Raw genomic sequence first — 47772 nt, forward strand, 5'->3', positions numbered from 1 at the left:
TCGACGGCACCGCACTGTATGAGTACGCCAACCCGCTGGAGGGCTTCCACCAGGACTGGGACACGCTGATCTACAACCTGGGGCGCAACGAGGTGCACGGCTTCATGCTGGCTTCGGCATTGCACTGGCTCAAGCATTTTCACATCGACGGGCTGCGGGTGGATGCGGTGGCCTCGATGCTGTACCGCGACTACTCGCGCAAGGCCGGCGAATGGGTGCCCAACCGCCACGGCGGGCGCGAGAACCTGGAGGCCATCGATTTTCTGCGCCACCTCAACGACGTGGTGGCCCAGGAGGCGCCGGGGGCGCTGGTGATCGCCGAGGAATCCACTGCCTGGCCGGGTGTCAGCCAGCCGACCCAGCAGGGCGGCCTGGGTTTCAACTACAAGTGGAACATGGGCTGGATGCACGACACCCTGCATTACATCCAGAACGACCCGATCCACCGTGCGCATCATCACAACGAGATGAGCTTCGGCCTGATCTACGCGTATTCCGAGCATTTCATCCTGCCGATTTCCCATGACGAGGTGGTGCACGGCAAGCACTCGCTGATCGACAAGATGCCGGGCGACCGCTGGCAGAAGTTCGCCAACCTGCGCGCGTACCTGGCCTTCATGTGGTGCCATCCGGGCAAGAAGCTGCTGTTCATGGGCTGCGAATTCGGCCAGTGGCGCGAGTGGAACCATGACGCGGAACTGGACTGGTACCTGTTGCAGTACCCCGAGCACAAGGGTGTGCAGTCGCTGGTGGCCGACCTGAACCGGCTGTACCGCGACGAGAAGGCGCTGCATCAGCAGGACTGCGTGCCGCAAGGGTTCCAGTGGCTGATCGGCGACGATGCGCGCAACAGCGTGTATGCGTGGCTGCGCTGGAGCGCCGAGGGCGAGCCGTTGCTGGTGGTGGCCAACTTCACGCCGGTGCCGAGGGAGGGTTATCGCATCGGGGTGCCGTTTGGCGAACAGTGGGTGGAGGTGCTCAACAGCGATGCCCAGGTGTATGCCGGGTCCAACTACGGCAACCTCGGGGCGGTGAACAGCGAGGCGTTGCCCAGCCATGGGCAGCCGCTGTCGCTGGCGGTGAACCTGCCGCCACTGGCGGTGTTGGTGCTGCGCCCGGCTTGAGACCTTGGGCCTGCTGCGCAGGCCATTCGCGGGTCAAGCCCGCTCCCACAGGGATTGCAGTGTTTTCAGGAACTGCACTGCACCTGTGGGAGCGGGCTTGACCCGCGATTCGATCTACAGGTCCAGCACCAGCCGGGCCGTGCGCGCCCGCGACACGCACAGCATCATGCTCTGCTGCGAAGCCTTCTCTTCATCGCTCAGGTACTGGTCGAAATGCTCGGCCTCACCCTCCAGAATCATGGTCTCGCAGGTGCCGCACACACCCTCGCGGCACAGGCATTCCACCTTGGCCGCCTTGGATTTCTCGATGGCCTGCAAGATGGTCATGCCTTCCTCCACCTGCAACTCCTGCCCCGAGCGCGCCAGCACCACGGTAAACGCCGCACCGGTCACCGGCGCCGCGGCAAACTGCTCCCAGTGCACGCGCTGCTCGGCAATGCCCAGCGATGCTGCGGTGGCGATCACCGCATCGATCAGCGGCTTGGGCCCGCACACATACACATGCGCCGCGTCATCCAGGCCCGCAAACAGCGTGGCCAGGTCCAGCTTGCGCTCCAGGCTGTCGATGTAGAACTGCGTGTTGGCCGCATGCGGCCCGCTACTCAGTTCGGCCTGGAACGCGCCATGCTCGGGGCTGCGAAAGGCATAGTGCAGCTCGTAGGCGGTGCTGCCGGCCTCCAGTTCATGCAACTGCGCCAGAAACGGCGTGATGCCGATGCCGCCGGCGATCAGTACGTGCCGGCCCGCGCTCGGGTCCAGCGCGAACAGGTTGTTGGGGCTGGAGATGTTCAGCACGCTGCCCACCTCGACCTGCTGGTGCATGAACGCCGAGCCACCCTTGGACTGCTCTTCAAGGCGCACGCCGATCTGGTAGCTGCGGGTGTCGCGCGGGTCGCTCATCAGCGAGTAGGCGTTGCTGAACTGGCGCCCGTCGGCGCCCTGCATCTGCACGATCACGTGGCTGCCACCGGTAAATGCCGGCATCGGCGCGCCGTCCTCACGGGCCAGGGTGAAGCGCTTGATCAGCGGCGTCGCCTGCTCGACGGCGGTTACCTGCACACTGAACATCTCGTATTTGTTGGCCATGATTCACCTCGACTGCCACTGGCTCACACGGCCAGGCACAGGTACTTGATTTGCAGATAGTCTTCGATGCCGTAGCGCGAGCCTTCGCGGCCCAGGCCCGACTGCTTGACGCCGCCAAACGGCGCCACTTCATTGGAGATCAGCCCGGTATTGATACCGACCATGCCGTACTCCAGTGCCTCGGCCACCTTGAACACCCGGGCGATGTCGCGGCTGTAGAAGTACGCCGCCAGGCCGTACAGGGTGTCGTTGGCCTGGGCAATCACCTCTTCGTCGCTGCGAAAGCGCACGATGGCCGCCACCGGGCCGAAGATCTCGTCCTGCAGCAGCTGGGTGCCCGGCGCAATGTTGGCCAGCACCGTGGGTGCGAAGAAGTTGCCGCCCAGCGCATGGGCTTCGCCGCCCAGCAGCAGGTCGGCGCCCTTGGCCATGGCGTCGTCGATCAGGCTGCGCACCTTGGCCACGGCCTTGTCGCTGATCAGCGGGCCGACCTGGCTCGCGGCGCTGGTGCCGTGGCCCACGCCCAGGGCGCGCACGCGCTCCACGAAGCGTTCGGTGAACTGCGCATACACGCTGTCATGCACGTAGAAACGGTTGACGCATACGCAGGTCTGGCCGGCGTTGCGGTACTTGGCTGCCAGCGCGCCTTCGACGGCGGCGTCGATGTCGGCATCGTCGAACACGATGAACGGCGCGTTGCCGCCCAGTTCCAGCGACACCTTCTTGATGCTCTGGGCACACTGGCCCATCAGCAGCCGGCCGATCGGGGTGGAGCCGGTAAAGCTCAGCTTGCGCACGGCCGGGTGCCCGGTGAACTGGGCGCCAATGGCCACCGCATCACCGGTGACCACGCTGAACACCCCGGCAGGGATGCCTGCACGTTCGGCCAGCTCCACCAGCGCCAGGGCGCAGAAGGGGGTTTCGTTGGCCGGCTTGACCACGATGGTGCAGCCGGCGGCCAGGGCCGGGGCCACCTTGCGCGTGATCATCGCCGCCGGGAAGTTCCACGGGGTGATGGCGGTGCACACGCCGATGCCCTGCTTGATCACCAGCAGGCGCTTGTCGTTGGAAGGGCTGGGGATGACATCGCCGTAGACGCGCTTGCCTTCCTCGGCAAACCATTCGATGAACGAGGCCGCGTAGCGGATCTCGCCCAGTGCCTCGTGCAGTGGCTTGCCCTGCTCGAAGGTCATCAGCCGGGCCAGGTCGTCTTCGTGTTGCAGCAGCAGTTCGAACCAGCGGCGCAGCACCTGCGCGCGGTCCTTGGCGGTGCGCTCGCGCCAGCCTTGCAGCGCGGCCTCGGCGGCTTCGATGGCGCGTACCGTCTCGGCGCCGCCCATCAGCGGCACGCTGCCCAGGCGCTCGCCGTTGGCCGGGTCGCAGACCTCGACCTGACGACCGTCGTCGGCATCGCACCAGTGGCCGTTGATGTACGCCTGTTGGCGCAGCAGTGTGGGATCGTTGAGTTTCACGCAAGGCACTCCATGCCGCCCCCGGCGTACCGGGGGCGGGCGTTGTCAGTCGTTGAGGTGGGCGACGGCGATCAGGTTGTGGAAGTGGGCGATGCCGTGCTCGCTCATGCCGCTGCGCTCACGGTCGGCCATGATCCGGCCCTGGCCACGGTAGCCGCGGGACTTGAGGCCCTTCTGCACGCTCTCGACCAGGCGCAGGTCCTCGGGGCGGAACACCTCGCGGTACCAGTCGATGAGTTTCTGCTGCTCTTCGGTGATGTCCTTGTTCAGGAAGTACACGTCGTAGTGCTGCAGGGTGGTTTCGGCGTCGACCGGGAACTCGTAGATCACGGTCATGAAGTTCGCGCCTGGCGGCACGTTGAACATGGTGCACGGCCATGCCCAGAAGCCGGCGAAGGAGGGGTCCTTGACGCTTTCGTCGAACTTGAACGACTGCTCCGACGGCTTGGCCAGGCCATATTGCAGGGTCCAGTTGCCGTAGGTGGTGTGGCTGTACTGGCCGACGTCCACCGAGTCGGAGAAGCCCGGGTGCGCCGGGGCGCAGTGGTAGCACTCCAGGTAGTTGTCGACGATGGACTTCCAGTTGGCCGGGGTATCGCTGACGAAACGTGCTGCCAGGTGCAGGTCGTCGATCACCGCGCAGGCCTGGCGCATGCGTGCCTGCAGGCCGGGCAGCTGGTCTTCGACGCTGCCGGCGTCCATGTCCATGTTGATGAAGATGAAGCCTGCGTACTCTTCCACGCGCAGCTGCACCAGGGTGGAGTTCTGCTTGTCGAAGTTGACCACGTTCTCGCAGTTGCGTGCGTGGGCCAGTTCGCCGTCGAGCTTGAAGGTCCAGGCGTGGTACGGGCAGGTGATCACGTTCTTGGCCTTGCCGCTGCCGCTGAGCAGCTGGTGGCCACGGTGCGGGCACACGTTGTAGAAGGCGCGCAGCACGCTGTCGCGACCACGCACCACGATGATGCTCTCGCCGATGATCTCGCGGGTGATGTAGGCGTTGTTCTCGGCCACTTCGCTGCGATGACCCACGCAGATCCAGCTGTGCGCGAAGATGTTCTCTTTCTCGTGCTCGAACACCGCAGGCTGGGTGTAGAACTTGGCCGGAATGGTGAAGGCCTCGTCTGCGCTGGCGCAGAAATCGGCGGGCAGGCGTTTGAAGTCGTTCATTGCTATCTCCTCACGGGGGCGTCCAGCCAGGCCGGCGCACCGTTGTTCAATTGGCTTTTACTTATTGGTTTACGTGTATCTATTGGTTAACAGAACAGGCAAAAAAAAGGACCGTCAGGCCTGCATCCGTGCAGGTGGGTCGGGGTCAGCGACTCAGCGGGCCGTCGCGGTTACCGGGGCCGCTGCGGGTTGTTCAACGGGTTCAGGCTGTTCGGGCTGCTCGCCGGCCAGGCGCGCGGCCTCTTCCTCGATGCGGTGGGCCGGCACGTGGCCGTAGTCCTGCAGCATCCACTTGAAGAAGCCGTAGATCTTGATCAGCAGGATCACCATGAACGGGATCGCGGTCAGCACCACGGCGGTCTTCATGGTCGACAGCGACGCCTTGGCGAACAGCATGGCCAGCGGTACCAGGGTCAGCACCACGCACCAGAACAGACGGTGGGTGGGGGTGGGGTCGTCGCCTTCGCGCAGGTTGCGGGTACTGGTGGCCGCCACGGCATAGGCGGCAGCGTCCATGTGCGAGGCGCAGAACACCGCCATGATGAACAGGTACACGCCCAGGAACACCTTGCCCATCGGCAGTGCTGTCAGCAGGGCACTGACCGCCGATTCGCCGCCTTGCTCGCTGAGGATCTTCGGTACGTCGATGGCGCCGTTGATGAACTGGTGCATGCTGTAGCTTTCCAGCGCGCCAAAGAAGAACCAGCAGCCCACGCTGCCACCGGCGAGCAGGGCGAACACCACTTCCTTGAGCTGGCGCCCACGGGACACACGGGTTACGAACATGGCCACGCCCGGGGCATAGGACACCCACCACAGCCAGTAGAACACCGTCCAGTTGCGGGTGAACGCGCCGTCGCCGGCCGGGTCGGTGAACAGGCTCATGCGCACATAGTTCTGCACCATCAGGCCGATGGAGTTGGCGGTGTTGTTGATGGTGAACTGGGTCGGGCCCACCAGCAGCACCACGCCGGCGAACACCAGCGCGCCGATGCACACCATCTTGCTCAGGCGCTGCAGGCCGCCATCGATGCCGATGTAGGAACTGAGCGAGAACAGGATGGCCACTGCACCGATCACCATCAGTTGCACGGTGAAGGTGTCGGGGGTGCCGGCCAGGTCATGCAGGCCGCGGGTCAGGGTCGAGGCGGTGAGCGCCAGCGACACGGTCAGCGCGCCCATCATGGTCAGCAGGAAGATCAGGTCCACGGTGCGACCGATCGGGCCGGTGGCCTTGAAGCCGGTCACCGCCTCGACGATCGAGGCCAGGTTCAGGCCGCTCTTCTTGCGCACGTGGAAGTGATAGGCCATGGCCAGCGAGGCCAGGGCATAGATCGACCAGGCGCTGATGCCCCAGTGGAAGAACGAGTAGCTGACGCTGTATTCCAGCGCCTGGCTCGATTGCGCGGCAATGTTCAGACCAGGGGTCTGGTAGTAGTAGGCCCATTCCATCACGCCCCAGTACAGGGTCGAGGACCCCATGCCGGCACAGATGAACATGAACACCCAGGTGGGGGTGGAGTACTCGGGCTTGCCGCTGCCGAAGCGGATGTTGCCGTACTTGCTGAACGCCAGGTAAAGCACGGCCAGCGAACTGCCGAATACCAGCACCTGGACACTGGTGCCGAAGGTACGGGTGGCAATCTCGAACAACTGGTTGGCGGCCTGTTCGGCCTGGGAGGGAAACACGGCGAGGCCGATCACGGTGAGCAGCACGGCAATCAGGCTCACGGTAATCAGGAACACATCTATCTGTTTTTTATTCTTGTGCGACATCATCGTCTCCTGGACGTTGGCGTTCTTATCTGTACCCGGCAGGCAATCCGGGGGGTAATGCGGTAAAGCGTCCTCCTTCTGTTAACTATAAGTTAACGTCTATCTTTTGGTTAACAGATTCTGCCTAGAATCTTGTGGGCTCGCAAGAGGTGACGGGCCGGATTGTCTGGCAATTCAGACAACCGGCCCGTTGTTTCACCCTTCGATCAGCGCGGTGATGGCCTGGCCGACCTGTTGGGTGGACTTCTGCCCGCCCATGTCGCGGGTGGTGTCGCCGGCGGCGATCACGCGCTCGATGGCGCCAAGGATGTCGTCGTGGGCGGCGCGGTAGCGCGGGTCGGCGCCGTTATTGCCGAGGAACTCCAGCATCAGCGCCCCGGACCAGATCATCGCGATCGGGTTGGCGATGTTCTGGCCGAAGATATCCGGCGCCGAGCCGTGGACCGGTTCGAACAGCGACGGGAACCTGCGCTCGGGGTTGAGGTTGGCCGACGGTGCGATGCCGATGGTGCCGGCGCAGGCCGGGCCCAGGTCGGAGAGGATGTCGCCGAACAGGTTGGAAGCCACCACCACGTCGAAGCGGTCCGGCTGCAGCACGAAGCGTGCGCAGAGGATGTCGATGTGCTGCTTGTCCCAGCTGATCTCGGGGTAGTTGGCGGCCATCGCGGCGGTGCGCTCGTCCCAGTACGGCATGCTCACGGCCATGCCGTTGGACTTGGTGGCCGAGGTCACGTGCTTGCGCTCGCGGGTCTGCGCCACGTCGAAGGCATACTTGAGAATGCGGTCGACGCCGCGGCGGGTGAACACCGACTCCTGCAGCACGAACTCGTTTTCGGTGCCTTCGAACATGCGACCGCCCAGCGAGGAGTATTCGCCCTCGGTATTCTCGCGGATCACCACGAAGTCGATGTCGCCCGGCTCGCGACCGGCCAGCGGGCAGGGTACGCCGGGGAACAGGCGCACCGGACGGATGTTCACGTACTGGTCGAAGTCGCGGCGGAACTTGAGCAGCGAGCCCCACAGCGAGATGTGGTCCGGCACCTTGTCGGGCCAGCCGACCGCACCGAAGTACAGCGCATCGAAGCCCTTGAGCTGCTCGAACCAGTCATCGGGCATCATCTTGCCGTGGGCCAGGTAATAGTCGCAGCTGGCCCACTCGAAGAATTCGAACTGGATGTCCAGGCCGTGCTTGCGCGCGGCGGCTTCGACCACGCGGATGCCCTCGGGCAGCACTTCGTTTCCGATACCGTCGCCGGGAATGGCGGCAATCTTGAAGGTCTTGGTCATGGCGGCTCACTCGTTGTTGTTTGGGAACAGGTGAGCGCATGCTATAAGCCATCGGGTCAGAGATAATCTCGCCCAACATGAATTCTTTGTGCACATATCGTGAATAGTCTGCCCAACCTCGAAGACCTCAACATTTTTGTCCAGGTGGCCAAGCGCGCCAGCTTTGCCGCGGTGGCCGAGCAACTGGGCATGTCGGCCGCGTTCATCAGCAAGCGTGTGCGCCTGCTCGAGCAGCAGATGGGCGTGCGCCTGCTGCACCGCACCACGCGGCGGGTGTCGCTGAGCGAGGAGGGCGAGCGGGTCTACCAGTGGGCCTTGCAGATCTTCGAGACGGTGCAGCGCATGGGCGACGACATCAGCACCCAGCACCGCGTGCCGGTGGGCCAGTTGCGTATCGCCAGCAGCCTGGGCCTGGGCCGGCGCTTCGTGGCGCCGGCGCTGTCGGAGCTGGCCGAGCGCTACCCGCAGCTGGATATCCGCCTGGACGTGCACGACCGCCTGGTGGACCTGATCGAGGAGGGGGTGGACCTGGATATCCGCGTGGGCAACGTGATTGCCCCGCACCTGATCGCCAAGCCGCTGGCCCACAACCGGCGCGTGCTGTGCGCCGCACCGGGCTACCTGCAACGGCGCGGCACGCCGCGCCAACTGGCCGAGTTGAGCAGCCATGACTGCCTGGTGATCAAGGAGCGTGACCACCCGTTCGGCGTCTGGCAACTACAGGGGCCGCAGGGCGAGCAGAGCGTGCGGGTGACCGGCGGGCTGTCGACCAACCACGGCGAGGTGGCGCACCAATGGTGCCTGGACGGGCGGGGGATACTGCTGCGTTCGTACTGGGATGTGCACGACAGCCTGGCCGATGGCCGGCTGGTGCCGGTGCTGGAGGACTATCACCAGGCGGCGGACATCTGGGCGGTATACACCTCGCCCCTGGCCAGCTCGGCGAAAGTACGCGTGGCGGTCGAGTTCCTGCGCCAGTACTTCGCCGAGCGCTACAGCCTGCCGGCGCTGGGTTAGCCCTTGGCAGGCACGATCTTCTTGATGGTGCCGTTGGTGATTTCGATCAGCACGTAGTTGTCCTGGATCTTGACCCACTGGCTGTCTTCGTCGGGCTGGCTCAGGCCCTTTTCCTTCCAGCCGCGCAGGGCCATGTCGTCGCGCTTGTAGAGGTCGGGGGCCTTGTCGTGCACCTTCAGCTCGCGGGTCGGGGACTCGGGCGCAACCACGCTGGGCTCGGCGGCCTGGGCCGGGAGCTGGACCAGGGCGACACTGCCGAGCAGGGCAAGGGTGGTGAACAGTTTGCGTGCAGTCATGCGGTACTCCTGATGGCTGGGGCTTGAAGAATCGGACTGCGCGCTGCTGCAAACATTCAATCGGCTGTATATCTGCGGCGTTGCCTTCGCTGGCAATGCCAGCTCCCACAGGGTTTTGTGAACGCCCGACACGGTTTCTGTGACACAACCCGCACCCCAGAGCCTTCGTCTGAACTTTTTGAAACGCCCGGGGTTCGAAAGGTCGCATTCGACCCCGAGTGCCTTTCACATAAATGGAGACTGAAAGTGATGTCCAAGCGATTCGGCAACCTGCTGCTCAAGACCTCGGCCCTGGCGGTACTGGCCGCCCCCCTGAGTGCGCTGGCCGCAGCCCCCACCGACCCGATTGCAACCTTTGGTGTTCTCGGCGCCTACAACAAGTTCAAGCTCGAAGGCGGCAGCGAGTCCGATACCGACCGCATGGGTGAAGGCGGCCTGTTCTTCAACTTCGGCAACAAGCTCACCGCTGAATCCGGCTTCATCTACCAGGCCGGTGTCGACCTCAAGTACGGCGACCACAACGACACCAAGCTCAAGGAAGGCCAGGCCGACGTGGACCTGGGCTGGCGCGCCGCGATCGATGCGCGCAACTCGGTCGACCTGATCGTGGGCGGCGGCTACAACTGGTCGCGCTACGAGCTGGAATCCAACGGCTACGACATGAAGCTGACCGGTCGCACCCCCTTCGCCAAGGCCGCGCTGGGCTACAACCACCAGTTCGACGACATGACCCTGCGCCTGGAAGCCGGTGCACGCCGTTCGCTGGACAGCAAGGCCAAGCTGCATGTCGAAGACGTGGGCAACGACACCGTCGACCTCAAGGACCGTACCAACCCCTATGCCGAAGTCAGCCTGCTGATGAACCAGAAGGGCTCGATGCCGGTGATGGCCGGCCTGTACTACACCCGCACCGAGTACAAGCTGGACGAAGACTCGGAAGTGGCCGACAACATCAAGCTCAAGCGTGACGAGTTCGGCATCAAGGTCGGCCTTGCGTTCTAAGGGCTAGCGCCCGCGCTTGCGCGACACCACCGCCTCGATGTTCTTGCGCCCGATCAGCCTTGGCTGTTCGGGCGCAGTCATTTCACCCAGCCACTTGTACATCACCAGGCAGTCGACCAGGCCCAGGCGGGCATGCTGGTAGGCCCTGGGCAGGCGCCCGACGGTCTCGAAGCCCAGCGCGTGCCACAGCGCCACGGCCACCTCGTTGCTGGCCACCACCGAGTTGAACTGCATGGCCAGGAAGCCCTCGTTGCGTGCCAGGCGCTGGGAGTGCTCGCACATCAGCCGCGCCACGCCGCGCCCGCGGGCGGCCTCGGCGACCATGTAGCCGCAGTTGCTCACATGGCTGCCGGGGCCTGCGGCATTGGCCTTGAGGTAGTACGCGCCCAGCAACTGGCCCTCGTCCTCGACCACCAGCGTGTGCAGCGGCACCTCAAGCCACAGGTGCCGGGCCTGCTCCAGGCTCAGGTTCGGGTCGTAGGCGTAGGTCTCCCGCGCTGCGATCACGGCCTGGAAGGTGGGCCAGAAGCGGTCGAAATCGGCGGCGGTCATCGGGCGGATCTGCAGCATGGGAATCCTTGGCGGGCGAAGGGGGCGGGTGGGGCGCCATTCTAAGGGATTGCGCCCCGACCGGCGCAATCAACTGAACGCTGGCGCCGGGGTGGGCTCCAAATTCGACCACTGGTTGCGGATACCCAGACATGTCGAAAATCATCACCCAGCCCTTGCCCGTGCAATCGAGCGACGAAGACGACCCGTTGCTGTTCGGCTCGCCCAAGGAGCGCCTGGACTTCTACCGGCGCGAGATCCAGTACGAAACCAGCCTGCTGTCCAACCGGACCAACGCCTACCTCACGGCGCAGTCGTTCCTGGTGATCGCCTTTGCCTCGTCGATGGCCAACCTCAACCCCGAATGGGGCAAGCTGTTCACCCTGGTGGTGCCGTGCCTGATGGCGCTGCTTGGCATCGTCAGCTCGCTCAACGCCTGGCCGGGCATACGCGCGGCCTACCTGATCATCGATCACTGGCACTTCAAGCAGAGCAACCTGCTGCACAGCAAGCCGGCCATGGGCCTGGCCTACGACGAATCGCCGCTGTTCAACGAGCTGGAATCGAGCCACAAGGGCTTTTGCAAGTCGCTGCTGTTCTCCATGCGCACGCCCTGGCTGTTCATCGGCTTCTGGCTGCTGCTGGGCAGCTTCTGCCTGTACATCCAGTTCACCAACCCGGGTGGTTGAGGCCACCGTGCAGGCCGGCTAGAGTGGCGGCTCATGCATTCACAGGGGAAGGGAACCCATGGAGTCGATCACCTTGCGCGCGGCCCGGGCCGGCGATGGGGCAGCGGTATTTGCGGTGACGCACCAGTCGATCACGCAATTGGCGGGTGGGCGCTATTCGGATGAGCAGTTGCGCGGCTGGATGGGCCAGCGAACCCATGAGGATTACGAGCGTTCCATTGCCAAGGGCTCGATGGTGGTGGCATGTCAGGGTGAGACGGTGGTCGGTTTTGTCGATGCTGAACCTGGCGAAGTCACGCGCCTGTTCGTGCTGCAGCAGGCGGCCGGCCAGCAACTGGGCAGCCGCCTGCTGGAGGCGGGCCTGGCCAAGGCCCGGGCGCCGGGTGTGGAGGTGATCAAGGTCGAGTCCACGCTCAATGCCGAGGGCTTCTATCAGCGTCACGGGTTTGTCGCCAAGGGGCGCGACTTCTTCTCCCACGGGGTGGGCGGCGACCCGATCGAGGTGGTGCTGATGGAGCGGCCTGCGCAGCCCTGAGCGCAGGCCCCAGGCCGGGTTACTCCCCGGCCTTGCCCACCGCATCCAGTGCGCGCGCCGAGTACACCAGGGCGGCGCCGGCGTTCATCGCCACGGCCACGCCCAGGGCCTCGGCGATTTCCTCACGGGTGGCGCCTTGCTTGACCGCCTGCGCCGAGTGCACCGCAATGCAGCCGTCGCAGCGGGTGGTCACCGCCACGGCCAGGGAGATCAGCTCGCGGGTCTTTGCGTCCAGGTGGTTGGTCTTGGCCCCGGCGCCGCTGGCGGTCATGTAGCCGTCGACCGTGCCGGGCGAGAGTTGCTTGAGGTCGCCGATACCGGCCATCAGCTGTTTGCGGTAGCCATCCCAGTCCATCATGCTCATCGTCTTCACCTTTTTGTGTTGCGACAAAATGAACAGTGAAGCTAGTTTTTTCGGCACTGGGGCGCCGTTGGTCGATGGTCGGGGTGGGGGCGTACTTTGGTAGGGGCCGTTTTGCCGCAAGGCCGGCCCCCACAGGCTCACGCGCCGCCGGCAGGAGCCGGCCTTGCCGGCGAAAGGGCCACCTCAGATATAGATGAACACCAGCAGCAACAGCGCCACCACCGCCCACTTCTCCAGGTAGTAGCGCAGCCGGTTGCGCTTCTTCAGCGCCTTGCCGCGCTCGCGGATCTTGTAGATGCGCGTGAACAGCCGGTTGATCCCGCCGGTCTTGTCGCCCGCATCGTTCGGCGCCGCAGCGGCGGCCATCACCTTGCGGCTGAACCAGCGGTTGAACGCCGTCGCCCAGCGGTACTTCAGCGGTCGCTCCACATCACAGAACAGGATGATGCGGTTGTGCTCGGTGTGGTTGGCCGCGTAGTGGATGTAGGTTTCGTCGAACATCACCGCCTCGCCGTCGCGCCAGTGGTAGTTCTCGCCGTCGACGCAGATATAGCAGGCCTCGTCGTTGGGCGTGTCCAGCCCCAGGTGGTAGCGGTAGGAGCCGGCATACGGGTCACGATGGCGCACAAGTTTGGAGCCCGGCGGCAGGGTGGCGAACATCGCCGCCTTGACCGTGCCGATGCCCTGCAGCAGTTCGGTGGTGCGTGGGCACAGCTTCATGGCCGACGGGTGGCTTTCGCCGTACCACTTCAGGTAGAAGCGCTTCCAGCCGCTCTTGAAGAACGAGTTGAAGCCGACGTCGTCATGGCTCTGCGAACTCTTGATTTCGCCCACGTGCAGCAGTTGCTGGGCTTCGGCACGAATTTCCTGCCAGTTGTCCTGCAGCGGCTTGAGCTCGGGGAAGGCCTCCACCGGCAGGTAAGGCTTGGCCGGCAGCCGGGAGAACAGGTAGAGGAACACGTTGATCGGGGCCAGGAAGCTGGAGTGATCGCCCAGCTGGCGGGTGAACTTGTGCCGCACGCGCCCGCGCAGGTGCACGTAGGCGATGGAGAAGACAAACAGTAGAACAAGAAAGATTTTCATGGTCGATTAACAGGTCGATGTGGCTATGCGCCATGGCATGAGCAGGCCAGCATAAACAATCAACCGCGTGCTTTGTACATATTGTTACGTTTTGGGGTGCCGACCTTTGGCTAGGTCGGCGGTCGTTCGGCAGGCATCAGGACGGTTGGTGGCGCCACACCGGCTGGCCATGGGCATCAAGTGCCCAGTGCGCCAGCCCGGCCTGCAGGCGTACACCGCCTACCCAGCGTTCGGGGGCCGCCTGGTCCAGCCAGTAGGCGTCACCTGCCAGTACCCGCTGGCCCAGGGCCGTGAGGGTCAGGCTGCGTTGCGGCCAGGGCAGGTGAACGTCCGCTTCGAACAGCAACGGCGTGGGCGCATCGATCAGCGGGCGCATCAGCGCATGGAACATCTGGTCGCCCAGGTACGGCAGTGGCTCGCGCCTGCCCATGAGCTCTGCGAACACCCGGCCGAACGCCAGGCTGCCGGCTTCGGCGACGATGCCCAGGGCCAGGCGCTCGGTCAGCGACAGGCCGTCGGCCAGCCCCGGCAGTTCCTGCAACTGGCGCAGCAATGCCGGCGCCAGCAAGGGCAGTGCCGGGCTTGGCGCATGGGCCAGCTGCGCCCAGGCCAGTGGCGAGGGCGCGCAGTACGCCGCCCAGGCACGCCGGGCCAGCGCCAGCGCTGCCTCGTCCAGGCGCCGACGCTGGGGCCACAGCCAGGCCAGCAGGTCCGGCGCGAGCTGGCCGATGCCGATGAAACGCTGCACACCCGGCACCTGGCTGATCTCGATCAGTTCCAGGCACTCGGGCAACTGCTCGATGCCCGCCAGCACGCGGATCAGGAACAACTGGTCATAGGCATCCGCCTCGCACCACAGCACGGCGTGCGGGCACCCGTCGAGCTGCGCCAGGGCGGCGTACTCCTCGGCACTGCGCCGCGCCACGTCGGCTTCTGGCATGCCGAACACGCGGCTGATGTAGTCGTTGCGCAGGGCGAGCAACGGTTGCGCCGGCAGTGCCGGTACCGGGCCCATGCACAGCGGGTCGATGAAGGTATGGAAGGCCCCCTTGAAACCGGCCAGGCGCAGGGTATGGGCGATGTCGTTGCCGCACCGCCAATGCACGCTGCGGGCTTCGTCGTCGGCTTCGAAGCCGGGGTTGCGTGCGGCAAAGTCGATGGCGTCGACATGCGCCTTGAGCCTTGGCCAGCTGGCAAAGCCCAGCTCCTGCGCGATCAGCCACTGCGCATCGGCCAGGCGTGGGGCGCGGGTGTGGGGCAGGGGCTTGAAGTGCGCCGGCGCAGTGCCGGCCAGCAGGTGCCTGAGCAGGGTCTTGGCGCGTTTGCGCTGGTGTTCGAGGTTGATTCTGCCGTCATGGCAGATGTGCGGGGGCAGGGCGGCGAGCATACGATCTCCTGGGTCGGGCCTTGTCCGCTTGCAGGCCGGGAGTCGTATCGACGAATGAGGCTGTTCTGTACCGGGGCGTGGCCCTTTGCGCGGACGGCAGGCGCGGAGAACGCCAGGGCGTGACTATAGCGAAGCCCGCCGGCAGCGACAACGGGCAACCGGCGTGAGCGCACTATGCGGGAGAAATCGTGCCCTCGCCGTGCAGCAGGAGTACCCTGTCGCCTTCGCTCATTCTGGAACCCACTGGGCAAGGACCTTATGCCGATACTCCCTTCCAACAGCGATTTCATGCAACTGGCCCTGATCGAGGGGCGCCGTGCCTTGCCGGCGTGCCGGCCCAACCCGCCGGTGGGCTGCGTGATGGTCCGCGATCACCAGGTGATCAGCCAGGGCCACACCCAACCGCCGGGGCAGCCCCATGCCGAGGCCATGGCGTTGGCGAAATTGCCGGAAGGGGGCCGGGGTGTGACAGCGTATGTGACCCTGGAGCCCTGTTCGTTCCAGGGGCGCACCCCGTCGTGTGCCCTGGCGTTGATCGACAAGGGGGTGGAGCGGGTGTTCGTCGGCATGCTCGACCCGGACCCGCGCAATGCCGGGGCCGGGGTTCGCCTGTTGCGCCAGGCCGGTGTCGAGGTGATCGTCGGGCTGCTGGCCGAAGAGGTCTCCAGGGACCTGCGCACCTACCTGCTGGCCGAGGCCTGAGGCGCCCCACCCACTCCAGCCGCCGGCCTTGCCGGCGAAGGCGCGCCCGCAACCTGGCATGCATAGCCTCATCGCTATGTATTTTTGTATATTGCGAGGGTCTTTCCCCGAAGTGCCATCGCCATGTCCAGCATTCGTCAACGCAACCAGCAGCTGATTCTCGAGGCCGCCAGCGAGGAATTCGCCAGCAAGGGCTACAACGCCGCCCAGACCCGCGACATTGCGGCCCGCGCCGGCGTGCCCAAGGCCAACCTGTACTACTACTTCCAGACCAAGGAAAACCTCTACACCCGGGTGCTGATGGCCTTTCTGGAACCCTTGCTCGCGGCCTCCGCCGTGCTGCGCGCCAGCGATGACCCGCAGGTGGCGCTGCCGGCCTACATCCAGGCGCGCATCCGCATCGTGCGTGACCACCCGTACACCTCCAACGTGTTCAGCAGCGAGCTGCTGCACGGGGCCAAGCAACTGCCAGGGGTGTGCCGCGACCTGCTGCGCGCCGAGGCGCAGCTCAACGTGCACTGCCTGAACAGCTGGATCAAACGCGGCCTGATCGCCCCGGTCGACCCGCAACACCTGATGCTGTTCATCTGGTCGGCCACCCGCACCTACACCAATTTCGGCTGGCGCATGGCCCAGCTCACGGGCGTGCATGTGCCCCAGGGCGACGACTACGCGCTGGCGGCCGCCACCATCACCCGCCTGGTGCTGCAGGGCGCGACGCCTGGCATGCCGGCGCCGCGCCCCATGCGGCCGACCAACTAGAAACAATCCTGCATTTTTTTGTACACGAAACTGTATTAAAGATTTTCACCTCCCCAGCCGAAACAGCGGTGATAGCAAATTGCCAGAACTCACGCTGCACGGGTGACTGGCGCCTCATGCCCGGGGAGGGTGAAGCGCGCGATGAATATAAAAAACAAGCTGGTCCTTGCGTTTGTACTGGTGGCTTTCATCCCGGTGACGGTGGTCGCGGTGGTCAGCGTGATGAATATCCGCACCCAGGCGGTTGAGCAGTTCATCGATGGCAGCACCCGGGAAATACGCCAGATCGACGGCAACATGCGCCAGTTCTTCGACGGGATGCAGCAGAACGTCGATCAAATGTCGGCCGATCCTGTATACAGCGCTGTGCAGACGCTCAAGGACTACCGCGCTGCCGACGCCGCCAGCCAGCCCCTGCCAGCGCCGGCCCAGGGGGTGATCGACGCCTTTGCACGCTTTGGCGCCACCCACCCGGCGGCGGCCATCCTGTCCATCGGCCTGGAAGACGGCACCTACGCCAAGTGGCCGGATGACCCGCAACTGGCCAACTACGACCCGCGCCAGCGCCCCTGGTACAAGGCCGCGATGGCCAGCCCCGGCAAGACCGTGCGCACCCCGGCCTACTACTACGACAAGGACGACGTGGCCCTGGTGGGCACCGCCCGGGCCATGCTCGACGGCGCCGGCAAGCCCCGCGGCGTGTTCGTGGTCAGCGTCTCGCTGAAGAACCTCACCGAACTGGTCAAGAGCATCAAGCTGGGTCAAAGCGGCTACGTGATGCTGATCGAGGACGGTGTGGTGCTGGTCGACCCGCGCGACGACGGGCACAGCTTCAAGCCGCTCAAGGACCTGGGCGAGCCCTACGCCAGGCTCGCGGCCACCGAACAGGGGGCTGCCGACGTCGAGATCGACGGGGTTCGCTACATGGCCAACGTATGGACCTCCCCAGGCCTGGGCTGGCGCTTCGTGGGCCTGATCGAGCAGCGCGAAGTGATGGGCGCCGCCACGCGCATGACCTACCTGGCCGGGATCATCGTGGTGGTGCTGGCGATCTTCTTCGCGCTGATCGGCGCCGCGTTCGCCCGGGTGATCGTCAAGCCCATCGGCCAGGTCAGCACGGGCCTGCAGTCGATTGCCGAGGGCGAGGGCGACCTGGTTGTGCAGGGCAAGGATGAAACCGCCGAGCTGGCCGGCTGGTTCAACCGGTTTCTGGCGGCCATCCGCCAGTTGATCCAGCGCATCGGCGCAGCCTCCACCAACCTGCACGACGCCTCGCAGGTCAACAGCGAGGTGGCCACCAACATGAACCAGGCGGCCGGGCGCCAGCGTGAAGCGGTGGAGCTGGTTTCCACCGCATTCAACGAAATGGTCGCCACCGCCAACGAGGTGGCCCGCTCGTGCAGCAACGCCGCCGATTCCGCCGAAAGCGGGCATCGCCGGGTGGCCGAAGGCAAGCAGCAGATCGAGCTGACCACCGAGAACGTCAACCGCCTTGGCAACCGCCTGAGCGAGTCGTCCCAGGCCATGGTCGAGCTGGAGGAGGGCAGCCGCAGCATCAACCAGATCCTGGGCACCATTCGCGCCATCGCCGAGCAGACCAACCTGCTGGCGCTCAATGCCGCCATCGAGGCCGCCCGCGCCGGCGACCAGGGCCGCGGCTTTGCCGTGGTGGCGGACGAGGTGCGCGCGCTGGCCAAGCGCACCGCCGACTCCACCGGCGAAATCGACCAGTTGCTCGGTACCCTCGCCAGCAAGACCCAGGAGGTATCGCAGAAGATGCAAAGCTGCCAGGACCTGTCCCGGGCCAGTGTCACCTCCATCGAAAGCGCGCGCGACAGCTTCGAGGGCATCCAGCTGTCGGTCAACGAGATCCGCGACCAGAACCTGCAGATCTCGGCCGCCGCCGAGGAGCAGCACAGTGTGGCCGAGGAGATCAACCGGCATATCCAGCAGATCTACGACGAAGCGCGCCTGGTCGAAAGCCTGGCCAGCTCGGCGCAGGAGGACTCCGGACGGCTGTCCACGCTGTCGGCCGAATTGAACGCACTGGTGGGCCGCTTCAAGTCCTGACCACCGACAACGTTACAATTAATGTCAATGTGATATCATGGCTTCACTGCCGCCGAGTGATCCCGCCGGCAGTGGAGCAAGCACTCATAAAGAACACTGCCCTCCCGCTTCACCGCCTTGCCTGCAGAACCTGACCGCGCCGCCTGTCCCGGCGCGGGTTGTACTTTTGCAGCCACAAGGAACACCCCATGCTTCTGCGCTCCCTCAACATTTCCCTGCGTGCCGGCCTCAGCTTCGCGCTGATTGCCCTGCTGGCGATGGCCCTTGGCGGCCTGTCGCTGCTGGAAATGCGTCGAATGAACGAACAGTCCAACCAGGTCGACCAGAACTGGCTGCCCTCGATTGTCGCGGCCAACGGCGTAGCGCTGACCAGCACCCAGATCCGCACCCTGACCCTGCGCCTGCTGGTACTGCGCGACGGCGACGACCTGCAGGACCTGATCACGCGTCTGCACCAGCTCGAAGCGCAGCTGGACACCCAGGAGGCGACCTATGCCGGGCTGATCACCCTGGCGCAGGAACAGGCCGCGTTCGCCCGCTACCAGCAGGCCAAGACGCGCTACCTTGCCGATCAGCACAAGGTCGTCCAATTACTGCAGCAGGGGCGCAAGGACGACGCCATCGCGCTGGTGGACGCCGGCCCGTACCTGACCAATGCCGACGGCATGCTCACCGACCTGCTCGAAATCATTGCGCTCAACGACAAGGGCGGGGAGCAGGCGGCCCAACGCAGCACCGAGGTATTCCATGGCGCCATCAGCCTGGTGCTGGCGATTCTGGCCGTGGTGCTGGCTTTGACCGTGGCGCTGGCAGTGCTGCTCACGCGCAGCATCGTGCGCCCGCTGGGCGAAGCCGTGGGCATTGCCCAGACCATCGCCGGTGGCGACCTGTGCGACGAGATCAGCATCAGCGGCAAGGATGAGCCGGCGCGTCTGCTGCTGGCGCTGCGCGACATGCAGGGCAGCCTGCGCGGCACGCTGCAGAAAATTGCCAGTTCCTCCAGCCAGCTGGCCTCGGCCGCCGAAGAGCTGCAGGCTGCCACCGACGACTCCAATCGCGCGCTGCAGCAGCAGAACGACGAAGTGGAGCAGGCGGCCACGGCGGTGAACGAGATGACGGCGGCCGTGGAGGAGGTGGCCCGCAACGCCGTGAGCACCTCCGAGGCTTCGCGCCAGACCGACGAGACCGCCCACCACGGCCGCGAGCAGGTGCAGCGCACCGTCGACTCCATCGGCCAGCTTACCGACGACGTGACCCACACCTGCGAGCAGGTCGAGCACCTGGCGGACGATGTACGCAACATCGGCCAGGTGCTGGAAGTGATCCGCGCGATTGCCGAACAGACCAACCTGCTGGCCCTCAACGCCGCCATCGAGGCGGCCCGGGCCGGGGATGCCGGGCGGGGCTTCGCCGTGGTGGCCGACGAGGTTCGGGCGCTGGCGCACCGCACCCAGCAGTCCACCCAGGAGATCGAGACCATGATCGGGACCATCGAGCAGGGCACCGGCACGGCGGTCACGGCAATGCGCAACAGCAACCAGCGCGCCCACGCCACCCTGGAAGTGGCGCAGCTGTGCGGTCACGCCCTGGACGAGATCACCCAGGCCATCACCGGCATCAACGAGCGCAACCTGGTGATCGCCAGCGCCAGTGAGGAGCAGGCCCAGGTGGCCCGCGAGGTGGACCGCAACCTGGTCAACATCCGTGACCTGTCGATCCAGACCGCGGCCGGTGCACGCCAGAGCAATGCCGCCAGCCAGGCGCTGGCAGGCCTTGCGGTCGACCTCAACCTGCTGGTGACCCAGTTCAAGGTCTAGCAGTAGCCACCATCACGTAGCGCCCCCGGGTCCCCTGCCTTAGACTCAGGGGCTTGAACCCGGGGGACAACCGATGAACGAACCAGTACGCCTTACCCAGTACAGCCACGGCGCCGGCTGTGGCTGCAAGATTTCACCCAAGGTGCTCGAGGTGATCCTCGCCGGCAGCGGCGCGCAGAACCTCGACCCGCGCCTGTGGGTGGGCAACGCCTCGCGCGACGATGCGGCGGTGTATGCCATCGATGACGAGCGCGGCGTGGTCTCGACCACCGACTTCTTCATGCCCATCGTCGACGACCCCTTCGATTTCGGCCGCATTGCGGCCACCAACGCCATCAGCGACATCTACGCCATGGGCGGCGACCCGCTGATGGCCATCGCCATCCTGGGCTGGCCGGTCAACGTGCTGGCCCCGGAGATCGCCCGCGAGGTGATCCGCGGCGGGCGCGCGGTGTGCGATGCGGCCGGCATTCCCCTGGCCGGCGGGCATTCGATCGACGCCCCCGAGCCGATCTTCGGCCTGGCGGTCACCGGCATCGTCGACAAGCGCCACATCAAGCGCAACGACACTGCCACCGTCGGCTGCCAGCTGTACCTGACCAAGCCGCTGGGCATCGGCGTGCTCACCACGGCGGAGAAGAAGGGCCTGCTGCGCGCCGAAGACGTGGGGCTGGCGCGTGACCAGATGTGCACCCTCAACCGTATCGGCAGCCAGATCGCGCGCCTGGAGGGGGTCAAGGCCATGACCGACGTCACCGGCTTCGGCCTGCTCGGGCACCTGGTGGAAATGGCCGATGGCAGCGGCGTGACCGCGCGCCTGGAAGCGGCGCAGGTCCCGCGCCTGGCCAGTGTCGAGCATTACATCGAGCAGGGTTGCGTACCCGGTGGCACGCTGCGCAACTTCGACAGCTATGGCGAGCGCATCGGCCCGTTGAGCGAGGCGCACAAGCTGCTGTTGTGCGACCCGCAGACCAGTGGCGGGCTGCTGGTGGCGGTGGCGCCCGAAGGGCAGGCGGCGTTTCTCGAGCTGACGCAGGCACAGGGCCTGGCGCTGACGCCGATCGGCACGCTGGTGGCGCGCGGCACCCATGCGGTCGAGGTGTGTTGATGCACGACGACTGCACCGACTACCGTTCGATCTTTCTCGACGATGTGCCCCTGATGGATGTGCGCGCACCGGTCGAGTTCGACAAGGGCGCGTTCACCCACGCCAGCAATCTGCCGTTGATGAACGACGACGAGCGCCAGCAGGTGGGCACCTGCTACAAGCAGCATGGCCAGCAGGCGGCAATGGTGCTCGGGCACCAGCTGGTGTCCGGGGCGCTGCGCCAGGCCCGTATCCAGGCCTGGGCGCAGTTCGCCCGAGCCAACCCCGATGGCCTGCTGTACTGCTTTCGCGGTGGCCTGCGTTCGCAGATCACCCAGCAGTGGCTGCGCGATGAGGCCGGTATCCGCTACCGGCGCGTACGCGGGGGCTACAAGGCCTTGCGCACGTTTCTGCTGGAGGTTGGCGACCAGGCCGTGGCGCAGTGCGATTTCGTGCTGCTGGGCGGCATGACCGGCACCGGCAAGACCGAGGCGCTGGCGCAGCTGGACAATGCGCTGGACCTGGAGCGGCACGCCAACCACCGTGGCTCCAGCTTCGGCCGGCATGCCACTGCGCAGCCGGCGCAGATCGGTTTTGAAAACACCCTGGCGGTGGACCTGCTGAAAAAGCGCAACGCCGGCATCGAGCAGTTCGTGCTTGAGGACGAGGGGCGCATGATCGGCAGCCGCGCGGTGCCGCTGGGCCTGTACCGGCGCATGCAGCAGGCGCCGCTGGTGTGGCTCGAAGACAGCCTGGAATGCCGCGTGCAACGAATCCTGCAGGACTATGTGATCGACCTGTGCGCCGAGTTCGTGCTGGCCCACGGGCCGGAGCAGGGCTTCGAACACTTTGCCGGGCGGCTGCGCGAGAGCCTGTCGGGCATTGTCCGGCGCCTGGGTGGCGAGCGTTACCAGCGCCTGGCGGCGGCGATGGACGCGGCGTTGCAGGTGCAGCGTGCGAGCGGCGCGGTGGAGCTGCACCGTGCGTGGATCGAGGGCCTGCTGAGCGAGTACTACGACCCGATGTACGCCTACCAGCGCGATGCCAAGGCGGCGCGCATCGAGTTCGCCGGCGATCGGGCCGCGGTGCTGGCCTACCTGCGCGAAAGGCGGCTGTAGGCACCTGTGCCGGTGCTGTGGGGGCGGTGCACGCCGGCCCTAGAGCACCAGCAGCGCAACCAGCCCGCTAAGCACCCCCACCAGCATCGTCAGCAGCGCAACCCACACCAGCACCCGCGTATCGAAGGAGGTGCGCAGCATCAGCAGTGACGGCAGGCTCACGCTGGGCAAGGTCATCAGCAATGCCACCGCCGGCGCGGTGCCCAGCCCCAGGGCCATCAGCGTCTGCACGATCGGGATTTCCGCCGCCGTCGGGATCACGAACAGCGTGCCGACCACCGCCAGCGGTACCAGCCACACCAGCCCTGAACCCATGCCGCCCTCGACATGCGGAAACAGCCATACCCGCGCCGCGCCCAGTACCAGCACGGCCAGCACATAGATCGGGATGGTGGTCCAGAACAGCTGCCACAGGGTTTTCATCCAGCGTGCCAGCAGGCTGCCGGGCACCGGGGTACTGGCCACATTGGCCGCGTCCACCGCGGGTTCGGGCAGTACGTCCGGGCGCGAGATGCGCTGGGCGAACAGCGACACCCCCACCACCAGCACCACACCCGCCACCAGGCGCAGGGCACTGAACTCCCAGCCCAGCACGAAGCCCATGAACACCAGCGTGGCCGGGTTGAGCACCGGGTTGGCGATCCAGAACGCCAGCGCCGCGCCTACCGACACATTCTGCCGACGCAGCCCGGCAGCCACCGGTGCCGCGCAGCAACTGCACATCATGCCCGGCAGGGCGAACAGGCCGCCACGCAGGGTCGAGCCCAGCCCGGCCTTGCCGAACAGGCGCAGCAGCCAGTCCCGCGGTATCAGCACCTGAACCAGCGAGCCGAGGATCACCGCCAGCAGCGCCGCCTTCCAGATGGCCAGGAAGTACACCTGGGCATACGCCAGCGCTGCCGTCAGCGGTGCGTACTGGTGATCGTCCAGGATCGAGGCGCCGATGCTGTGGCTGTCGGCGGCAACAAACGACTTGGCGTAGTAGGGCGACCATTTCACGTAGTACAGGCCGATGGCGGCCACCAGCAGGAACGCCAGCGGTTTGCACCACTGCGTCCAGCCACGGGGGGCGGAAGTAGACAGGCCAGGCATGGTGCAACTCCAGGCAGGTGGGCGTTCAGGCAAGAATAGCCGCTGCGTCGGTGGCGCTCAGCGCGAATAGCCGGTCATTTCCAGGTAGCCACGCCCGGCCGTGCTGCCCTGTACCTTCACCGGGCCTTCCCAGTAGGGAAAGCGGGTGCCCATCCAGGCCTGCGGCACCAGGGCGTCGACCTCGATGTCCAGCTGCCGGTCGGGCACCTGCACCCGCCAGCGCGTGGGCACCTGCGGGCCGTCGACCAGTTGGGTGCGGGCCAGCGGCTCAAGCACGATCTGCGCACCGTTGAGCGCGGTGCTGCTGCCGTCGGCGGCAATCCAGGTGCCTGCCCGGTACGGTTGTGCATCGGCCTGACGGACCTGGAACAGCATCAGCCGCGTGCCGTTGTCCAGGTGCAGCGAAAACCAGTCCCAACCATGCTGGTCGGGGGCCAGCGGCTGGCTGCTCCATTCGCGGTCGAGCCAGGCGTTGCCGGTCACCTCGACGCGCCGGCCCTCGTGCTGTACTTCACCGCGCACTGTATAGAACGGCTGGCTGTAGTAATACGACGCCTGGCCCTGGCCGGACTTCTCGCTGTAGCCCTGATCGCCCTGCAGCACCAGGGGCTGCAGGCTGCTCAGTTGCAGGTCGTAGCTGAAGCCCTTGCCGCCTGCGCGCATCTGCAACTGCTCGATGCCTTGGCCGCCCACCGCCTGCAGCGACCAGTCGTCGATCCAGGCCTTGAACGGTTGCGCCTGCACGTCCGCCTGGCCGACACCGCCACGCGCCAGCGTTTCACTGAACTGATGGCCAAACGGCCCGCTCAACGCCGCGTGCCCCAGCCATACGACGGGGCTGGCCCAGCCCGGCTGTTCGGCGCCGGGGCGCAGCGCCGAACGGAACAGGGTCCATTGCGCACCCCAGTCGCGGCCCTGTGCATCGCGCAGGTTGGCGGTCACGTACCACCATTCGATGCGATACCCCGCATGGGCGCCGTGGTCACGCGGGAACTGCAACGGTTGGCCGCGCACCACCGGGGCAAAGGCTGCGGCGTCCTGGCCCAGGCCGGCAAAACCGGCGGGTGGCGGTGGCGAGGGGTCGCAGGCGCCCAGCAGCAGGCACAGCAGCAGGACGCCCCAGTGTCTAGGTTCCATCGGCATAGTGCCTCAGCAGTTCGGCGGGCTGGCGGCGGGCCAGTTGCCACAGGGGGCCGGCGGCGGCGAGCAGGGCGGTGAACAGGCCCAGCAGCGCCAGTTGCAGTAGCTGGCCAGGGAACACCTGCAACGGCAGGCGCCAGCCGAACGCCTGCACGTTGACCACCGCCACCAGGCACCAGGCCAGCAGCAGGCCCAGGGGAATTGCCAGCAGCACGGTCAGGCTGGCCAGCAGCAGCGTCTGCCCCAGCGACAGCCAGGCCAGGTGCTGGCGCCTGACGCCCAGTGCCCATAGCGGCGCCAACTGGCCGAGCCGGCTCTGGCCCAGGGTCAAAAGGCTGATCAACAGGGCCACGCCGGCCACGCCCAGGGTCAGGCTGTTGAGTGCGGCGGTGGCGGCGAAGGTGCGCTCGAACACCTCCACCGACCAGCGCCTTAGGGTGCGCTGGTCCACCAGCCGGGTGGCGTCCAGCGCATAGCGTTGCTGCAGCGCGGCCTTGAGCGTCGCCACCTGCTCGCCCGCCACGCGCAGGTTGAGGGTGTTGAGCGTGGCCTCGGGCCAGGTGCGCCGCAGCCAGTCGGCGTTCACCAGCACCTGCCCGCGCGGGTTGCCGTAGTCGGCGTATACGGCCACCACGTCAAGGGGTGCAGCGCCGGGCAAGCTCACGCGATCGCCCAGGCCCAGCGCCAGGCGCCGTGCCAACTGTTCGCTGAGCATCGCCCCGGCGCCGCTGGCCAACTGGCGCCACGCCTCGCTGCGCTGTTCGAGCAACGGCCAGTGCTGCGCGTAGGCCGGGTGGTCGATCACCCCCTGCACTTGCACCGGGGCGCCGCCTACGCGCACTTCGGTGCGCCACTGCGCGAGCACGGCGCGCACCCCTGGCTGGGTGGGTAGCCAGGCCGCGATGGCCAGGCCCTGGGCGGTGTCATGCGGGGTCACGTACAGCTCGGCCGACAGCCGTTGATCGAGCCAGCCCAGAAAGGTCTGGCGGAACCCGGACGTCATGCTGCCCACCCCGACGCTGGCGGCCAGCGCCAGCAGCAACGCCATCAGCGCCAGTGCCAGGGCCGGCAGTTGCTGGCGGCTGTCGGCCACGAACCACTGCGCCAGCGGCCGGTGGCACAGCCGCTGCAACAGCGCCAGGGCGCCATCGAGCAGCAGCGGCAGCATCAGCGCGGCGCCCAGCAGCAAGGCGGCCAGCAGGGTGAAGGCCGCCGGCAGGCTCGCGCCCCAGCGCCAGCACCCCAGGGCCACGGCCAGCAGCAGTAGCGCCAGCAGTGCCTGGCGTCGCAGCCAGCGCACCTGCGCCTGGCGCCAGGCCTGGGGCTGTGCCAGCGCCAGCAGCGGCAGGCGCGCGGCGCGCAGCAGGCTGCCGGCACCGGCCAGTGCTGCCCCGAGCAGGCTGATGGCCAGCCCGCTCAGCCACCAGTGCAGCGGCAGGCTCAGGTGCCCGGCCACCTGGGCGCCATACAGGCCGCGCAGGCTGGCGGCCACGTCACCCAGCAGCAGGCTGGCCAGCAGGTAACCGCAGGCCACCCCGGCCAGCCCGGCCAGCAGCGCGAACAGCCCCAGTTCGATGGCCAGGGCAGTCACCAGCGCACGCACACTCACGCCGCAGGCACGCAGGGTGCGCAACAGGCTGCGGCGCTGCTCCAGGGCCAGGCCGATGGCCGCATGCACGATGAACAGCCCTACCAGGAAGGCCAGCAGGCCCAGCGCAGTGAGGTTGAGGTGAAAGCTTTCGGTCAGCCGTTGCAGGTCGTCGGTGTCGCTGGCGGCCTGCACCACCAGTAGCTCGTTCAGGCCCTCGGGCAGCGCGGGCGGGGTGTAGCCGGCGGGTATCAGCAGTCGCGAGAGCTGTTGCGGTGCCTGCAGCAGGCGTTGGGCCTGGCCGATGTCGACCACCATTACCCCCGGGGCCAGCTGCGCCTGTACCTGCAACGGCGGCAGACGCTGGCCGTCGCCGCTCAGCGGTTCGGCACCGGGCGCCAGGCCAAGGCGCTGCAGGGTGTCGGGTGCGATCCATGCCTGGCCCGGTGGGCCGATGAAGGCGGCGGGGTCGATGCGTTGGGCGGCCTGGCCGGCGATGGCGCTGCCGGGTGGCAGGCTCAGCGGCTCGATGCCCAGCAGCTTCACGCTGACCGGTTCGGCGCCGGCAAAGCGCAGGCGGCCCTCGAGCACCGGCGACACCGGCCAGCCGGCCCGGCGCAATTGAATGTAGGCGTGCTGGTCGAAGCGTTCGCCGTGGCGCGGGCTCACCTGCGCCTGCGCTGCGCCGGTCAGCAGCGCGTTGGCCCGCGCGTAGTCGGCGCGGGCCTGCTGGTTGAGCGCCTGGACCCCGGCCCACAGGGTGGTGGCCAGCCACAGCCCAGTGAGGATGCTGGCGCATTGCAGGGGGTGGCGCCGCCAGTGGCTGAGCAGCGCCTGCAGGCACAGGCCGATCATGCGCGTACCCGGCCCAGGTGCAGGGTCAGGCGCTGGTGCAGGCGGGTGGCCAGGTGGGCGCTGTGGGTGACCATCAGCAGGCTGCTGTTGCTTGCCCCGACCAGCTCCAGCAGCAGGTCGAGCACGTTTTCGCTGCTGGCTTCGTCGAGGCTGCCGGTGGGTTCGTCGGCCAGCACCAGCGCGGGGCGCGAGGCCAGTGCGCGGCCGATTGCCAGGCGTTGCTGCTGCCCGCCGGAGAGTTGCTCGGGGTAGCGTTGCAGCAGCGGCGCCAGGCCCAGGCGCTCGGCCAGGTGGGTGACCCAGGCCGGGTCATGGCGGCCGGCCAGGCGCGCCTGGAAGGCCAGGTTGGCGGCCACGTCCAGGCTGCTGATCAGGTTGTATTGCTGGAACACCAGGCCGATGCCTTGTCGGCGCCAGTGGGCGAGCCCGGCTTCGGTGCAGGTGTGTAGCGGTTGGCCGTCGAACAGAATGCGCCCGCTGTCGGGGCGTTCGAGGCCGGCTATCAGGTGCAGCAGCGTGCTCTTGCCGCTGCCGGACTCGCCCATCAGCGCCAGGCTGGTGGCGGCGGGCAGGTGCAGATCGACACCGCGCAGCACCGGCAGGGTGCCTTGGGCGGTGGTGAAGGTCTTGTGCAGGTTTTCGACGATGAGCATGGGTGAAGGGTAGGCCAGGTTGGGGCAGGTGGGTACATCGGGTTGTGCCATGGCGATTCTGCGGGCCAGGGTGGTTTTAAAAATGTGGGAGCCGGCCTTGCCGGCTCCTACATTGGTTGCAACGCACCCTGGCCTGCAGGATCGCAGTTGTCAGCCCTGGTGGCTCGACACCCGATTGCCGCGTCGCCTCTACTTGCGCGCCTCCAGTATCAGGTTGAACGGCGTCTCGCACGCCCGGCGCATGTGGCTGAACCCCGCCTCTTCAAGCACACCCCGAATGCGCGCCTCACCCGCCTGCGCGCCAAGCCCCAAACCCACCTCCTGCGACAGTGAATTGGGCGTGCACAGAAACGTCGAGACCGCATAGAACAAACGCCCCACCGGGTTGAGGTTGTCGTCCAGCCGATCATTCGAAAACGGCTCCACCAGCAACAGCGTGCCCCCCGGCTTGAGTGCCTGCCAGGCATGTCGGGCCGCACCCACCGGGTCGCCCAGGTCATGCAGGCAGTCGAAGAAGCACACCAGGTCATAATCGCGGCCAGGGTAGTCCTTGGCGCTGGCCTGGGTGAAGCGCACCCGTTCGGTCAGGCCGCTGTCCCTGGCCCGTTGACCGGCAGTGGCCACCGAGGGCGCGTGGTAGTCGATGCCGTCGAAATGCGAAGCCGCAAAGGCCTCGGCCATCAGCAGCGTCGAGGTGCCAAGACCACACCCGATGTCTGCCACCAGGGCCCCGGCGTGCAACTTGTCCACCACACCCTCCAGTGCCGGCAGCCAGCTGCCGACCAGATGGTTGCGGTAGCCAGGCCGGAACAGGCGCTCGACGCCACCGAACATGCACGCATGATGGTCGCCCCATGCCAGGCCACCGTCGCCGCGCATCGCCGCCACCAGCTTGTCCTTGTCGAGCACCATCGAGGCGATGGCCTGGGTGCCGCCAGCAATGTAGGTGGCGGAGTCCTCATGGGCCAGGGCCTGGGCCTGCTGCTCGTCAAGGCTGAAATGTTCGTCGTTGTGCTGCATGTAGCCAGAGGCGGCATGGGCGTTGAGCCATTCGCGAAGCAGGCGGGCATTGCAGCCAGTGCGTGTGGCCAGGGTCTGGGCGGTCACCGGCTGGCCGTCGGCCATGGCCCGGTACAGGCCCAGTTCTTCGCCGAGCATGATGTTGGGCAACATCGCGGCAGCGCCGAGGTCGTTGATAAGGGTATGGATGAAAGGGGTCGATGCAGGTTTGCTCATTGCCACTACTCCGTTAGTTGGCTTCCTTGAACGCGTAGATAACGTCGCCTATCTGCAGCCATCTGTCCTTGATGGGCAGCCTTTGACTCTAGTTCAGGGGGGCAGCAGGTCAAGTGCCAAGGGAATTTCGCCAGCAGGGGCGGTCAGCCGCGCCGCCCGTAGTAGTTCAGCATCGGTTGCGTGCTCAGGCCATGCACCACGATGCTCAACGCCACCACCGACAGCGTGATGTTCAGGCACTGCGCCGAAAGCGTGCCGCCAAGGCCGTGGCTCAGGGCGTAGAACAGGTAGAACAGGCTGCCGATGCCACGAATGCCGAACCAGCCGACCATCAGCCGCTGGCGTAGGTCGAGCAGGCTGCCCCAAGGCATCAGCAACACGCTCAACGGGCGCACCACGCAGAACAACGCCAGGCCAAAGCCCAGTGCGCGCCAGTCCCAGTGGCTGGCCAGCGCCACGCCGAGCACGGTTACCAGGAACACTTCCATCACCCGCTCCACCAGGCTGCCGAAGGCAAGCATGTCGCCCATCATCACCCCGGCCGCCACCTGGGTGTCTTCGAGGTTGTCCAGGTCGCCATGCACCGCATTCTCCGGCGCGGCTTCCAGGTGCCCGGCCACCGGTTGCGCCAGGTGCTCGGACGGGGTCTGCGAACCGCCGGTGAAGCTCACCTCGGCCTGGCGCAGCCCCAGCCCGGCGGCAAACACCGCCAGAAACCCATAGGCGTGCAGGGTGTCGGCCACCACATACGCCAGTGCAATCAGCGCCAGTGCCAGGTAGTCGTTGGGGGTGAGCGTGCTGTCGGCATGGCTGATGCGCAGGGTCAGGGTCAGGCGCCCCAGCAACTTGCCCATCCAGTAGCCCACCAGCAACCCCACCGGCATCGCCCACAGCAGGTCGCGCCACAACCAGGTGAACAGCGCCGAGCCGTCGACGGCCTGGCCCTGCACCAGCAGCAAGCCCAGCAGCACGAAGGGAAAGGCCACGCCGTCGTTGAGCCCGGCCTCGCCCGACAGGCCGAAGCGCAGCGGGTCGTGGTCCTGCGCATCGTTGACCTGCACCAGCGCTGCCAGCACCGGGTCGGTGGGCGCAAGGATGGCGCCGATCAGCAGGGCCGGCGCCCACGCCATGTCACCCAGGTAGTGCAGCACCACGCTGAAGCCACCGATGCTCAGCAGCATCACCGGGCCGGCCAGGCCGAATGCCACCCGCCAGACACGGCTGCGCAGCGGCAGGCGCAGCTTCAGGCCACTGATGAACAGCGAGAACAGCAACGCGACTTCGGTCAGGTGCTTGAGCCAGCCGGCGGCGTGGTCCAGGTCCAGGTGCAACAGGCCCAGCCCCAGCGGGCCGATGCCGATGCCCAGCAGCAGGCACACCGCCGAGGTGGTCACCGGCATCCAGCGCAGGTACGACGAGGTCAGGGCCAGGATCAGCAACACGGCGCCGAACACGGCGATCCACAGGGTAAAACTCATCGAAGGCACCGTCGCATGGGGTCGGGCCAACGCTGGCCCCTGAGCATTCGAGGGGCGCGGTGCGGCAGAGGTTCACTGCACGCAGCATCAGGGCGCCGGGCTGTCGACCTGCTGCAGGCTGAAGGTGCCGGTGAGCGGGTTGCCCTGCAGCCTGTAGCACTGGTTGTGGTTCTTGCGCAGCCATGCAGTGCCCGCGTCGACCGGGCCGCAGTTGGAGGCGGGCATGGCATCGACGATCAGGGCGTACTCCAGGCCCTCGTCAAGCTGCTGCAGGGCAAACCCCGCACAACAGACCAGGGCCGCGGCAAAGAAGGGTTCGAACGTCGGCACTTTCTGCGCCGGGGCCGGGGCGGCGCCGGGGCGTAGTCTGCCAGCCGCCCTGCGCAGCCACTGGGGCAACAGCAGGTAGACCCCCAGCAGCATCAGCGAGAACGGGATGGAATAGAGCGCCCCATATACCACCGCCGCGTTGTCCAGGTAGTCCACCTCGATGCCAAAGCGCGCATTGAGCATCCGTTGCGCAGACAGCTTGCACAGGTACACCACGACCACGCTGTACAGCAACGACCCTGGCCAGTAGCTGAGAAAGGCGAAGAGGCGCGACAGGTTCAGCAGCGCATAGATGCCGCCGGCCGCCAGCCCGCCGACCAGTATCAGGTTAGCGCCGAGGCTCGGCGGCAGGCGCGCGAAGCCCCACAGCCCGGCCAGCAGCAACAGCAGCTTGAGGGTGTCGCGTACCGGTTTGCTCACGGTCAGTGGCTACCTTCGTTCAAGGCGCCGAGGATCTGGTAGGCCAGCTTCACCCGCGCCTCGTTGGGGTAGTTCTTGTTGGCCAGGATCACGATGCCGATCCGCTGCGAGGGCACGAACGCCACGTAGCTGCCAAAGCCGTTGGTGGAGCCGGTCTTGTTGATCCACACCGCCTGCTGCGGGGCCAGCGGGGGTTGCAGCGGCGTGACGTCGAGGGTTTCAAGGGCCATGCGGCTGGCATTGCCGTCGAGCAGGGTCTGCAATGCGACCGGGTAGGGGTACTGTTCCCAGATCAGGTCCTGGGTCATGGGGCCCACCTGGTAGTAGCCGGTATGGGTGGCGGCAATGGCCTGCTTGAGGGGCGTATCGAGTTTCTCCAGGCCCATGTTCGCCTCGACAAAGCGCAGCAGGTCGTCACTGCTGGACTTCACCCCGTAGGCTTCGTCGGCCAGCACCGCAGGGCTCAGCCGGGCGGGGACGTTGTCGCGGGTATAGCCCTGGGCGTACATACGCTGCCAGTTGGCAGGTACCTGCAGATGGGTGTTGTTCAGGCCCAGCGCCGGAAACAGCAGGTCCTGCAGGGCGGACCGGTAGCTCATGTCCAGTTGGCGGGCGCTGATCACCCCGAGCAGGCCGATGCTCGGGTTGGCATAGGTACGCCGGGTGCCTGCCGGGTAGCTCGGGGTCCAGTGCTTGAAGTAGCGCATCAGTTGCCCGTTGTCGTGCACGCTGTCCGGCAACTGCAGCGGGAAGCCGCCGGCGGTGTGGGTCGCCAGGTTCAGCAGGGTGGTGTTTTCCAGGGCCCGGCCGCGCAGTTCGGGCAGGTAGCTGGCCGGGCTGTCGGTCAGCTTCAGCTTGCCGGTGGCCTGGGCATAGGCCGCCAGGGTGACGTTGAAGGTCTTGCTGATCGAGCCCAGTTCGAACAGGGTGTCGCGATCGACGGCCTGGCCGCTGTCGCGCGAGGCCACACCGAAGTCGTAGTAGTGGTGCTGGCCATTGACTGTCAGGGCCACGGCCATGCCGGGTATCGCGTGCTCCTGCATCACGGCCTGGCTGGCGGCCTCCACCAGGTTGTCGAGGTTGTCAGGCACGGTGGCGGCCCAGGCGGCAGGGCTGGCCAGCAGCAGGGCGCTCAGCAGGTGATGCGGTTTGAACAGGTTCACGTAATGGGTTTCCGGTGGGTCTGGAGGAATTCGCCCGGTGACAGGCCGAACTGTTTGCCAAAGGCGGCGATAAAGGCCGAAAGCGATTCGTAGCCGCAGGCCAGGGCCACGTCGGTGACGCGCTCGCCGCGGCTGAGTGCTGGCAGCGCACTGAGCAGGCGCATGCGCTGGCGCCAGGTACGAAAGGTCATGCCGGTGTCACGCAGAAACAACCGGCTCAGGGTCTTTTCCGAAACACCGTACTTCAGGCTCCAGGCTGCCAGCCCGGTGCTGTCCTCGGGGTGTGCCTGCAGGCGCCGGCACAGCGCACGCAGGCGGGTGTCCTGGGGCAGCGGCAGAATCAGGTCTTCCTGTGGGGCGCTGGCCAGCTGGTCGAGCAGCACGGCGACCAGGCGCCCGTCTGCGCCCTCGGTGTCGTAGGCCACCGGCAGGCCGCTGAAGGTGCGGATCAGCTCGCGCAGCAAGGCATTCACGCCGATCACCCGGCACTGGGTGCCCGGCCACACGCTGTGCTCGATGTACAGGCTGCGGATGCAGGTGTCGTCGGCGCAGCTGACCTGGTGGGGGGTATGCGCCGGGATCCACACCGCGCGCTGCGGCGGCACCACGTAGCGTCCGGCGCCGGTGTGCACATGCAGCACGCCCTGGGCCGCATACGACAGTTGCCCCCAGGCATGCTTGTGGCGAAAGCCCAGGGCGATGTTGGCCAGCGACTGCGCCTGCCCGTACAGCGGGCGCGGCAGTACCTTGAGCTCGCTCAGGGGCGGGATGCGCGGGGCGTGGGGTTGTCCTTTGGGCGACACTCTTGGGGTTCTGTCGTTAGTCGGAAAAGAAAAGAAACCTTACCGTCTGCGCCATCTCAATAACAAGACAGGACGTGACATGAAACACCTGCGGTTGCTGTTCGACAATTTCACCCTGGCCCTGCTCGGCGTGATTGCACTGGCCACTTTGCTGCCCTGCGAGGGCCAGGGCGCGGTGGTGTTTGGCTGGCTGACCAACCTGGCCATCGGGCTGCTGTTCTTTCTGCACGGCGCCAAGCTGTCGCGCGAGGCGGTGGCGGCCGGGGCAGGGCACTGGCGCCTGCACCTGCTGGTTTTTGGCTGCACCTTCGTGATGTTTCCGCTGCTGGGCATGCTGTTCAAGCCGCTGTTCCTGCCGCTGGTGGGCGACGAGCTGTACCTGGGCGTGCTGTACCTGTGCGCGTTGCCGGCCACCGTGCAGTCGGCGATTGCCTTCACCTCGCTGGCGCGGGGCAACATCCCGGCGGCGATCTGCAGCGCGGCGGCCTCCAGCCTGCTGGGCATCGTGCTGACGCCGCTGCTGGTGATGGTGCTGATGGGCGTGCAGGGCGATACCGGGTCCAACCTCGATGCGGTGTTGAAGATCGTGCTGCAACTGCTGGTGCCGTTCGTGGCCGGGCAACTGGCGCGGCGCTGGATCGGCGCCTGGGTGGCTCGCAATGCACGCTGGCTGAAGACCGTCGACCAGGGCTCGATCCTGCTGGTGGTGTATACCGCGTTCAGCGACGCGGTGATCAGCGGGTTGTGGCAGTCGGTGCCGCTGGTGCGGCTGCTGGGGCTGGCGCTGGTGTGCTGCGTGTTGCTGGCGGTGGTGCTGTGGTGCACGCAGTTGCTGGGCAAGCGGCTGGGGTTCAACGTGGAAGACCGCATCACCATCCTGTTTGCCGGCTCCAAGAAAAGCATGGCCACCGGTGTGCCGATGGCCCAGGTGCTGTTTGCCGGGGGGGCTATTGGCGCGATGATTCTGCCGCTGATGCTGTTCCACCAGATCCAGCTGATGGTGTGTGCGGTGCTGGCGCAGCGCTATGCGGCGCGGGAGGAGGTGAGCGCCTGATTCAGGTGCTGTGGTGACCACTTCGCCGGCAAGGCAGGCTCCCGTAGGAGCCGGCCTTGCCGGCGAAGCGGCCTGAGCACTCACCGCAAGGCACGGCGCCTGCGCGAGTAGCACAACCACGCATAGACCCCCGCATTCACCACGAACACCAATGCCCCCAGCCACAGCTGGATGCCTGCCGTCAGCTTGGCCGGGTAGATCAGCGGTATCAGGTAATGCTCCACAAAACTGTCGGGGTAGCCGGTGTCACCCGCCGCTGCACGCAGGCGGTTTTCCCATTCGGTCAGCGGGCAGGGCAGGTGCAGCACCTCCACCAGCACGCCCCAGGTCACGGCCGGCAGGTGCAGCCAGCACAGCCGCGGCCACCTGAGCACCAGCAACCCGCCCAGCATCACGAACACGATGAACGTCAGATGAAACAGTACCAGCCCGTCGGCGGCCAATCGAAAGAACATGGCGTGGTCTCAACCCTGGGCGAAGCTGCGCAGCGTTTCACCTTCCATGCGATAACGCACCCACTCGTCCTGCGGCTGCGCGCCGATGGACTTGTAGAACTGGATGGCCGGTTCGTTCCAGTCCAGCACGCTCCACTCCAGGCGCCCGCAGCCCTTGGCACAGGCCTCCTGCGCCAGGTGGCGCAGCAATGCCTTGCCCGCACCCGTGCCGCGGGCCTGGGGCGTGACGTACAGGTCTTCGAGGTAGATGCCCTGGGTGCCGAGCCAGGTCGAATAACTGAAGAAGTACACCGCAAAGCCGATGGCCTGGCCGTCACGCTCGCAGATCAGCGCCTGGGTGCTGCTGCCTTCGCCGAACAGCGTGCGCTCGATATCGGCGACCGTGGCGATCACCTCGTGGCGGGCACGCTCGTACTCGGCAAGCTCGGTGATGAAGGTGAGGATCTGGCTGGCGTCTTCGACGCGCGCGGGGCGGATATGTACGGGCATGGCGGGGCTTCTGTTCCGGAAATCGAGGAGGGTTATCCTAAGGCAATTGCCCCTCGAGGGCACGGGAAGCCTGGAGGGTGGTGAGGGCTCGCCAAGTGTAGTGCCACAATTGCCCCCAACTGTATCGCAGCGCTGCGCACCGACTTGGTTAGTGTCACTTCACAACAACACACCGCCGGACACCCGCCATGCTCACCTCGCTCAACCTGCTGATGGCCTTCGTGCTGTTCGCCTTCGTCTCCTCGATCACCCCCGGCCCCAACAACACCATGTTGCTGGCCTCCGGCGTGAACTTCGGTGTGCGTCGCACCATTCCCCACGCGCTGGGCATCAGTATCGGCTTCATGGTGCTGGTACTGGCGGTGGGCCTTGGCCTGGGCGAGCTGTTCAAGGCCTATCCGCTGGCCTACGGCGTGCTGCGCTACGTGGGCGCCAGCTACCTGCTGTACCTGGCCTGGAAGATCGCCAATTCCGGCCCGCTGACCAGCGCCGAGCCCGGCACGCGCAAGCCCCTGGGTTTCTGGGGCGCGGCAGCCTTCCAGTGGGTCAACCCCAAGGCCTGGGTCATGGCCGTGGGCGCCATCACCACCTATGCACCCAGCCAGGGCTACCTGACCAACGTGATCGTGATCGCCGCGGTGTTCGCCGTGGTCAACCTGCCCAGCGTGTGCGTGTGGGTGATGTTCGGCAGCGCGCTGCGCACCGTGCTGCAGGACCCACGCTGGCTCAAGCTATTCAATTGGCTGATGGCCGCGCTGCTGGTGCTATCGCTGTATCCACTGCTGTTTGTAGAATCCGGTTTTGTGTAACCCCCACAGCGAGTCCCGATGGAACTGATCCCCTGGTCGCATGACTGCGCCGAACACTTCACCCTGCGCGGCTGGCGCTCACCTGCCAGCGGCAAGCCGCTGCTGCATTTCATCCACGGCACCGGGTTCTGCTGCCTGGCCTACCAGCCGCTGCTGGAGCGCCTGGCCGAGCATTTCGACCTGTGGCTGTGCGATGTGCAGGGCCATGGCGACAGCGATCATGGCGGCGCCTTCGTGGGCTGGAACCGCAGCGCCGCGCTGGCGATCGAGGCCTTCCAGGCAGGCCGCGGCGAATACGGGCAGGTGGCGTGCTTTGCCATGGGCCACAGTTTCGGCGGGGTGCTGACCGGCTTGATGCTGGCGCTGGAACCGGGCCTGTTTCAGCGGGCGGTATTGCTTGACCCTGTGGTGTTCAGCCGCTCGATGCTGGGGGTGATGAGCGTGGCCACGCTGTTCGGCATGCACCGTCGCCACGGCCTGGCACGCAAGGCCGCCACCCGGCGCAGCCACTGGCCCGACCGCGAGGCGGCCTACGCCGCGCTGCACGGGCGCGGCATTTTCAAGGGCTGGCACGACGAGGCGCTGCAGGCCTATGTGGACCACGCCATCGGCGACTGCGGCGAAGGGGTAGTGCTCAAGTGCCGGCCTGCGCGCGAAGTGGACGTGTTCAGTTCGTTCCCGCGCGGGCTGTGGGCTGCCCTGGCCCAGGTGCAGACACCCGCACGGGTGCTGCATGGCATCACCACCTATCCCTTCGTACCCGTGTCGCTGGCGCGCTGGGCGCGTCTGAACCCAAGGGTCGGGCTGCGCGAGGTGCCCGGCGGGCACTGCTTCATGCAGGAAGATCCGCAGGCCTGTGCGCACGAGGTGCAAACCTACCTGCTAGGCTGATGGCAGGTTGTCCATTTCGCGACGAATACTGGCCTGTACGCTAGCGAACGCCAACCGCTGACCCCCTTAGAGTGCATCCTTGAACAACAACAGGGAGCACGAACATGAACCAGGCGGTCAGCCCCGAACCACCGGTTACCCAAGCCACCGAGCGCGTGCGCGTGATAACGCTGCGCCGCGCCCTTGGCGCAGCCGGCACGCTGGCGGTACTAGGGGTTGCCTTGTATGTGTGGCACAGCGGGCGCTTCAACGAACAGACCGACGATGCCTACGTGCGCGCCGACTGGGCGCCGATCAGTGCGCGGGTGGGCGGCTATGTGGCCCAGGTCAGCGTGGCCGACAATGCCGTGGTCAAGGCCGGCGACCTGCTGGTGCAACTGGACGACCGCGACTATCGCCAGCAGGTGCGCCAGGCCCGTGCGGCGCTGGCCGCCAGTACCGCTTCGGTGCAGGCGCAGCAGGCCGTGCTGGTGACCCTGGCGGCGCAGCTGGAGGGGCAAGGGCAGGCGATTGCCCGTGCCGCCGCCGAGCGCGAGGCGGGCGGTGCCGAGGCGCGGCGCGCCGAACTCGACTGGCAGCGTTACCGCCAGTTGATCGGCATGAACGCGGTGAGTGCCCAGCGTGCCGAACGCGCCAGCACCACACGCACCCAGGCGCAGGCCACGCTCAAGGGCGCGGACGCTGGCTGGGCCATGCAGCGGGCCCGGCACCAGGTGCTGGCCAGCCAGCAGCGCGAGGCCCGGGCCGAACTGGTGCGCCGCGAGGCCGAGCTGGAACAGGCCGAGGCGGCCCTGGCCCTGGCCGAGAACGCCCTGGCCGACACCCAGGTACGGGCGCCCTTCGACGGCGTGGTGGGGCAGCGCAAGGTGCGTGTGCAGCAGTACGTCAGCCCCGGCCTGCCACTGCTGGCAGTGGTGCCGGTGGAGCAGGCCTACGTGGTGGCCAACTTCAAGGAAACCCAGCTCGAACACATGCGCCCGGGGCAGCGCGCGACCCTGGAGGTGGACACCTTCGGCCGGCACTGGCAGGGCACGGTCGACAGCGTCTCGCCCGGCTCGGGGGCGGTGTTCGCGCTGTTGCCGCCCGACAACGCCACCGGCAACTTCACCAAGATCGTGCAGCGCTTTGCCGTGCGTATTCACCTCGACCCGGTGGAACCCGGCACGCCGCGGCTGCTGCCGGGCATGTCGGTGATCGCCACCATCGATACGCGCACGGCGCAGGTGCGCGATGAGCACTGAAGACAAGGTATCGCTGCGCGCGTGGGTGGCGGTGATCGGAGGCTTGTTCGGCTGCTTCATGGCGGGCATGAACGTGCACGTCACCAGTGCCGCGCTGCCGGAAATCGAGGGCGCGCTGGGGGCGACGTTCGAGGAAGGCTCGTGGATCTCCACCGCCTACCTGGTGGCGGAAATCACCATGATTCCGCTCACCGCCTGGCTGGTGCAGGTGTTCTCGCTGCGCCGGGTGATGCTGGTGGGCTCGCTGGTGTTCCTGATCAGCTCGGTCAGTTGCGCGCTGGCGCCGAACCTGCAGGCGATGATCGCCATCCGCGTGATCCAGGGCGCTTCGGGGGCGGTGCTGATCCCGCTGTCGATGCAATTGATCATCACCGAGCTGCCGCCGAGCAAGATCGCCCTGGGCATGGCCTTGTTCAGCCTCTCCAACAGCGTGGCCCAGGCCGCCGGGCCGTCGATCGGCGGCTGGCTGACCGACGCCTATTCATGGCGCTGGATCTTCCTGCTGCAACTGCTGCCCGGGGTGGCGCTGCTGGCGGCGGTGGCGTGGTCGATCCCGGCGCAGGCCGGCGACCGCGCCCAGTTGCGCGGCGCCGACTGGCTGGGCATCGCGGCCATGGCGCTGGGGCTGGGCGCGCTGCAGATCGTGCTGGAGGAGGGCGGGCGCGAGGACTGGTTCGATTCGGCGTTCATCGTCACCTTCAGCGTGATTGCCGTGGTGGCGCTGGCGCTGTTCGTGCAGCGCCAGCTGTGGGGCGCGCGGCCCTTCATCAACCTGCGCCTGCTGGCCAGCTACAACTTCGGTGTGGCCAGCCTGGCCATGGCGGTGTTCGGGGCGGCGACCTTCGGGCTGGTGTTTCTGGTGCCCAACTACCTGTCCCAGGTGCAGGGCTACAACGCCCGCGAAATCGGCATCAGCCTGATCGCCTACGGCATGGTGCAGTTGCTGCTGGCGCCACTGCTGCCGCGCCTGATGCGCTGGCTCAACGCCAAGGTGCTGGTGGCCAGCGGCTTCGCGATCATGGCGCTGGGCTGCTGGCTGGGGGCGCACCTGTCGGCGGACGCGGCGAAGAACGTGATCATCCCCTCCACGGTGGTGCGCGGGCTGGGCCAGCCGCTGATCATGGTGGCGCTGTCGGTGCTGGCGGTGAAAGGGCTGGACAAGGCCCAGGCCGGCTCCGCCTCGGCGCTCATATCGATGCTGCGCAACTTGGGCGGTGCGGTGGGCACGGCGCTGCTGACGCAGCTGGTGTCGTTGCGCGAACGGTTTCACGGGCAGCGTATCAATGAGAGCCTGACGCTGTTCGATGCACCCGTGCAGCAGCGTCTGCCCGGCGGGGTGCTCGATGCACAGGCCCCGGCGCACCTGCAGGTGCTGGCGCAGCTGGACCAGACGGTGCATCAGCAGGCCTACCTGATGGCGTATTCGGATGCGTTCTATGTGTCGTGCGTGGCGTTGGCGGTGTGTGCGCTGGCGTCGCTGCTGCTGCGCCAGCATGCACGCTGACTAGTCGGCGTCGGGCTGGCCGTAGGCCGGGGTCTTGCCGAAGTAGGCACTGGGCGAGACCCCCAGGGTGCGGCGGAACATGGCGCTGAAGGCGCTGGGGCTGTCGTAGCCCAGGTCCAGCGCCACGTTCAGGATCGAGTGCCCGGCGGCCAGCGCGTCGAGGCTGGCCAGCAGGCGCAGGCGGCGCAGCCACTGGATGAAGCTCAGGCCGGTTTCGCGCTGGAAGGCGCGGGTCAGGGTGCGTGCGTTGAGGCCGCTGTGGGCGGCGGCGCGCTGCAGGCTCCAGGGGCTGGCCGGGTCGTCGCGCAGGGCCTGGCACAGCGCGGCCAGTTGCGGGTCGACCGGCAGCGGCACGTACAGGGCCAGAATCGGCAGCACGCGGATCTCGTCCAGAATCAACTGCATCACCCGCTCGTCACGCCCGCCGGGCGGGTAGTCGGCGGGGATGAGCATGGCGCTGATGATCAGTTGGCGCAGCAGCGGCGGGATGTCCACCACGCGGCAGGTCAGCGGCAGGTCGGGGCGCGCGTCGGAGGCGACGAACAGGGTGCGCATGCGGACCTGGCCGGCCATCTTCAGGTCGTGTTCGACGGCGGCGGGCACCCATACGCCGCGCCCTGGCGGAACCACCCAGCAGCCCTGGCTGGAGTTGACCGTGATCACCCCGCTCAGGGCATGGATCAGCTGGGCGCGGTTGTGGCAGTGCGGGGCGATGCGCTCGCCGTGGGGGTAGTTTTCTGCCAGGGGGACAATCGGCTGCATGGCGGTGCGTTGGGGTTGAGGGTGGGGGGGCAGTATGCCTGATGATCGGTGGGTGCAGGTTCAGCGAATGCTGTGCATTCGATCGCGGGGCAAGCCCGCTCCCACAGGTACAGCGCCTATTCAAAGAGTGCCGCAATCCCCGTGGGAGCGGGCTTGACCCGCGATCTGGCGCATAGCGCCAGCAAACCCTGGCACATCAATCGATCCCGCTCTGGGCAAACTCCTGGGCCAGAAAATCCAGCAGGTGCCGCACCGAAGGCAGCAGCCCGCGCCGTGAGGCAAACACCGCGTGCACCAGCCCGCATTGCGGCGCCCAGTGCGGGGTGGGCTGCACCAGCTCGCCACGGGCAAGCTCGTCGCGGATCACCACCAGTGGCAGGTGCACCACCCCCACGCCCGCCAGCGCCGCCTGGCGCAATACCACCAGGTCGTCGGTCACCAGCCGCGGCGTGTGCCGCAAGCTGGCCGTGGCGCCGTCCGGGCCATTGAGCTGCCATTGATAATCGCGCTGCGGGTTGCCCCAGTGCAGGCTCGGCAAGGCGGCCAGGTCGGCGGGCACGATGGGCCTGGGCAACGACGCCAGCAAGCCGGGCGCGGCCACCAGCAACTGCGTGCTGTTGGCCAGCACCTTCATCACCAGGTCGCTGCTCTCCAGCGGCGGCACCCGCACCCGCAGCGCAATGTCGATGCCTTCCTGGATCAGGTCCACATGGCGGTTGGTGCTCTCGATATGCAGCTGCACCAGCGGGCACTGCACCATGAAGCGCGACAGCATCGGCCCCACCCAGAAATCCAGCAGCGCCGTGGGGCAGCTCAGGCGCACGATGCCCTGGGGCTCGGCACGGTGGCGCTCGATCAGCTCGGCCGCACCCTCGGCCTCCACCAGCATGGCCACGCAATGGCGGTGGTAGGCCTGCCCGATGTCGGTTACCGAAAAATGCCGGGTGGAGCGCTGGATCAGGCGTACCCCGAGGCGCTCCTCGAGCCCGGCCACCCGCCGGCTGAGTTTGGACTTGGGCATGTCCAGGGCACGGCCGGCGGCGGCAAAGCCACCGTGCTCGACCACCTGGGCGAAGTAGTACAGGTCGTTGAGGTCTTCCACCACTGTTCTCCAAATGGAACGCTGAGGGCACTTTACGCTATCTACCGCCCTCAGCGTTGCGCCCTTATCGTTGGCTTCATGCACGAGAGGAGGTAGCTCATGAAAAAGATCCAAGGCGTCTACAGCAGTCCGCACCCGCATTGGGTGGGTGACGGCTTCCCGGTACGCAGCCTGTTCACCTACGACAACCTGGCCCAGCACATCAGCCCGTTCCTGCTGCTCGACTACGCCGGGCCCCATGCCTTCACCCCCACCAGCGCCCGTCGCGGCGTCGGCCAGCACCCGCACCGCGGTTTCGAAACGGTGACCATCGTCTACCAGGGCGAACTGGAGCACCGCGACTCCACCGGTGCCGGCGGCCTGATCGGCCCGGGCGATGTGCAGTGGATGACGGCCGCGGGCGGCATCCTGCATGAAGAGTTCCATGCGCCGTCGTTCGCCCGCAGTGGCGGCACCCTGGAGATGGTGCAGTTGTGGGTCAACCTGCCGGCCCGGCACAAGTCTGCCCCTGCCGGCTACCAGACCCTGCTGGCCGCCGACATCCCCAGCGTGGTGCTGCCCGGCGGTGCCGGCAGCCTGCGGGTGATTGCCGGTGACTACCACGGCCATTGCGGCCCGGCGCGCACCTTCACGCCGATGCAGGTGTGGGCCATGCAGCTCAAGCCCGGCAAGCCCGTGCGGTTGCCTGCCCAGGCCGGTCACAGCAGCGCCCTGGTGGTGCTGCGCGGCCAGGTCACGGTCAATGGCGAGCGTTCGGTGGGCCCGGCACAGCTGGTGCTGCTGGAGCGTGCCGGCGACGAAGTGCTGCTGCAGGCCGACAGCGAGGCGGCGGTGCTGTGGCTCAGCGGCGAGCCGCTGGATGAACCCATCGTCGGCTACGGCCCGTTCGTGATGAACAGCGATGCCGAGATCGAGGCGGCGTTCGCCGATTTTCGCGCCGGGCGCTTCGGCCAGATGACCAATGGCGGCGGCACTGTCACACGCGCCGACTAGGGTCTGTATGCAACTCACGTTTGTCCCAACTCCGGCGCCACGGCGCCGGACCACCCCTGCAAGGAGTATGACCATGAGTGTTCCCTACACCCGTCTGGACAAGAACAACGCCGCCGTGCTGCTGGTCGACCATCAGGCCGGGCTGCTCTCGCTGGTGCGTGACATCGAGCCGGACAAGTTCAAGAACAACGTGCTGGCGCTGGCCGACCTGGCCGAGTACTTCAAGCTGCCCACCATCCTCACCACCAGCTTTGAAAGCGGCCCCAACGGCCCGCTGGTGCCCGAGCTCAAGGCGCAGTTCCCTGACGCGCCGTACATCGCGCGCCCCGGCCAGATCAACGCCTGGGACAACGAGGACTTCGTCAAGGCGGTCAAGGCCACCGGCAAGAAGCAGCTGATCATCGCCGGTGTGGTCACCGAGGTGTGCGTGGCGTTCCCGGCGCTGTCGGCGATTGCCGAAGGCTTCGAGGTGTTCGTGATCACCGACGCCTCCGGCACCTTCAACCCGATCACCCGCGACGCCGCCTGGGACCGCATGTCGTCGGCCGGTGCGCAACTGATGACCTGGTTCGGCGCAGCCTGCGAACTGCACCGCGACTGGCGCAACGATGTCGAGGGGTTGGGCGCGCTGTTCTCCAACCACATCCCCGACTACCGCAACCTGATCACCAGCTACAACACCCTCACCGGCGCCAACCAGTAGCCCGCCTCACTGCGCGTCGCCGCGCCTGCCCCCGGTTTCATCGGCGGGCAGGTCGGTGGCGCGGTCTTCGCCGATCTCCCGGTACTCCTTGAGCAACTGCTTGAGCTGGCTGTTGTCCAGCTGGTCGAGGTTCATCAGCGCGTTGTGCGCCGCCTTGGTCGAGCGCAGCAGTTCGTCGAGCTTGATGTGCAGCACGTCGTTGTCGCGGTTCTGGGTGTTCTGGATGACGAACACCATCAGGAAGGTGACGATGGTGGTCGAGGTGTTGATGATCAGCTGCCAGGTGTCGTTGTAGTCGAACCACGGCCCGGTGACGGCCCAGACCACGATCAGTACCAGTGCGATGAGGAAGGTGCGCGAGCGACCGGCCTGTTTGGCCAGGCCCTGGGCGAAGCGTTCGAATTTCATGGCAGACTCTTGTGTGGGGATCTACTGGGTAGACCCTGCGGCGTTGCCGAAATTCTTTGTAACATCAGGGGAAGACGACATGGGGCAGGACCACGGGGCACCGACGCACCTGGTGCGGGTGATACCCACCGATTACGGCCAGTTCGTGCTGGAGCTGAACAATGGCGAGCACCGCTTGCTCAAGGGCCTGGTGCTGACCCGCGAGCTGGGCTGGAGCGAGCTTGCCAACCCACGCAAGGCGCGCCAGCGAACCTTCAGTGCCACCCAGCTCGGTTGGCCGGGTGGGCGTACGCTGGGGCTCGACTACCTGCTCGCGCAGGCACAGCCGATGAGCGAGCGCGAGCTGGGCTGGCAGTCGGTGGACTTCTCCCAGTGCAACCGCGCGCCCACCCCGGAGCACGACACCCACCACGTGTACTACGTGAGCCTCAAGCCCTTCGACCCGCAGCCATTCGGCCTGGGCGAGTCGATTCACGGCGGCCATGGCGAGCGGGGCGGCATGTTTTCCTTCGACCTGGCCGGGCTTGTGGCGTGGCCCAACTGGCGCGAACACTTCGAGCTGGCCGGCTGTGGCTGGGCCATTGCCCTGGTCGACGCCAACACCACGGATGCGCAGGCATTGCTGGACGTATTGATAGACGCCTGGTGCCAGCGTGAGGCCTGAGCTCAGCCCAGGGGCATCAGGCCCAGGCCATTGAGCAGCAGCGCCGCGACGAACAGGCTGACCCCGAACGCCGTGTGCGCTGCCAGGCTACGCAGGCGTGCCACCTTGGGGTTGGGGGTGCGACGGGCCAGTACGCCTGCGCCCATGCCCGGCTGCAGAATGAAGAACGGCGCCACCAGTGTGCCGATACCGATCGCCAGCGCCGGCAGCAGGGTAGGGCTATGGGCCCAGCCGATGCCGAAGATCGCCAGCAGCAGCCCGGCGTACAGCACCCCGATCGCATAGTGCGTCGCCCAGCCGAGCAGGGCTTCGCCCGGTACGGGCGGCGCCTTGGCGATGCTGTCATGAGTGAACTGACCATGGCGCAGGTGCGCCACCCAGCGCCCGACCATCGGCCAGCTGGGCGTGGGCACCTTCAGCACCCGCTTCTGTGTTTCGGCCCACAGGTCGGCCAGCGCCGTGCCCAGCAGGCCGATCAGGCTGGCACTGGCGATGAAGTGAAGCAGAGGGGACATGGCGTTGCTCCTGAATAAAACATTCAATTAATTGATTGAATGATTGGCGAATGATAGCTTCCTGTCAATGACCGACCTTCCTCAGCAACACTTCATCGATATCGCCGAGCTGGCCCGCACCCTGGGCCATGCGCATCGGCTGCACCTGCTCGAACACATCGCCCAGGGCGAGCGTGCGGTCGAGCGCCTGGCCGAACTGTGCGGATTGTCCGTGGCCAACACCTCCCAGCACCTGCAGCACCTGCGACGCGCGGGCGTGGTACAGACCCGCCGCGACGGCAAGCGCGTGCTGTACCGCCTGGGTGGTGGGCCGATCCTGGAGGTGCTGGCGGCACTGGGGCAGTTCGCCGAGCACAACCGCCTGGCGGTGCGCGAGCTGCTGGCCGACAGCATGAGTGCGCAGGAGCGCCTGGAGGCGATGTCGCGCGACGAACTGGTGCAGCGCCTGCACGAGCAGAGCATCACCCTGCTGGATGTGCGCTCCCACGAGGAATACGCCCTGGGGCACTTGCCGGGGGCGATCAGCATGCCACTGGACGAGCTGCAGCAGCGCCTGGCCGAACTGCCGCAGGACCAGGAGATCGTTGCCTACTGCCGGGGCCCCTGGTGCGTGCTGTCGAGTACCGCCACCGTGGCCTTGCGCGAGCACGGCTTCAAGGTGCGCCGGCTCGACAGCGGCCTGCCGGACTGGCAGGCGGCAGGGCTGCCGGTGGAGGCCTGAGCCTCTGCGGCGGCCCCTGGCGCTTTCGCGCGCGGGCCTGGCAGCGTTAACATCGACGGTCTGACTTTCCATAAAAACAATCAGGAAGCCTATGAACGCCCAAGCCTTACCCCTGCAAGACCTCGCCGCGCCAGAGGGCGTGTGCTACGGCTGCGGTACCTCGCACCCCAGCGGCCTGCACCTGAAAAGCCACTGGGCCGAGGACGGCAGCCACGTGCTGTGCCGGCACGAACCCGATGCCACCTTCACCGGCTGGCCGGGGCTGGTGTACGGCGGGTTGCTGGCGATGCTGGTGGACTGCCATTCGAACTGGACCGCCATGGCCTGGCACTACCGCGCCGAAGGCCGCGAGCCGGGCAGCCTGCCGCGCATCGACTGCGTCACCGGCAAGCTTTCGCTGACCTACCTCAAGCCCACCCCGATGGGCGTGGAGCTGGTGCTCAAGGCGTGGGTCGAGGGTGAGGTGGGGCGCAAGAGCCGGGTCATCTGCGAAGTCTGGGCCGGCGACGTGCTCACCGTGACGGCCGACTCGGTGTTCGTGCGCGTCGACACCGAACGCCTCAAGCAACAGGCCCACGCGACCGTGTAACCCCGGGGGCGATGGCCTTGGACATGTCCCTGGCCGTCGCCCCAGCCAACTCAGAACGGCATCGCCAGCGTCACCTGGCTGTACAGGTTGGTGCCATTGCCGCCCACCTGATTGCCCCCCGTGTTCTCGTCCTTTTTCGGCTGGTACAGCCCCACCAGCGGGCTAACGATCAGGTGCGGGCTGACTGTCCATTCCACGTACAGGTCCAGCTCGCGGGCACCTAGGTTCAGCGCGTTGCGTGTGTGCAGGGTATCGAAGTCGAAATACAGCGCGCCCAGGGTCAGGTTTTCCAGTGGCTTGGCCACCAGGCCCAGGTGATGCACCCCGGTATTGCTGTTGAACGGCCCCGCGTAGTTGGCCGCCACCTCACCCTGGAACCAGGTGCCGTAGCCGGTGCTCAGCCCGGTGAACAAGGCATCCCAGCCTTCGGAATAGCGGGTGTAGCGGTAGGTCAGGCTCGGTGCCCAGGGCAGCTCGGCGAAGGTGTAGCCGGCCTCGGCGTACCAGGCCTTTTCCGGGCCGGCCTGCTTGTCCTGCCAGGCGTATTCGAAGGCGAAGCTGGCGTTGTCGATACCGGCGTTGCCTTCGCCGCGCAGGCTGTAGGTGTCCATGCCGTCGCGTTGGCGCTGGAATTCGCTGGCCCATTGCTCGGTGACGCCCAGGCCGTGAATCCAGGTCAGCCCCAGGGTGCCGGCCGCGGTGGTGTAGTCCAGGGTGCCGGCGGCCAGTTCGGTCTCGGCCTGGGCGCGGTTGTCGGACTTGAGCCACAGCACGCTGGCGTGCACGCCACGCTCGCCGCCCAGGCGCAGCACGGCGGTGCGGTCGAACGCGTGGCGCGCCGCCAGGTAATAGGCGCCGCCACGGTTCAGCGCGCCGTCGGCGGGGCCCTTGCCGAGGTTGGGGCCGTCGTCGTTGATCAGAAAGCCGCGGCCCAGCTTGACCACCTGACGGCCGAACGAGGCATCCACGCCATCCTTGCCCAGCAACGGGAACAGCTCGCCGGAGCGCCAGCCGAGGTAGGCGTCCTCCAGCTTGGTGGTGCGCTCGGTGCCGTCGGTGTTGCCGGCTGCGTCGCCATCGCCCCAGGTGGCGGAACTGACCCAGCTGAGTGCGCCGTAGGCACTGCCGTTGCCGGCCAGGCGCTGGTCGCCGCTGATTCCATACTTGATGAAGCCCTCGCGCCAGGTCGAGCCGCCGGGCGTGGCGTCGTAGTTCTTGCGGCTGTTGAACAGGCCGTACACCGCCAGGATGTCGGCATTCAGGTGGGACTCGTCATCGGCGTAGAGCTCGATGGCCTGGGCTGATGGCTGGGCCAGCAGCGCAGCCAGGCTGAGGGCGGCAAGCAGGTGAGGGTGCAGGTTCATGGTGGTGGGGTCCCCGGGTTGGCGTGAGTGGTGGCCATTTAGGGCGGGGACGGTGGGGGCTGTCTTTGATCTGGCTGCCACATGGATTGATTGTGGGCGCCAAGCGGGTAGGTGCCGGGGTGCTTGCCAGAAGCAGGTTGCTTGGGGCTGTGAGGTCGGCTTCTGCCCGCAGGGTGTGGGAGTTGGCTTGGCCGACGATCGAGCGCGAAGCGGTCGTAAAACCTGAGTGCAGGGTGTGTCAGGCAAACCGGGTGCGCTGGTTTTGCTGCCGCTACGCGCCAGATCGCGGGGCAAGCCCGCTCCCACGGCCTTGCGGCCAGAAGCAGGTTGTTTGGGGCTGTGAGGTTGGCTTCTGCCCGC

At 66.7% G+C, this 47772-nt stretch carries 47 protein-coding genes (1 of these 47 running past the window's edge); 21 read left to right on the forward strand and 26 right to left on the reverse strand.

Annotated elements, in window-relative coordinates:
- Positions 1–1124: the 3' portion of a 1,4-alpha-glucan branching protein GlgB gene (gene glgB / locus NJH59_RS15070; protein WP_229590165.1), read on the forward strand. 1090 nt of this gene lie to the left of the window's left edge; only the last 1124 of its 2214 coding nucleotides appear in the window; its start codon lies off the left edge, out of view; the stop codon is at positions 1122–1124.
- Positions 1125–1238: 114 nt separating this feature from the next.
- On the opposite strand, the gene NJH59_RS15075 is transcribed toward glgB, so the two are convergent.
- The 5 genes from NJH59_RS15075 to NJH59_RS15095 form a co-directional block, all read right to left on the reverse strand.
- Positions 1239–2210 (reverse strand): PDR/VanB family oxidoreductase, encoded by a 972-nt coding sequence (locus NJH59_RS15075; protein ID WP_229590164.1) that lies wholly within the window; start codon positions 2208–2210, stop codon positions 1239–1241.
- A gap of 23 nt (positions 2211–2233) precedes the next feature.
- Positions 2234–3682, reverse strand: coding sequence for an NAD-dependent succinate-semialdehyde dehydrogenase (locus NJH59_RS15080; protein WP_229590163.1), 1449 nt, complete (start codon positions 3680–3682; stop codon positions 2234–2236).
- Positions 3683–3727: 45 nt separating this feature from the next.
- Entirely contained in the window at positions 3728–4849 is a 1122-nt protein-coding gene (locus tag NJH59_RS15085; protein ID WP_229590162.1) for an aromatic ring-hydroxylating dioxygenase subunit alpha, read from the reverse strand.
- 153 nt (positions 4850–5002) lie between these two features.
- Positions 5003–6625 (reverse strand): BCCT family transporter, encoded by a 1623-nt coding sequence (locus tag NJH59_RS15090; protein WP_043863951.1) that lies wholly within the window; start codon positions 6623–6625, stop codon positions 5003–5005.
- Between the two features lie 195 nt (positions 6626–6820).
- Complete coding sequence (locus NJH59_RS15095) at positions 6821–7912, reverse strand: tartrate dehydrogenase (protein ID WP_229590161.1); 1092 nt, start codon at positions 7910–7912, stop codon at positions 6821–6823.
- Positions 7913–8011: 99 nt separating this feature from the next.
- Here NJH59_RS15095 and NJH59_RS15100 point away from each other — a divergent pair, with 99 nt between their 5' ends.
- Positions 8012–8929, forward strand: a complete 918-nt coding sequence (locus NJH59_RS15100) for a LysR substrate-binding domain-containing protein (RefSeq protein WP_104572521.1) — start codon at positions 8012–8014, stop codon at positions 8927–8929.
- On the opposite strand, the gene NJH59_RS15105 is transcribed toward NJH59_RS15100, so the two are convergent.
- Positions 8926–9225 carry an RcnB family protein gene (locus NJH59_RS15105; protein ID WP_043863948.1) on the reverse strand — a complete coding sequence of 100 codons (300 nt, stop codon included), beginning with the start codon at positions 9223–9225 and terminating at the stop codon, positions 8926–8928. The two genes, NJH59_RS15100 and NJH59_RS15105, sit on opposite strands and share 4 nt — an antisense overlap.
- A gap of 249 nt (positions 9226–9474) precedes the next feature.
- Between NJH59_RS15105 and NJH59_RS15110 the strand changes: the two genes are divergently transcribed.
- A complete protein-coding gene (locus NJH59_RS15110) occupies positions 9475–10227 on the forward strand; it encodes an outer membrane beta-barrel protein (protein ID WP_043863947.1) in 753 nt (250 codons plus the stop codon).
- 3 nt (positions 10228–10230) lie between these two features.
- Here NJH59_RS15110 and NJH59_RS15115 read toward each other — a convergent pair whose 3' ends face one another.
- Positions 10231–10797: a GNAT family N-acetyltransferase gene (locus NJH59_RS15115; protein ID WP_043863946.1), complete on the reverse strand. Its 567-nt coding sequence runs from the start codon at positions 10795–10797 to the stop codon at positions 10231–10233.
- 131 nt (positions 10798–10928) lie between these two features.
- Between NJH59_RS15115 and NJH59_RS15120 the strand changes: the two genes are divergently transcribed.
- Positions 10929–11465 carry a hypothetical protein gene (locus tag NJH59_RS15120; RefSeq protein ID WP_043860251.1) on the forward strand — a complete coding sequence of 179 codons (537 nt, stop codon included), beginning with the start codon at positions 10929–10931 and terminating at the stop codon, positions 11463–11465.
- A 58-nt stretch (positions 11466–11523) separates the two neighbouring features.
- Positions 11524–12000: a GNAT family N-acetyltransferase gene (locus NJH59_RS15125; RefSeq protein WP_043860250.1), complete on the forward strand. Its 477-nt coding sequence runs from the start codon at positions 11524–11526 to the stop codon at positions 11998–12000.
- Between the two features lie 19 nt (positions 12001–12019).
- Here the strand turns inward: NJH59_RS15125 and NJH59_RS15130 are convergent, their stop codons facing one another.
- The 3 genes from NJH59_RS15130 to NJH59_RS15140 form a co-directional block, all read right to left on the reverse strand.
- The gene (locus NJH59_RS15130; RefSeq protein ID WP_078481264.1) at positions 12020–12364 is read right to left on the reverse strand and encodes a carboxymuconolactone decarboxylase family protein; all 345 of its coding nucleotides are present in this window, start codon (positions 12362–12364) and stop codon (positions 12020–12022) included.
- Positions 12365–12547: 183 nt separating this feature from the next.
- On the reverse strand, positions 12548–13447 hold the full coding sequence (gene lpxO, locus NJH59_RS15135) for a lipid A hydroxylase LpxO (RefSeq protein WP_054914404.1): 900 nt from the start codon (positions 13445–13447) through the stop codon (positions 12548–12550).
- Positions 13448–13583: 136 nt separating this feature from the next.
- Complete coding sequence (locus NJH59_RS15140) at positions 13584–14834, reverse strand: DUF1835 domain-containing protein (protein WP_229590160.1); 1251 nt, start codon at positions 14832–14834, stop codon at positions 13584–13586.
- 258 nt (positions 14835–15092) lie between these two features.
- Between NJH59_RS15140 and NJH59_RS15145 the strand changes: the two genes are divergently transcribed.
- The 6 genes from NJH59_RS15145 (at position 15093) to mnmH (ending at position 22390) form a co-directional block, all read left to right on the forward strand.
- Entirely contained in the window at positions 15093–15536 is a 444-nt protein-coding gene (locus NJH59_RS15145; protein WP_043860246.1) for a bifunctional diaminohydroxyphosphoribosylaminopyrimidine deaminase/5-amino-6-(5-phosphoribosylamino)uracil reductase RibD, read from the forward strand.
- 123 nt (positions 15537–15659) lie between these two features.
- On the forward strand, positions 15660–16298 hold the full coding sequence (locus NJH59_RS15150) for a TetR/AcrR family transcriptional regulator (protein WP_229590159.1): 639 nt from the start codon (positions 15660–15662) through the stop codon (positions 16296–16298).
- Positions 16299–16439: 141 nt separating this feature from the next.
- Positions 16440–18368 carry a methyl-accepting chemotaxis protein gene (locus tag NJH59_RS15155; protein ID WP_253086950.1) on the forward strand — a complete coding sequence of 643 codons (1929 nt, stop codon included), beginning with the start codon at positions 16440–16442 and terminating at the stop codon, positions 18366–18368.
- Between the two features lie 188 nt (positions 18369–18556).
- Positions 18557–20185: a methyl-accepting chemotaxis protein gene (locus NJH59_RS15160; protein ID WP_253086951.1), complete on the forward strand. Its 1629-nt coding sequence runs from the start codon at positions 18557–18559 to the stop codon at positions 20183–20185.
- A gap of 73 nt (positions 20186–20258) precedes the next feature.
- Positions 20259–21293, forward strand: a complete 1035-nt coding sequence (selD, locus tag NJH59_RS15165) for a selenide, water dikinase SelD (RefSeq protein ID WP_043860242.1) — start codon at positions 20259–20261, stop codon at positions 21291–21293.
- Positions 21293–22390 carry a tRNA 2-selenouridine(34) synthase MnmH gene (gene mnmH, locus NJH59_RS15170; protein WP_229590157.1) on the forward strand — a complete coding sequence of 366 codons (1098 nt, stop codon included), beginning with the start codon at positions 21293–21295 and terminating at the stop codon, positions 22388–22390. Before selD ends, mnmH begins: the two co-directional genes overlap by 1 nt.
- Positions 22391–22429: 39 nt before the next feature.
- On the opposite strand, the gene NJH59_RS15175 is transcribed toward mnmH, so the two are convergent.
- The 9 genes from NJH59_RS15175 to NJH59_RS15215 form a co-directional block, all read right to left on the reverse strand.
- A complete protein-coding gene (locus NJH59_RS15175; protein WP_054914409.1) occupies positions 22430–23482 on the reverse strand; it encodes a permease in 1053 nt (350 codons plus the stop codon).
- A gap of 57 nt (positions 23483–23539) precedes the next feature.
- Entirely contained in the window at positions 23540–24619 is a 1080-nt protein-coding gene (locus NJH59_RS15180; RefSeq protein ID WP_253086952.1) for a lipocalin-like domain-containing protein, read from the reverse strand.
- On the reverse strand, positions 24609–27065 hold the full coding sequence (locus NJH59_RS15185) for an FtsX-like permease family protein (RefSeq protein ID WP_229590155.1): 2457 nt from the start codon (positions 27063–27065) through the stop codon (positions 24609–24611). Before NJH59_RS15185 ends, NJH59_RS15180 begins: the two co-directional genes overlap by 11 nt.
- On the reverse strand, positions 27062–27718 hold the full coding sequence (locus NJH59_RS15190) for an ABC transporter ATP-binding protein (RefSeq protein WP_229590268.1): 657 nt from the start codon (positions 27716–27718) through the stop codon (positions 27062–27064). The genes NJH59_RS15185 and NJH59_RS15190 overlap by 4 nt, the downstream gene beginning before the upstream one ends.
- Positions 27719–27907: 189 nt before the next feature.
- Complete coding sequence (locus NJH59_RS15195) at positions 27908–28954, reverse strand: class I SAM-dependent methyltransferase (RefSeq protein WP_104572512.1); 1047 nt, start codon at positions 28952–28954, stop codon at positions 27908–27910.
- 143 nt (positions 28955–29097) lie between these two features.
- Positions 29098–30432: a cation:proton antiporter gene (locus NJH59_RS15200; RefSeq protein ID WP_043860236.1), complete on the reverse strand. Its 1335-nt coding sequence runs from the start codon at positions 30430–30432 to the stop codon at positions 29098–29100.
- Between the two features lie 87 nt (positions 30433–30519).
- Entirely contained in the window at positions 30520–31182 is a 663-nt protein-coding gene (locus NJH59_RS15205) for a hypothetical protein (RefSeq protein ID WP_253086953.1), read from the reverse strand.
- A 2-nt stretch (positions 31183–31184) separates the two neighbouring features.
- Complete coding sequence (ampC, locus tag NJH59_RS15210) at positions 31185–32345, reverse strand: class C beta-lactamase (RefSeq protein WP_082405696.1); 1161 nt, start codon at positions 32343–32345, stop codon at positions 31185–31187.
- Entirely contained in the window at positions 32342–33148 is an 807-nt protein-coding gene (locus NJH59_RS15215) for a helix-turn-helix domain-containing protein (RefSeq protein ID WP_054914413.1), read from the reverse strand. The genes ampC and NJH59_RS15215 overlap by 4 nt, the downstream gene beginning before the upstream one ends.
- A 79-nt stretch (positions 33149–33227) precedes the next feature.
- Here NJH59_RS15215 and NJH59_RS15220 point away from each other — a divergent pair, with 79 nt between their 5' ends.
- Positions 33228–34202 carry a bile acid:sodium symporter family protein gene (locus NJH59_RS15220; RefSeq protein WP_043860233.1) on the forward strand — a complete coding sequence of 325 codons (975 nt, stop codon included), beginning with the start codon at positions 33228–33230 and terminating at the stop codon, positions 34200–34202.
- 80 nt (positions 34203–34282) lie between these two features.
- On the opposite strand, the gene NJH59_RS15225 is transcribed toward NJH59_RS15220, so the two are convergent.
- Both NJH59_RS15225 and NJH59_RS15230 read right to left on the reverse strand, forming a co-directional pair.
- A complete protein-coding gene (locus tag NJH59_RS15225) occupies positions 34283–34657 on the reverse strand; it encodes a DUF2784 domain-containing protein (protein ID WP_043860232.1) in 375 nt (124 codons plus the stop codon).
- 9 nt (positions 34658–34666) lie between these two features.
- A complete protein-coding gene (locus tag NJH59_RS15230; RefSeq protein WP_043860231.1) occupies positions 34667–35146 on the reverse strand; it encodes a GNAT family N-acetyltransferase in 480 nt (159 codons plus the stop codon).
- A gap of 188 nt (positions 35147–35334) precedes the next feature.
- Between NJH59_RS15230 and NJH59_RS15235 the strand changes: the two genes are divergently transcribed.
- From NJH59_RS15235 to NJH59_RS15250, 4 genes are all read left to right on the forward strand, one after another.
- Positions 35335–35955 (forward strand): LysE family translocator, encoded by a 621-nt coding sequence (locus NJH59_RS15235; RefSeq protein ID WP_043860230.1) that lies wholly within the window; start codon positions 35335–35337, stop codon positions 35953–35955.
- Positions 35956–35973: 18 nt separating this feature from the next.
- On the forward strand, positions 35974–36846 hold the full coding sequence (locus NJH59_RS15240; RefSeq protein ID WP_253086954.1) for an alpha/beta hydrolase: 873 nt from the start codon (positions 35974–35976) through the stop codon (positions 36844–36846).
- 104 nt (positions 36847–36950) lie between these two features.
- On the forward strand, positions 36951–38087 hold the full coding sequence (locus NJH59_RS15245; RefSeq protein ID WP_253086955.1) for an HlyD family secretion protein: 1137 nt from the start codon (positions 36951–36953) through the stop codon (positions 38085–38087).
- The gene (locus NJH59_RS15250) at positions 38077–39591 is read left to right on the forward strand and encodes an MDR family MFS transporter (RefSeq protein ID WP_043860227.1); all 1515 of its coding nucleotides are present in this window, start codon (positions 38077–38079) and stop codon (positions 39589–39591) included. Before NJH59_RS15245 ends, NJH59_RS15250 begins: the two co-directional genes overlap by 11 nt.
- Here the strand turns inward: NJH59_RS15250 and NJH59_RS15255 are convergent, their stop codons facing one another.
- Positions 39592–40353: a helix-turn-helix transcriptional regulator gene (locus NJH59_RS15255; protein WP_054914418.1), complete on the reverse strand. Its 762-nt coding sequence runs from the start codon at positions 40351–40353 to the stop codon at positions 39592–39594.
- Positions 40354–40549: 196 nt separating this feature from the next.
- Positions 40550–41458: a LysR family transcriptional regulator gene (locus NJH59_RS15260; protein ID WP_173925050.1), complete on the reverse strand. Its 909-nt coding sequence runs from the start codon at positions 41456–41458 to the stop codon at positions 40550–40552.
- Positions 41459–41554: 96 nt separating this feature from the next.
- On the opposite strand from NJH59_RS15260, the gene NJH59_RS15265 reads away from it, so the two are divergent.
- Together NJH59_RS15265 and ycaC are read left to right on the forward strand one after the other, a co-directional pair.
- Positions 41555–42448, forward strand: coding sequence for a pirin family protein (locus NJH59_RS15265; protein ID WP_253086956.1), 894 nt, complete (start codon positions 41555–41557; stop codon positions 42446–42448).
- Between the two features lie 73 nt (positions 42449–42521).
- Complete coding sequence (gene ycaC / locus NJH59_RS15270) at positions 42522–43151, forward strand: isochorismate family cysteine hydrolase YcaC (protein WP_043860055.1); 630 nt, start codon at positions 42522–42524, stop codon at positions 43149–43151.
- Between the two features lie 6 nt (positions 43152–43157).
- Here ycaC and NJH59_RS15275 read toward each other — a convergent pair whose 3' ends face one another.
- Positions 43158–43559 (reverse strand): low affinity iron permease family protein, encoded by a 402-nt coding sequence (locus NJH59_RS15275; RefSeq protein ID WP_043860056.1) that lies wholly within the window; start codon positions 43557–43559, stop codon positions 43158–43160.
- A 79-nt stretch (positions 43560–43638) separates the two neighbouring features.
- Here NJH59_RS15275 and NJH59_RS15280 point away from each other — a divergent pair, with 79 nt between their 5' ends.
- Positions 43639–44223, forward strand: a complete 585-nt coding sequence (locus tag NJH59_RS15280; RefSeq protein WP_253086957.1) for a hypothetical protein — start codon at positions 43639–43641, stop codon at positions 44221–44223.
- Positions 44224–44225: 2 nt separating this feature from the next.
- Here NJH59_RS15280 and NJH59_RS15285 read toward each other — a convergent pair whose 3' ends face one another.
- Positions 44226–44738 (reverse strand): DUF2938 domain-containing protein, encoded by a 513-nt coding sequence (locus NJH59_RS15285; protein WP_253086958.1) that lies wholly within the window; start codon positions 44736–44738, stop codon positions 44226–44228.
- A gap of 67 nt (positions 44739–44805) precedes the next feature.
- Here NJH59_RS15285 and NJH59_RS15290 point away from each other — a divergent pair, with 67 nt between their 5' ends.
- Together NJH59_RS15290 and NJH59_RS15295 are read left to right on the forward strand one after the other, a co-directional pair.
- Entirely contained in the window at positions 44806–45459 is a 654-nt protein-coding gene (locus NJH59_RS15290; RefSeq protein ID WP_253086959.1) for a metalloregulator ArsR/SmtB family transcription factor, read from the forward strand.
- A 91-nt stretch (positions 45460–45550) separates the two neighbouring features.
- Positions 45551–46048: a PaaI family thioesterase gene (locus NJH59_RS15295; protein WP_043860059.1), complete on the forward strand. Its 498-nt coding sequence runs from the start codon at positions 45551–45553 to the stop codon at positions 46046–46048.
- 50 nt (positions 46049–46098) lie between these two features.
- Here the strand turns inward: NJH59_RS15295 and NJH59_RS15300 are convergent, their stop codons facing one another.
- Positions 46099–47412: an alginate export family protein gene (locus NJH59_RS15300; RefSeq protein WP_253086960.1), complete on the reverse strand. Its 1314-nt coding sequence runs from the start codon at positions 47410–47412 to the stop codon at positions 46099–46101.
- Between the last annotated feature and the right edge of the window lie 360 nt (positions 47413–47772).

The sequence above is a fragment of the Pseudomonas sp. VE 267-6A genome, assembly GCF_024126555.1.
Lineage (GTDB): Bacteria > Pseudomonadota > Gammaproteobacteria > Pseudomonadales > Pseudomonadaceae > Aquipseudomonas > Aquipseudomonas palmensis.

What these genes read in the sequence shown, in the direction of transcription:
- NJH59_RS15285 (WP_253086958.1), bottom strand. Translation starts at nt 44,738, where the DNA reads ATGTCCCCTCTGCTTCACTTCATCGCCAGTGCCAGCCTGATCGGCCTG.
- NJH59_RS15300 (WP_253086960.1), bottom strand. Translation starts at nt 47,412, where the DNA reads ATGAACCTGCACCCTCACCTGCTTGCCGCCCTCAGCCTGGCTGCGCTG.
- NJH59_RS15120 (WP_043860251.1), top strand. Translation starts at nt 10,929, where the DNA reads ATGTCGAAAATCATCACCCAGCCCTTGCCCGTGCAATCGAGCGACGAA.
- NJH59_RS15175 (WP_054914409.1), bottom strand. Translation starts at nt 23,482, where the DNA reads ATGCCTGGCCTGTCTACTTCCGCCCCCCGTGGCTGGACGCAGTGGTGC.
- ycaC (WP_043860055.1), top strand. Translation starts at nt 42,522, where the DNA reads ATGAGTGTTCCCTACACCCGTCTGGACAAGAACAACGCCGCCGTGCTG.
- NJH59_RS15160 (WP_253086951.1), top strand. Translation starts at nt 18,557, where the DNA reads ATGCTTCTGCGCTCCCTCAACATTTCCCTGCGTGCCGGCCTCAGCTTC.
- mnmH (WP_229590157.1), top strand. Translation starts at nt 21,293, where the DNA reads ATGCACGACGACTGCACCGACTACCGTTCGATCTTTCTCGACGATGTG.
- NJH59_RS15255 (WP_054914418.1), bottom strand. Translation starts at nt 40,353, where the DNA reads ATGCAGCCGATTGTCCCCCTGGCAGAAAACTACCCCCACGGCGAGCGC.
- NJH59_RS15245 (WP_253086955.1), top strand. Translation starts at nt 36,951, where the DNA reads ATGAACCAGGCGGTCAGCCCCGAACCACCGGTTACCCAAGCCACCGAG.
- NJH59_RS15240 (WP_253086954.1), top strand. Translation starts at nt 35,974, where the DNA reads ATGGAACTGATCCCCTGGTCGCATGACTGCGCCGAACACTTCACCCTG.
- NJH59_RS15110 (WP_043863947.1), top strand. Translation starts at nt 9,475, where the DNA reads ATGTCCAAGCGATTCGGCAACCTGCTGCTCAAGACCTCGGCCCTGGCG.
- selD (WP_043860242.1), top strand. Translation starts at nt 20,259, where the DNA reads ATGAACGAACCAGTACGCCTTACCCAGTACAGCCACGGCGCCGGCTGT.
- NJH59_RS15105 (WP_043863948.1), bottom strand. Translation starts at nt 9,225, where the DNA reads ATGACTGCACGCAAACTGTTCACCACCCTTGCCCTGCTCGGCAGTGTC.
- NJH59_RS15125 (WP_043860250.1), top strand. Translation starts at nt 11,524, where the DNA reads ATGGAGTCGATCACCTTGCGCGCGGCCCGGGCCGGCGATGGGGCAGCG.
- NJH59_RS15275 (WP_043860056.1), bottom strand. Translation starts at nt 43,559, where the DNA reads ATGAAATTCGAACGCTTCGCCCAGGGCCTGGCCAAACAGGCCGGTCGC.
- NJH59_RS15095 (WP_229590161.1), bottom strand. Translation starts at nt 7,912, where the DNA reads ATGACCAAGACCTTCAAGATTGCCGCCATTCCCGGCGACGGTATCGGA.
- NJH59_RS15150 (WP_229590159.1), top strand. Translation starts at nt 15,660, where the DNA reads ATGTCCAGCATTCGTCAACGCAACCAGCAGCTGATTCTCGAGGCCGCC.
- NJH59_RS15190 (WP_229590268.1), bottom strand. Translation starts at nt 27,718, where the DNA reads ATGCTCATCGTCGAAAACCTGCACAAGACCTTCACCACCGCCCAAGGC.
- NJH59_RS15180 (WP_253086952.1), bottom strand. Translation starts at nt 24,619, where the DNA reads ATGGAACCTAGACACTGGGGCGTCCTGCTGCTGTGCCTGCTGCTGGGC.
- NJH59_RS15295 (WP_043860059.1), top strand. Translation starts at nt 45,551, where the DNA reads ATGAACGCCCAAGCCTTACCCCTGCAAGACCTCGCCGCGCCAGAGGGC.
- NJH59_RS15200 (WP_043860236.1), bottom strand. Translation starts at nt 30,432, where the DNA reads ATGAGTTTTACCCTGTGGATCGCCGTGTTCGGCGCCGTGTTGCTGATC.
- NJH59_RS15090 (WP_043863951.1), bottom strand. Translation starts at nt 6,625, where the DNA reads ATGTCGCACAAGAATAAAAAACAGATAGATGTGTTCCTGATTACCGTG.
- NJH59_RS15235 (WP_043860230.1), top strand. Translation starts at nt 35,335, where the DNA reads ATGCTCACCTCGCTCAACCTGCTGATGGCCTTCGTGCTGTTCGCCTTC.
- NJH59_RS15220 (WP_043860233.1), top strand. Translation starts at nt 33,228, where the DNA reads ATGAAACACCTGCGGTTGCTGTTCGACAATTTCACCCTGGCCCTGCTC.
- NJH59_RS15290 (WP_253086959.1), top strand. Translation starts at nt 44,806, where the DNA reads ATGACCGACCTTCCTCAGCAACACTTCATCGATATCGCCGAGCTGGCC.
- NJH59_RS15085 (WP_229590162.1), bottom strand. Translation starts at nt 4,849, where the DNA reads ATGAACGACTTCAAACGCCTGCCCGCCGATTTCTGCGCCAGCGCAGAC.
- NJH59_RS15075 (WP_229590164.1), bottom strand. Translation starts at nt 2,210, where the DNA reads ATGGCCAACAAATACGAGATGTTCAGTGTGCAGGTAACCGCCGTCGAG.
- NJH59_RS15225 (WP_043860232.1), bottom strand. Translation starts at nt 34,657, where the DNA reads ATGTTCTTTCGATTGGCCGCCGACGGGCTGGTACTGTTTCATCTGACG.
- NJH59_RS15195 (WP_104572512.1), bottom strand. Translation starts at nt 28,954, where the DNA reads ATGAGCAAACCTGCATCGACCCCTTTCATCCATACCCTTATCAACGAC.
- lpxO (WP_054914404.1), bottom strand. Translation starts at nt 13,447, where the DNA reads ATGAAAATCTTTCTTGTTCTACTGTTTGTCTTCTCCATCGCCTACGTG.
- NJH59_RS15130 (WP_078481264.1), bottom strand. Translation starts at nt 12,364, where the DNA reads ATGAGCATGATGGACTGGGATGGCTACCGCAAACAGCTGATGGCCGGT.
- NJH59_RS15280 (WP_253086957.1), top strand. Translation starts at nt 43,639, where the DNA reads ATGGGGCAGGACCACGGGGCACCGACGCACCTGGTGCGGGTGATACCC.
- NJH59_RS15145 (WP_043860246.1), top strand. Translation starts at nt 15,093, where the DNA reads ATGCCGATACTCCCTTCCAACAGCGATTTCATGCAACTGGCCCTGATC.
- NJH59_RS15155 (WP_253086950.1), top strand. Translation starts at nt 16,440, where the DNA reads ATGAATATAAAAAACAAGCTGGTCCTTGCGTTTGTACTGGTGGCTTTC.
- NJH59_RS15185 (WP_229590155.1), bottom strand. Translation starts at nt 27,065, where the DNA reads ATGATCGGCCTGTGCCTGCAGGCGCTGCTCAGCCACTGGCGGCGCCAC.
- NJH59_RS15140 (WP_229590160.1), bottom strand. Translation starts at nt 14,834, where the DNA reads ATGCTCGCCGCCCTGCCCCCGCACATCTGCCATGACGGCAGAATCAAC.
- NJH59_RS15250 (WP_043860227.1), top strand. Translation starts at nt 38,077, where the DNA reads ATGAGCACTGAAGACAAGGTATCGCTGCGCGCGTGGGTGGCGGTGATC.
- NJH59_RS15230 (WP_043860231.1), bottom strand. Translation starts at nt 35,146, where the DNA reads ATGCCCGTACATATCCGCCCCGCGCGCGTCGAAGACGCCAGCCAGATC.
- NJH59_RS15265 (WP_253086956.1), top strand. Translation starts at nt 41,555, where the DNA reads ATGAAAAAGATCCAAGGCGTCTACAGCAGTCCGCACCCGCATTGGGTG.
- NJH59_RS15115 (WP_043863946.1), bottom strand. Translation starts at nt 10,797, where the DNA reads ATGCTGCAGATCCGCCCGATGACCGCCGCCGATTTCGACCGCTTCTGG.